39 protein-coding genes and 2 tRNA genes are annotated in these 43,909 nt (G+C 64.5%); 17 read left to right on the plus strand and 24 right to left on the minus strand.

Going from position 1 to position 43,909, the window contains the following annotated elements:
• From ACOZK4_RS08505 to ppdK, 3 genes are all read left to right on the plus strand, one after another.
• Window positions 1-3,134: chromosome segregation SMC family protein (locus ACOZK4_RS08505; protein WP_421591511.1), on the plus strand; the 3,134-nt coding region annotated here is incomplete at its 5' end.
• Window positions 3,135-3,214: 80 nt separating this feature from the next.
• Complete coding sequence (locus ACOZK4_RS08510) at window positions 3,215-3,361, plus strand: hypothetical protein (RefSeq protein ID WP_313532586.1); 147 nt, start codon at window positions 3,215-3,217, stop codon at window positions 3,359-3,361.
• A 180-nt stretch (window positions 3,362-3,541) separates the two neighbouring features.
• Complete coding sequence (ppdK, locus tag ACOZK4_RS08515) at window positions 3,542-6,208, plus strand: pyruvate, phosphate dikinase (protein WP_421591512.1); 2,667 nt, start codon at window positions 3,542-3,544, stop codon at window positions 6,206-6,208.
• Window positions 6,209-6,220: 12 nt separating this feature from the next.
• Here ppdK and ACOZK4_RS08520 read toward each other — a convergent pair whose 3' ends face one another.
• A complete protein-coding gene (locus tag ACOZK4_RS08520; protein WP_421591513.1) occupies window positions 6,221-6,478 on the minus strand; it encodes a hypothetical protein in 258 nt (85 codons plus the stop codon).
• Window positions 6,479-6,572: 94 nt separating this feature from the next.
• Window positions 6,573-6,953, minus strand: a complete 381-nt coding sequence (locus ACOZK4_RS08525) for a hypothetical protein (protein WP_421591514.1) — start codon at window positions 6,951-6,953, stop codon at window positions 6,573-6,575.
• A gap of 252 nt (window positions 6,954-7,205) precedes the next feature.
• Here ACOZK4_RS08525 and ACOZK4_RS08530 point away from each other — a divergent pair, with 252 nt between their 5' ends.
• Window positions 7,206-8,111: a DUF1499 domain-containing protein gene (locus ACOZK4_RS08530; protein WP_421591581.1), complete on the plus strand. Its 906-nt coding sequence runs from the start codon at window positions 7,206-7,208 to the stop codon at window positions 8,109-8,111.
• On the opposite strand, the gene ACOZK4_RS08535 is transcribed toward ACOZK4_RS08530, so the two are convergent.
• Window positions 8,108-9,046: an MBL fold metallo-hydrolase gene (locus ACOZK4_RS08535; RefSeq protein ID WP_421591515.1), complete on the minus strand. Its 939-nt coding sequence runs from the start codon at window positions 9,044-9,046 to the stop codon at window positions 8,108-8,110. The two genes, ACOZK4_RS08530 and ACOZK4_RS08535, sit on opposite strands and share 4 nt — an antisense overlap.
• A 5-nt stretch (window positions 9,047-9,051) precedes the next feature.
• Window positions 9,052-9,348 carry a cupin gene (locus tag ACOZK4_RS08540; protein ID WP_421591516.1) on the minus strand — a complete coding sequence of 99 codons (297 nt, stop codon included), beginning with the start codon at window positions 9,346-9,348 and terminating at the stop codon, window positions 9,052-9,054.
• 214 nt (window positions 9,349-9,562) lie between these two features.
• Between ACOZK4_RS08540 and ACOZK4_RS08545 the strand changes: the two genes are divergently transcribed.
• Together ACOZK4_RS08545 and ACOZK4_RS08550 are read left to right on the plus strand one after the other, a co-directional pair.
• Window positions 9,563-9,637: transfer RNA gene (locus ACOZK4_RS08545), tRNA-Gln, on the plus strand.
• A gap of 240 nt (window positions 9,638-9,877) precedes the next feature.
• A complete protein-coding gene (locus ACOZK4_RS08550) occupies window positions 9,878-10,573 on the plus strand; it encodes a dimethylsulfonioproprionate lyase family protein (protein ID WP_421591517.1) in 696 nt (231 codons plus the stop codon).
• Window positions 10,574-10,594: 21 nt separating this feature from the next.
• Here the strand turns inward: ACOZK4_RS08550 and ACOZK4_RS08555 are convergent, their stop codons facing one another.
• The 6 genes from ACOZK4_RS08555 to ACOZK4_RS08580 all read right to left on the minus strand — a co-directional run bounded on the left by ACOZK4_RS08555 (window position 10,595) and on the right by ACOZK4_RS08580 (window position 18,013).
• Window positions 10,595-11,335 (minus strand): class I SAM-dependent methyltransferase, encoded by a 741-nt coding sequence (locus tag ACOZK4_RS08555; RefSeq protein WP_421591518.1) that lies wholly within the window; start codon window positions 11,333-11,335, stop codon window positions 10,595-10,597.
• 67 nt (window positions 11,336-11,402) lie between these two features.
• Complete coding sequence (locus ACOZK4_RS08560; RefSeq protein WP_421591519.1) at window positions 11,403-11,738, minus strand: hypothetical protein; 336 nt, start codon at window positions 11,736-11,738, stop codon at window positions 11,403-11,405.
• A 176-nt stretch (window positions 11,739-11,914) separates the two neighbouring features.
• Complete coding sequence (mce, locus tag ACOZK4_RS08565; protein ID WP_421591520.1) at window positions 11,915-12,316, minus strand: methylmalonyl-CoA epimerase; 402 nt, start codon at window positions 12,314-12,316, stop codon at window positions 11,915-11,917.
• A 10-nt stretch (window positions 12,317-12,326) separates the two neighbouring features.
• Window positions 12,327-14,453: a methylmalonyl-CoA mutase gene (gene scpA / locus ACOZK4_RS08570; RefSeq protein ID WP_421591582.1), complete on the minus strand. Its 2,127-nt coding sequence runs from the start codon at window positions 14,451-14,453 to the stop codon at window positions 12,327-12,329.
• Window positions 14,453-16,456 (minus strand): acetyl-CoA carboxylase biotin carboxylase subunit, encoded by a 2,004-nt coding sequence (locus ACOZK4_RS08575; RefSeq protein WP_421591521.1) that lies wholly within the window; start codon window positions 16,454-16,456, stop codon window positions 14,453-14,455. The genes scpA and ACOZK4_RS08575 overlap by 1 nt, the downstream gene beginning before the upstream one ends.
• Before the next feature lie 24 nt (window positions 16,457-16,480).
• Complete coding sequence (locus ACOZK4_RS08580; protein WP_421591522.1) at window positions 16,481-18,013, minus strand: acyl-CoA carboxylase subunit beta; 1,533 nt, start codon at window positions 18,011-18,013, stop codon at window positions 16,481-16,483.
• Window positions 18,014-18,160: 147 nt separating this feature from the next.
• Between ACOZK4_RS08580 and ACOZK4_RS08585 the strand changes: the two genes are divergently transcribed.
• Complete coding sequence (locus tag ACOZK4_RS08585) at window positions 18,161-19,588, plus strand: helix-turn-helix domain-containing protein (protein WP_421591523.1); 1,428 nt, start codon at window positions 18,161-18,163, stop codon at window positions 19,586-19,588.
• 124 nt (window positions 19,589-19,712) lie between these two features.
• On the opposite strand, the gene ACOZK4_RS08590 is transcribed toward ACOZK4_RS08585, so the two are convergent.
• Window positions 19,713-19,789: transfer RNA gene (locus tag ACOZK4_RS08590), tRNA-Pro, on the minus strand.
• A 148-nt stretch (window positions 19,790-19,937) separates the two neighbouring features.
• Here ACOZK4_RS08590 and ACOZK4_RS08595 point away from each other — a divergent pair.
• The 3 genes from ACOZK4_RS08595 (at window position 19,938) to ACOZK4_RS08605 (ending at window position 23,715) form a co-directional block, all read left to right on the plus strand.
• Complete coding sequence (locus ACOZK4_RS08595) at window positions 19,938-20,441, plus strand: MgtC/SapB family protein (RefSeq protein WP_421591524.1); 504 nt, start codon at window positions 19,938-19,940, stop codon at window positions 20,439-20,441.
• A gap of 210 nt (window positions 20,442-20,651) precedes the next feature.
• A complete protein-coding gene (locus tag ACOZK4_RS08600; protein ID WP_421591525.1) occupies window positions 20,652-22,388 on the plus strand; it encodes a type I secretion system permease/ATPase in 1,737 nt (578 codons plus the stop codon).
• Window positions 22,389-22,398: 10 nt separating this feature from the next.
• Entirely contained in the window at window positions 22,399-23,715 is a 1,317-nt protein-coding gene (locus tag ACOZK4_RS08605; RefSeq protein ID WP_313529024.1) for an HlyD family type I secretion periplasmic adaptor subunit, read from the plus strand.
• Between the two features lie 266 nt (window positions 23,716-23,981).
• On the opposite strand, the gene cysN is transcribed toward ACOZK4_RS08605, so the two are convergent.
• From cysN to ACOZK4_RS08620, 3 genes are read right to left on the minus strand one after another with little or no spacing between them, the layout of a single operon-like run.
• Window positions 23,982-25,469 (minus strand): sulfate adenylyltransferase subunit CysN, encoded by a 1,488-nt coding sequence (gene cysN / locus ACOZK4_RS08610; RefSeq protein ID WP_421591526.1) that lies wholly within the window; start codon window positions 25,467-25,469, stop codon window positions 23,982-23,984.
• Window position 25,470: 1 nt separating this feature from the next.
• Window positions 25,471-26,424: a sulfate adenylyltransferase subunit CysD gene (gene cysD, locus ACOZK4_RS08615; RefSeq protein WP_421591527.1), complete on the minus strand. Its 954-nt coding sequence runs from the start codon at window positions 26,422-26,424 to the stop codon at window positions 25,471-25,473.
• Between the two features lie 50 nt (window positions 26,425-26,474).
• Window positions 26,475-27,221, minus strand: coding sequence for a phosphoadenylyl-sulfate reductase (locus ACOZK4_RS08620; RefSeq protein ID WP_421591528.1), 747 nt, complete (start codon window positions 27,219-27,221; stop codon window positions 26,475-26,477).
• Window positions 27,222-27,488: 267 nt separating this feature from the next.
• Between ACOZK4_RS08620 and ACOZK4_RS08625 the strand changes: the two genes are divergently transcribed.
• Window positions 27,489-28,607, plus strand: coding sequence for a calcium-binding protein (locus ACOZK4_RS08625; RefSeq protein ID WP_421591529.1), 1,119 nt, complete (start codon window positions 27,489-27,491; stop codon window positions 28,605-28,607).
• Window positions 28,608-28,663: 56 nt separating this feature from the next.
• Here ACOZK4_RS08625 and ACOZK4_RS08630 read toward each other — a convergent pair whose 3' ends face one another.
• From ACOZK4_RS08630 to betI, 5 genes are all read right to left on the minus strand, one after another.
• Entirely contained in the window at window positions 28,664-28,906 is a 243-nt protein-coding gene (locus ACOZK4_RS08630) for a hypothetical protein (RefSeq protein ID WP_421591530.1), read from the minus strand.
• 89 nt (window positions 28,907-28,995) lie between these two features.
• Window positions 28,996-30,648 (minus strand): choline dehydrogenase, encoded by a 1,653-nt coding sequence (gene betA / locus ACOZK4_RS08635; protein WP_421591531.1) that lies wholly within the window; start codon window positions 30,646-30,648, stop codon window positions 28,996-28,998.
• A 48-nt stretch (window positions 30,649-30,696) separates the two neighbouring features.
• Complete coding sequence (betB, locus tag ACOZK4_RS08640) at window positions 30,697-32,160, minus strand: betaine-aldehyde dehydrogenase (protein WP_421591532.1); 1,464 nt, start codon at window positions 32,158-32,160, stop codon at window positions 30,697-30,699.
• A gap of 1 nt (window position 32,161) precedes the next feature.
• Entirely contained in the window at window positions 32,162-33,691 is a 1,530-nt protein-coding gene (gene betC / locus ACOZK4_RS08645; RefSeq protein ID WP_421591533.1) for a choline-sulfatase, read from the minus strand.
• A gap of 29 nt (window positions 33,692-33,720) precedes the next feature.
• Window positions 33,721-34,356: a transcriptional regulator BetI gene (betI, locus tag ACOZK4_RS08650; RefSeq protein ID WP_421591534.1), complete on the minus strand. Its 636-nt coding sequence runs from the start codon at window positions 34,354-34,356 to the stop codon at window positions 33,721-33,723.
• Between the two features lie 151 nt (window positions 34,357-34,507).
• Here betI and ACOZK4_RS08655 point away from each other — a divergent pair, with 151 nt between their 5' ends.
• The gene (locus ACOZK4_RS08655; RefSeq protein ID WP_421591535.1) at window positions 34,508-35,056 is read left to right on the plus strand and encodes an HdeD family acid-resistance protein; all 549 of its coding nucleotides are present in this window, start codon (window positions 34,508-34,510) and stop codon (window positions 35,054-35,056) included.
• 57 nt (window positions 35,057-35,113) lie between these two features.
• Window positions 35,114-36,280, plus strand: coding sequence for an acetyl-CoA acetyltransferase (locus ACOZK4_RS08660; protein WP_421591536.1), 1,167 nt, complete (start codon window positions 35,114-35,116; stop codon window positions 36,278-36,280).
• Between the two features lie 12 nt (window positions 36,281-36,292).
• Here ACOZK4_RS08660 and ACOZK4_RS08665 read toward each other — a convergent pair whose 3' ends face one another.
• Together ACOZK4_RS08665 and ACOZK4_RS08670 are read right to left on the minus strand one after the other, a co-directional pair.
• Window positions 36,293-36,571: a helix-turn-helix domain-containing protein gene (locus ACOZK4_RS08665; protein WP_421591537.1), complete on the minus strand. Its 279-nt coding sequence runs from the start codon at window positions 36,569-36,571 to the stop codon at window positions 36,293-36,295.
• Entirely contained in the window at window positions 36,540-36,812 is a 273-nt protein-coding gene (locus ACOZK4_RS08670) for a BrnT family toxin (protein ID WP_421591538.1), read from the minus strand. The genes ACOZK4_RS08665 and ACOZK4_RS08670 overlap by 32 nt, the downstream gene beginning before the upstream one ends.
• 83 nt (window positions 36,813-36,895) lie before the next feature.
• Here ACOZK4_RS08670 and crcB point away from each other — a divergent pair, with 83 nt between their 5' ends.
• The 3 genes from crcB to ACOZK4_RS08685 all read left to right on the plus strand — a co-directional run bounded on the left by crcB (window position 36,896) and on the right by ACOZK4_RS08685 (window position 39,668).
• Window positions 36,896-37,285, plus strand: a complete 390-nt coding sequence (gene crcB, locus ACOZK4_RS08675) for a fluoride efflux transporter CrcB (protein ID WP_313529067.1) — start codon at window positions 36,896-36,898, stop codon at window positions 37,283-37,285.
• Window positions 37,282-37,719 (plus strand): EamA family transporter, encoded by a 438-nt coding sequence (locus ACOZK4_RS08680; protein WP_421591539.1) that lies wholly within the window; start codon window positions 37,282-37,284, stop codon window positions 37,717-37,719. The genes crcB and ACOZK4_RS08680 overlap by 4 nt, the downstream gene beginning before the upstream one ends.
• A gap of 122 nt (window positions 37,720-37,841) precedes the next feature.
• Window positions 37,842-39,668, plus strand: coding sequence for an EAL domain-containing protein (locus tag ACOZK4_RS08685; RefSeq protein ID WP_421591540.1), 1,827 nt, complete (start codon window positions 37,842-37,844; stop codon window positions 39,666-39,668).
• A 59-nt stretch (window positions 39,669-39,727) separates the two neighbouring features.
• Here the strand turns inward: ACOZK4_RS08685 and ACOZK4_RS08690 are convergent, their stop codons facing one another.
• Complete coding sequence (locus tag ACOZK4_RS08690; RefSeq protein ID WP_313529072.1) at window positions 39,728-39,985, minus strand: DUF1344 domain-containing protein; 258 nt, start codon at window positions 39,983-39,985, stop codon at window positions 39,728-39,730.
• A gap of 321 nt (window positions 39,986-40,306) precedes the next feature.
• On the opposite strand from ACOZK4_RS08690, the gene ACOZK4_RS08695 reads away from it, so the two are divergent.
• Window positions 40,307-41,308, plus strand: coding sequence for an NAD(P)H-quinone oxidoreductase (locus ACOZK4_RS08695; RefSeq protein ID WP_313529075.1), 1,002 nt, complete (start codon window positions 40,307-40,309; stop codon window positions 41,306-41,308).
• Between the two features lie 3 nt (window positions 41,309-41,311).
• Here ACOZK4_RS08695 and ACOZK4_RS08700 read toward each other — a convergent pair whose 3' ends face one another.
• Both ACOZK4_RS08700 and ACOZK4_RS08705 read right to left on the minus strand, forming a co-directional pair.
• Window positions 41,312-42,244 (minus strand): GGDEF domain-containing protein, encoded by a 933-nt coding sequence (locus ACOZK4_RS08700; RefSeq protein WP_421591541.1) that lies wholly within the window; start codon window positions 42,242-42,244, stop codon window positions 41,312-41,314.
• 152 nt (window positions 42,245-42,396) lie between these two features.
• Complete coding sequence (locus ACOZK4_RS08705) at window positions 42,397-43,833, minus strand: MFS transporter (protein WP_421591542.1); 1,437 nt, start codon at window positions 43,831-43,833, stop codon at window positions 42,397-42,399.
• Window positions 43,834-43,909: the final 76 nt, after the last annotated feature.

The raw sequence follows: 43,909 nt of genomic DNA on the forward strand, positions 1-43,909 counted from the left end.
ACGGCTCGGTCTACCGCATCAACGGCAAGGAGGCGCGCGCCAAGGATGTGCAGCTGCTCTTCGCCGATGCCTCCACCGGCGCCCGCTCGCCCTCCATGGTGGGGCAGGGCCGCATCGGCGAACTCATCCAGGCAAAACCCCAGGCGCGCCGCCAGCTGCTCGAAGAGGCGGCCGGCATTTCCGGCCTGCATTCCCGCCGTCACGAGGCGGAGCTGCGCATGCGCGCCGCCGAAACCAATCTCGAGCGGTTGGAAGACGTCACCTCGCAGCTCGAAAGCCAGATCGAAAGCCTGAAGCGTCAGTCGCGCCAGGCGAACCGCTTCAAGATGCTCTCCGCCGATATCCGCCGCCACGAGGCGATGCTCCTGCATATCCGCTGGGTGCAGGCCAAGGAGGCCGAGGGCGAGGCCGAAAGCCAGCTCAATCAGGCGACCTCCATCGTCGCTGAGCGGGCGAATGCTCAGATGCAGGCGGCCAAGGAGCAGGCCGTCGCCAGCCTGAAACTGCCGGAACTGCGCGAGAACGAGGCGAAACTCGCTGCCGTGCTGCAACGCCTGCAGATCGCCCGCACGCAGCTGGAAGAGGATGCCGCCCGCCTGCTGCGCCGCCGCGATGAGCTTGCCCGCCGCATGGCACAGCTTGCCGAGGACATCGTGCGCGAAGAGCGCATGGTGGCCGACAATGCCGCCGTGCTGGATCGGCTGACGGCGGAGGAGGATGAAATCGGCGAAATCCTCGCCGAGGCCGACGAGCGCGCCGAAGCCACCCGCGAGACGATGGGAGAGGCCGCCGCAAAGCTCGCGACAAGCGAAGCGGCGCTCGCCGCCGTCACCGCTGAACGGGCGGAAGCCTCGGCGGTGCGCAACCAGCTGGAAAAGGCGATCCGCGATCTCTCGGAGCGCCATTTCCGCCTCGGCCAGCAATTGGATGCACAGGCGCGCGACCTCGACGAGATGGATGCGCGCATCAACGCGCTGCCCGATCCGGAAGAGCGCCGCGCCGCCGTGCAGTTTGCCGAAGAGGCTTTGGAAGCGGCCGGCGAGTTGCTGGTCGCCGTGGAGGAGGCGCTGGAGGAGGCGCGTTTTGCGGAGAGCGCCTTGCGTGGCCCGGTCGATACCACCCGCGCCCGCTTCGCCGGCATAGAGACGGAAGCCCGCACGATCCGGCGCATGCTGGAGGCCGGCGCTGCCGGCGGCTCCTTCGCGCCTGTCGTCGAGGATGTCGATGTCGACCGCGGTTATGAAACCGCGCTCGGTGCCGCCCTCGGTGACGATCTCGATTCTCCCGCCGACACCGATGCGCCCGTGCACTGGCGCCTTTCCGGCGATGCGTCCGGCGATCCCGCGCTGCCGTCAGGCGTCTCCGCCCTGATCACCCACGTCCGTGCGCCAAAAGTCCTGCATCGGCGGCTGGCGCAGATCGGCATCGCCGGCAGCGTCGATGCGGCGCTGACCCTGCTGCCGCAGCTGAAGCCCGGCCAGCGGCTCGTCACGCGCGATGGTGCCGTCTTCCGCTGGGATGGCCATGTCACCAGTGCCGATGCGCCGAGTGCCGCCGCCCTTCGCCTCGAACAGAAAAACCGCCTCGCCGAACTCGAAACGGAACTGGAAGACGCCCGCGCGGCGCTCGCTGATGCCGAAGCGGATCTCGCCCGCGCCGGCGAGACGATCCGCGCCGAGACGCAACGCCAGCAGGCCGCCCGCGAAACGCAGCGTGCCGCCACCCGCACGCTAGCCGAAGCCCGCGAGGCGTTGGAAGCCTCCGAGCGCGCCGCCGGCGATCTCATCCGCCGCCGTGCCGTGCTTGCGGAAACGCGCGCGCAGATCGAGGCGCAGGTGGATGAGGCTGCGACCTCGCTCGAGGATGCGCGCGCCGCGCTGGAGGATGCCCCGGATCTCGCCGATCTGGATCTTCGCCTGCGCACCCATACGATGGATGTCGCCACCGATCGTGCGACGCTCGCCGAAACCCGCGCCGCCCATGACGGCCTCGCCCGCGAAATGGCCGACCGAAAGCGCCGCCTGATGGCGATTTCCGCCGAGCGCGAGACTTGGAAAAACCGCGCCGCCAGTGCCGAAAACCACATCGCGACCCTGCGCGAGCGCGAGGCGGAAGCGCGCGAGGAAATGGAGGAGCTTGCCGAGGCGCCCGACGAGATCGAGGACAAGCGCCGCGAGCTGCTGACCGGCCTGACCAACGCCGAAGCCGCCCGCCGGGAAGCCGCCGATGCGCTTCAGGAGGCCGAAAACCGCCAGCGTGAGGCCGACCGCATCGCCGCGACGGCTCTCTCGCAGCTCGCCGAATCCCGCGAGGTCAGGGGCCGCGCGGAAGAACGCCTCGTTTCCGCCCGCGAACGCCGCGTCGAAGGCGAGGCGCGCATCCGCGAAGCCCTGTCCTGCGCGCCGCACGAGGCATTGCGCGTCACCGGCCACCCCGCCGATGCGCCGTTGCCCGACCCACGCGAGCGCGAACGCGAACTCGACCGGCTGAAGATCGAGCGCGAACGACTGGGCGCGGTGAACCTGCGTGCCGAGGAGGAGCAGAAGGAGCTGACGGAAAAGCTCGATGCTCTCGTCGCCGAGCGCGAGGATATCATCGAGGCGATCCGCAAGCTGCGCTCGGCCATCCAGAGCCTCAACCGCGAAGGCCGCGAGCGGCTGCTCGCCGCCTTCGACGTGGTCAATGTGCAGTTTCAGCGCCTGTTTACTCACCTCTTCGGCGGCGGCACGGCGGAGCTTCAGCTGATCGAGAGCGACGACCCGCTCGATGCCGGCCTTGAAATCCTCGCCCGCCCGCCCGGCAAGAAGCCGCAGACCATGACGTTGCTGTCAGGCGGCGAGCAGGCGCTGACCGCCATGGCGCTGATCTTCGCCGTCTTCCTCACCAATCCCGCGCCGATCTGCGTGCTGGACGAGGTGGACGCGCCGCTCGACGACCACAATGTCGAGCGCTACTGCAACCTGATGGACGAGATGGCGGCCTCCACCGAAACCCGCTTCGTCATCATCACCCACAATCCCATCACCATGGCCCGCATGAACCGCCTATTCGGCGTCACCATGGCCGAGCAGGGCGTGTCGCAACTGGTGTCGGTGGATCTCCAGACGGCGGAGCAGTTGCGCGAAGCTTCCTGACGGGAACAAAACCTCACCCGATGCATTGATGAGCGCCTGCGCGTTCCTGCAGGCGAGACATGCAATTGGGGATCAAATTCGTGAGCAGAGATACACTTTACATGGTCATCGGCGCCCTCATCGTCGTGGTGGCCGGGTTTTCCTATTATGCCTACCAGCAGGAGAAGAAGCCTGACGGCGTCGAAATCCGGGTGGATGAGAAGGGGCTTTCCATCGAGGGAAATTGAGGCCATGTCTGGTCTTGAGCCTGCCGCCGCCCCGAACGGGGCGTGCGGCATTATATTTTTCATCGATGATATTGCATCGCCGTCGCAATTTTGACGCAGTGCAGCAAAATTCCTATCGGGCCGCGTTTTCAACGGGATGGACTTCCTGTAGATTGAAAAAACGCATTTGGGGAGGCGTCGATGGAGAAGTGGGTCTATACCTTTGGGGACGGTCGTGCCGAGGGCAGTGCTGCGGATCGCAACCTGCTGGGCGGCAAGGGCGCGAACCTTGCGGAAATGTGCAATCTCGGCCTTCCCGTGCCCCCCGGCCTCACCATCGTCACCGCCGCCTGCAACCACTATTACGATAGCGGCCGTGCCCTGCCGGCGGGGCTGAAGGACCAGGTCCGCGAGGCGCTGCGCCAGATGGAGGCGATCACCGGCCGCACCTTCGGCGATACGGCCAAGCCGCTCCTGCTTTCCGTGCGTTCCGGCGCGCGCGCCTCCATGCCGGGCATGATGGATACGGTGCTGAACCTCGGCCTCAACGACAGGACCGTCGAAGCGCTCGGCCACGATGCCGGTGATGCCCGCTTCGCCTGGGACAGCTACCGCCGCTTCATCCAGATGTATGGCGATGTCGTCATGGGCCTCGATCACGAGGTCTTCGAGGAAATCCTGGAAGACGAGAAGGGCCGGCTCGGCCATGAGCAGGATACCGAACTCTCCGCCGTCGAATGGCAGCATGTCATCGCCCGCTACAAGGATGTCATCCGCGAGGAGCTGGACGAGGAATTCCCGCAGGATCCGGAAGTCCAGCTCTGGGGTGCCATCGGCGCCGTCTTCGCCAGCTGGATGAATGCGCGCGCCGTCACCTATCGCACACTGCACAATATTCCCGCCGTCTGGGGCACTGCCGTCAACGTCCAGGCCATGGTCTTCGGCAATCTCGGCAATTCCTCGGCGACCGGCGTCGCCTTCACGCGCAATCCCTCGACGGGCGAAAACAAGCTCTATGGCGAGTTTCTCGTCAATGCGCAGGGCGAGGATGTCGTGGCCGGCATCCGCACGCCGCAGAACATCACCGAGGAAGCGCGCCTCGCCTCGGGTTCCGACCGTCCCTCGCTGGAAAAGCTGATGCCGGAGGCCTTTGCCGAATTCCGCGGCATCTGCGACCGGCTGGAACAGCACTACCGCGATATGCAGGACCTCGAATTCACCATCGAGCGCGGCAAGCTCTGGATGCTGCAGACCCGCTCTGGCAAGCGCACCGCCAAGGCCGCGCTGAAGATCGCCGTCGAGATGGCGGAGGAAGGCTTGATCAGCGAAGGCGAAGCCGTCTCCCGTATCGATCCCGCCTCGCTCGACCAGCTCCTGCATCCGACCATCGATCCGCGCGCCCGCCGCGACGTCATCGGTTCCGGCCTGCCGGCCTCGCCGGGGGCGGCCACGGGCGCCATCGTCTTCACCTCGGAGGATGCGGTGCAGGCCGAGGAGGAAGGCCGCAAGGTCATTCTTGTGCGCATCGAGACGAGCCCGGAAGACATCCACGGCATGCACGCCGCCGAGGGCATTCTGACCACGCGCGGCGGCATGACGAGCCATGCGGCGGTCGTGGCGCGCGGCATGGGCACCCCCTGCGTTTCCGGCGCCGGCACGCTGCGCGTCGACCTGCGCAACGAGATGCTGGTGGCGCATGGCGTGACGCTGAGGAAAGGGGACGTCATCACCATCGACGGCTCCTCCGGCCAGGTGCTGAAGGGCGAGATCCCGATGCTCCAGCCTGAATTGTCGGGCGATTTCGGCCGCATCATGCAATGGGCGGACCGCACGCGCCGCATGAAGGTGCGCACCAATGCCGAAACGCCGGCCGATGCGCGCGCCGCGCGTTCCTTCGGTGCCGAGGGCATCGGTCTCTGCCGCACCGAGCACATGTTCTTCGAGGGTAACCGCATCAATGTGATGCGCGAGATGATCCTCGCCGAGGACGAAGCCGGCCGCCGTGCGTCTCTCGCCAAGCTCCTGCCCATGCAGCGTTCGGATTTTGTCGAACTCTTCGAGATCATGCACGGCATGCCCGTGACGATCCGCCTGCTCGATCCGCCGCTGCATGAATTCCTGCCGAAGACGGACGAGGAGATCGCCGAAGTGGCGGCGGCACTTGCCATCGACGAGGCCTTGCTGCGCCGCCGGGTCGATACGCTGCATGAATTCAATCCCATGCTCGGCCACCGCGGCTGCCGCCTCGCCATCTCCTATCCGGAGATCGCCGAAATGCAGGCCCGCGCCATCTTCGAGGCGGCCGTGGAAGCGGCCAGGACGACGGGTGCCGCTGTCGAACCCGAGATCATGGTGCCGCTCGTCGGCCTCAAAGCGGAGCTGGATTATGTGAAGGCGCGCATCGACGCGGTCGCCAAGGCGGTCATCGCCGAAAGCGGCGTGCCGATCACCTATCTCACCGGCACGATGATCGAGCTGCCGCGCGCCGCGCTGCGTGCCCATGTCATCGCCGAATCGGCCGAATTCTTTTCCTTCGGCACCAACGACCTGACGCAGACGACCTTCGGCATCTCGCGCGACGACGCCTCGGCCTTCCTGTCGACCTATATCCAGAAGGGCATCGTCGAGCAGGACCCGTTCGTGCAGCTCGATTTCGATGGCGTGGGCGAACTCATCCGCATCGCCGCCGAGCGTGGCCGCCGCACCCGGGGCGACCTGAAGCTCGGCATCTGCGGCGAACATGGCGGCGATCCGGCCTCGATCCATTTCTGCGAGGAGGCGGGGCTGGATTACGTGTCCTGTTCGCCCTTCCGCGTGCCGATCGCGCGGCTTGCGGCAGCGCAAGCCGCCTTCAAGGGCAAGGGCTGATCCGGCAAACGATCAGTGGCGCCGGCCGCGGACATAGATCACGGTCGGCTGGTTCCACATGATCGGGTCCATGCGCGTGACGCGGAACTCGGCGCGGCGGTCGAGATCGATGCGTTGCAGGCATTCCGCGAAGGCATCGGTGTTGGGGCGGAAGCCATAGGCGCGGCACTTGTTTTCATCGCCGGCGCGCACTTCGGCTGCCGTCTGGCAGCCGGCGAGGAAAAGCGCGGTCGCGGCAAGGGCAGCGAAGCGAATGAGGATTTTCGACATGGGAACTCCGGAAACTGTTATGCGACAGACATAACGCCTGTCGCCCGACAGTGTATAGCGCGCTTCCCGAATGGCGCGGTCCGGACGCTGGCCGTCATATGCGTTGCAGCACATCGACGAAAGCGTCGGCAAACCGCTTGAGGTCCGAAGTCTTCTCGTCGGGATTTTCCACGCGGATGGCCGCGCCTTCAGCATCGAGCAGCGCAAAGACGACGCTCAAAGCGCCCGCATCGCCCTTCGGCACACGCAACGCGGCGATGCGCAGGCAATCGTCCGCAAGGCCTGAGGCGGGCAGGTCGAAGAGATAATCGCCACCGAGCTGACTGGCAGCGGCGCGAACCGCTTCGGCAAAACCGGCTTCGTCGCCGGAAAAGCCGTCGAGCGACAATTCGAGTTCGAGAAGCTCCAGGGGGAGGGCGGGTTCGCCAGCCGTGATGGCGAGCGGTGTGTCGGCGGCAGTCTGCGTCGGCAACATCGTCTTGCTCCTAAACCAAGTCCAGCGAACGGGCGAAACGCTGTTTTGTTCGCCCGTGCATCCGTAAATTACCCCCGTTTATGAAAACTCGTTAACGAGCGTGGCAAATTTACGGCACGCAAGGTTTTTCGTAGGGCGTTATCGGAATGTCATCGCTAAAGCGCGCCACGACGCCGATGGAAAAATCCGCCTTCCTGCGTTAGGGAAGGAAAGCGGCAGCGACGCCGCGGGCAGAGCGGGTGAGCCATGGCGATCACGATCCAGTACGAACGGCCCGTTTCCCATGCGGCGCATTGGGCGCGGCGGCTTGCGCTGTTTTCCTGCGTGCTGTTCGTCGCCGTCGTGCTGTCGCATCGTTTCGGCCCGCTGACGACGCCGCATTTCCTGGCGCTTGCCGGCTTTGCCGCTGTTATGGCGGGACTGGCTGTGCTGCTGGCGGCCGTCGGCCTCGCGCGGCTCTGGATGGTCGGCGCGCGTGGTGGCAAGGCGTCGTTGACGGCGCTGCTCTTCTCGCTTTTGCCGCTCGGCGTCTCGGGTGCAGCGGCCTATGCCTATTTCTATCGCCCGGCGCTCTATGACGTGACGACGGACACACTCGCCCCGCCCCCCTGGCTTTCCCAGCCGTCCGCCCAGCAGGATTGGCTGCCGCGCGTCGGCATGGTGACGGCGCGTGATCGCGAGGTGCAGCTCGAGGCCTATCCCGCTTTGTCCGGGCGCCGCTACGAAGGCGCACTCGATCGCGTCTATCAGGGCGCGCGCAAGGTCGCCGCCGCCTATGGCATCACCATCACCAGCGAAGCGGGCCTCGACAATATCCAGGCCGATCTCGAAGACCTCGTCGTCGATCCGGGCAAGGTGGCGAAGAGCCAGGAGGAGCTTGGCGAGGTGCCGATCCCCGAGGCCCGACCGGAGGCCACGCCGACCCTGCCGCATATCGGCGGCCCCGGCGACGTGCTGCTGCAGGGCGAATGGCGCTCGCCGCTCTTCGGCTTCCGCTTCGATGTTGTCATTCGCCTGCGCGAGGAGGCGGAGACGACGCTGGTCGACATGCGCGCCGCCTCACGCTACGGGCCGCATGATCTCGGCATCGGCGCCGAGCTGGTCGAGGGCTATCTGAAGGCGCTCGACGCCGAATTGTTGGGCATCGCCGGAGATTAAGTACCCGGCGCCGGGAAATAGAGCCCGTTCAACGAGGGCGGCCCCTCTGTCACCACCTCGCCGCGCCCCACGAGATCCTCCAGATGTGCCAGCACCGAGAGCGCCGCCGCGCCGTGCAGGCGCGGATCGGTCTCGCGATAGATGACCTTCACCATATCCGCGATCAGCCGGTCGCCCGCCCGGATGCGCTCGCGCACCGCCCGCTCGCGCATGCGCCGATGTGTGCGCAACCCGCGCAGGAACGAGGCCGGTTCGCGCACCGGCCCGCCATGGCCGGGAAAATAGATGCGGTCGTCGCGTTCCAGCAGCCGTTCCAGCGAGGCCATGTAGTCCGCCATGGCGCCATCCGGCGGCGCGACGATGGTTGTCGCCCAGGCCATGACATGGTCGGCGGAAAACACGATGCCATCGGGACCGTCGAGCGCGAAGGCCGCATGGTTGGCCGTGTGGCCGGGCGTGAGCAGCGCGGTCAGCGCCCAGCCGTCGCCTTGCACGCGCTCGCCATGGCCAAGCGCGATGTCAGGTACGAAGTCGACGTCCGAACTCTCGGCAAAGGGGTTGCTTTCGCCCTCATGCAGCGGCCGTGCCGCCCGGTGTGGCCCCTCGGCGACGATGATCGCCCCCGTCTCCGCCTTCAGCCGGCGGGCAAGCGGGGAATGGTCGCGGTGGGTGTGGCTGACGGCGATATGCGTCACCTCCCGGCCGGCAAGCGCGCGCATCAGCGCGGCGAAATGCGCCTCGTCCTCAGGACCGGGGTCGATGACGGCCACGGATTTGCCGCCGACGATGTAGCTGTTCGTGCCGTGGAAGGTGAAGGGGCTCGGATTGTTGACGGTGAGGCGCTGCACGCCCGGCGCGACGGGTACCGCCTCACCATAGGCCGGCTTGAAATCGAGGTCGAAGCGCGGCGCGTCGTCTTGCGTTGTACTGGCCACAACGGTCACTTGTACTCGATTTCGATGAAGCTCATCGGCTTGTCGCCGCCATTGACGACATTGTGCGCCACGCCGGCCTCGCGCCGATAGACCGCGCCGGTCTTGCTGTGCACGCGCCGCTCGCCCGTCTCTTCCTCGATGAGAAAGTCGCAATCCGTCATCGGCACCACGACATAGCCGAGCCCGTGCACGTGATGGCCGGTATCGGCCCCCGGCTCGAAATCCCAGCGCGTGACGCGCACGACGGCATCGTCGAGAAGAATGGTGGGCACGGCCGGCGGACGGGCGCGAAACTGGGACATCAAGGCTCCTCGTGAGAATGGCGGCGCACAGGCCTGTTAGGCAGGCCCGAGCCGCCAAGACGGTCATCCCGCGACCCTATCCGCCACCGCCCCGCCTGCCAAGCACCAAGCGGCCCGGCATTCCAAATCGGGCACGGGCAAGAATTAATCGCGGAAGAGAGAACTTAACCATTGTCCACCCCCGCGCCCTTTGCTAATCAGGCACCCGCCGTGTTGGGGCGTCGCCAAGCGGTAAGGCACCGGTTTTTGGTACCGGCATTCCCAGGTTCGAATCCTGGCGCCCCAGCCAGCTCTCTTTTCAAGCAAACAGAATCCATTTCGATCAGGCTTAATCGCACGAAGCCTGCCGCTTCCACGGGTTGCTGGATGGCAACCTCGTGGTTTGACGGGTATTACCACAAATGAACGTCCGCAAAAGTCGCCGGGGCACATTGATCTCAAGCGGATTCTCCTTCATTCCGGTTGACCATCGGCGGCCTCACGGAAGGCCGTGATGACCCCGTCGCTTTTGACATGTCGGATGAAACGCATGACCTCATCGAACCGGCGCAAACAGGAGAGCAGGGACCCGTTCCTGGCGACGCCGGCGGGCGTGGCGCGCAGTGCAAGCCGCTCATGGGGCGGGCGGCCCAAGGCGTTGCAGCATATCATCGATACGATGGGCAATGTGATCGTATCGCCGGCCTCGCCGCTGATGGCGAATTTCACCGGCTGCAAGGTGATCCACAAGCTGCAGAAGCCGGGCGCCCATGTGACGGCCGTGGGCGATCCCGCGATCAAGGGCGCACGCCCGGCGAGCTTCGATACGGCGCTACGCCTTCTCTCCAAGCAGGGTGCCCAGGGGCGAGGGCTTTCCGAGGCGCTCGGCGACCTGCGTGATTCCATGGTCTGGCATCAGGGGCCGGCCGGACCCTATGCCAGCGTGAATTTCGAGCGCGACCATGCGCATGCGGTGCTGATCGGCGAACATGGCCTGGAGCAGCGTAGCGATGTCCGCATCGGCCTGACCCTGCTTGCGCCCTATACGCGCTTTCCCGATTTCCTCCAGCCTTACCCGTCCGTCGTGCTTCCGCTGACGGACGGCGAGTTCACGCTCGAAGGCGGCGACTGGAGCCGACGCCGCCTGGGCACGGCGCTGCACTATCCGGCGGGAAGCCATTTTGCCGTGCGCTCCACGGCCCGCCCCCTCATGATGCTGTGGGGGCATCTTTTGCAGAGCCGCTGACGAAGTGGCGCGTGCCTGTTTCTAAGCCAGGCCGCCGAGCGGGATCAGTTCCTTCGCGCCCGCGCGCCATTCGTTTCCTTCCCAGTCGCCAAGCCAGCGATCCACCCGCAGGCCGGCCTCGGCGATCAAACCTTCCAGCTCGGCCTTTTCCGGAAACGCGATGTGCGAGGCAGCCGAAAGGCGTTTGCCCGTCGCCTGGATTTCATAATGGGTGCCATAGGTGACGATGCCGGTCGCGGGGTCCTCGCTGACATCGTTCCAGGCGGAGACGGGGCCGAAGCGGGGATGCTCGACGGTGCGCAGCGATTCCTCCGGCCCCCATTCCTCCCATTCGCGGCAGGCAGGGTTGCGGCTGTCGAAGATGAAGCGGCCGCCGGGGGTGAGATGGGCGGCGATGGTCGAAAGCGCCGCGCGGCGATCCTCTGGCGTCAGGAAGACCTGGAAGGCGTGGCCGGTCAGCAGCACCAGCTCGAAGCGGCGGCCAAGCCGCAGTGTGCGCGCATCGCCCTCGATGAATTCCGCCGTGCCCGGTTTGGCCCGTGCGATCTCCAGCATGGCGGGAGCCGGATCGACGCCGACGACCGTGCGGCCTTTCGCCAGCGCCACGGCAAGCTCGCCTGTGCCGCAGCCGAGGTCGAGCACGCTTGCGGCATCCCTGGCCAGCGACAGGCAATAGTCGAAATCGGGCGAGCGCGACCAGCCGTTTTCGAGATCGTAGAAATCGGCGAGTTCGGGGTCGTGATAGAGACGGTCTTCCTGCATTCTGTCCTCCAAATGAAAAGGCCGCGCGTTTCCGCACGGCCTTGAAAGGGATCGATCGATGCGTCCGTTACTTGGCCGCGTCGAGAACCTTTTCGCAGTGCGACGGGCCGCCCTTCGGATCGGGACGATCGGCGACGGCGCGGATATTGTTGATCCTGTAGCTCTCGCTGACGGTCAGCTCGACCGTGCAGGACTTGCCCTTGGCAAAGCCGCCACGCCACTTGTAGATCGTCGCGCCGCCCGAACCCGCGGCGTCGGACTGCGGCGGGCCATAGGCCGCGAAGAAGGTGCCGGCTGTCTTGCCGTTCCAGCGGGCCTGCAGCGGATTGGACGCGACGGTGGCGGTGGTGCATCCGGCGAGGGCAAGCGCGACGCCTGCCAGAATTGCAATGCGGGAGTTCATAGTGCCAGTTCCTTGGACTTCGGTGCGGCCGTGTTGGGGCGACTCGAAAACGAGCCTCGATTCGCCATAGCGCAGCCCGTGCAAAAGGGGAATCGCTTGCCGTAAACTTTGTGATTGTCCCCGTCGAACGACTGGAAACCTTGCGGATTTGCAACAGTATGGCGGGAAGACCGCCGCTACGCCTGCTCGAACTCCACCAGCGCGCCGTGGAAATCCTTGGGATGAGCAAAAAGCACCGGCTTGCCATGCGCGCCGATCTTCGGCGTGCCGTCGCCGAGAATGCGGGCGCCCGTCGCCCGCACCGTATCGGCGGCAGCGGCGATGTCGGCCACCTCGAAACAGAGATGGTGGATGCCGCCGGCCGGGTTCTTCTCGAGGAAGGCGGCAATTGGCGAGGCCTCGCCGAGCGGATGGAGCAGCTCGATCTTCGTGTTGGGCAGCTCGACGAAGACGACGGTGACGCCGTGCTCCGGCAGGTCCTGCGGGGCGGAGACTTTTGCGCCGAGCGCGGCGTAGCGGTCCGCGGCGGCGGCGAGGTCGGGCACGGCGATGGCGACGTGATTGAGCGCTCCGAGCATGGGCTTCTCCTTACTGGTTGCGGATCCGGCCTTCGACGAGATCGAGCACGGCATTGGCCGCATCGAGCACGTTTGTGCCGGGGCCGAAGACCGCGGCGACGCCGTTTTCGATGAGGAAATCGTAATCCTGCCGCGGAATGACGCCGCCGACGACCACGACGACGTTCTCCGCCCCGCGTTCGCGCAGTGATGCGACCAGCGCCGGCGCCAGCGTCTTGTGGCCGGCAGCGAGCGAGGACATGCCGACGACCTGCACCTTCTGCGCGACGGCGAGGTCTGCCGCCTCTTCGGGCGTCTGGAAGAGCGGGCCCATCAGCACCTCGAAGCCGAGGTCGCCGAAGGCCGAGGCGATCACCTTCGCGCCGCGGTCATGGCCGTCCTGGCCGAGTTTCGCCACCATGATCTTCGGCCGCGCCTTGTGCGCGGCGATCCTGCCGGTGAGCGTCCTGAATTCCGGATCGTCGCCATAGGCGGGGCCGTAGATATCGCCGACCACCTCCGGCAGGGCGGCATGGTCGCCGAAGGCGCGGCGCATGGCATCGGAAATCTCGCCCACGGTGGCGCGCGCCCGTGCGGCCGCGACGGCCGCTTCGAGAAGGTTGCCTTCGCCGGTCTTGGCGACGGTTTCCAGTGCGCCGAGCGCCGCATCGACGGCCTTGCCGTCGCGGCGGCGGCGGATGTCCTCCAGCCGCTTGATCTGCGATGCACGCACGGCGCTGTTGTCGATCTCCAGAATGTCGATCGGCTGCTCGTCCTCCAGCCGGTATTTGTTGACGCCGACGATCACCTCGTCGCCGCGGTCGACGGCGGCCTGCCGACGCGTCGCGGCCTCCTCGATCAGGCGCTTCGGCAGGCCCTCGATCACGGCCTTCGTCATGCCGCCCATCGCCTCGACCTCCGTAATCAGCGCCCAGGCCTTTTCGGCCAGTTCGCTGGTGAGGCTCTCGACGTAATAGGAGCCGGCGAGGGGATCGACGACCTTGGTGACACCCGTCTCGTGCTGGAGGATCAATTGCGTGTTGCGCGCGATGCGGGCGGAAAATTCCGTCGGCAGCGCGATCGCCTCGTCGAAGGAATTGGTGTGCAGCGACTGCGTGCCGCCGAGTGCGGCCGACATCGCCTCGAAGGCGGTGCGCACGATGTTGTTGTAGGGATCCTGCTCCTGCAGCGAGACGCCGGAGGTCTGGCAATGGGTGCGCAGCATGCGCGAGGAGGCCTTCTTCGGCTGGAACTCGTCCATCACGCGGTCCCAGAGCAGGCGGGCGGCGCGCAGCTTGGCCGCCTCCATGAAGAAGTTCATGCCGATGGCGAAGAAGAAGGAGAGGCGGCCGGCGAAATCATCGACGGAGAGCCCCTTGGCGATGGCGGCGCGGACATATTCACGCCCGTCGGCGATGGTGAAGGCCAGCTCCTGCACCAGCGTCGCGCCGGCCTCCTGCATGTGATAGCCGGAGATCGAGATGGAGTTGAACTTCGGCATCTCGCGCGCCGTGTAGTCGATGATGTCGGCGATGATCCGCATCGAGGGCTGCGGTGGGTAGATATAGGTGTTGCGGACCATGAACTCCTTGAGGATGTCGTTCTGGATGGTTCCGGACAGCGCCTCGCGCGGCACGCCTTGTTCTTCGCCGGCGACGATGAAGCTGGCAAGGATCGGGATGACCGCGCCGTTCATCGTCATGGAGACGGAGATCTTCTCCAGCGGAATGTTGGAGAACAGGATCTTCATGTCCTCGACGCTGTCGATGGCCACCCCCGCCTTGCCGACATCGCCGACGACGCGCGGATGGTCGCTGTCATAGCCGCGATGGGTGGCGAGGTCGAAGGCGACGGAGACACCCTGCTGGCCGGCGGCGAGCGCCTTGCGGTAGAAGGCGTTGGAGGCCTCGGCGGTGGAGAAACCGGCATATTGCCGGATCGTCCAGGGACGGCCGGCATACATGGTGGCGCGCGGCCCGCGCACGAAGGGCGCAAAGCCCGGCAGCGAGCCGAGATGATCGATGCCGGTGAGATCGTCGGCGGTATAGACCGGCTTGACGGCGATGCCCTCAGGTGTGCGCCAGGTCAGCGTTTCCGGGGCGGCGCGCAGTTCCTTTTCGGCGAGCGCCTCCCAGTCTTTCAGCGTCTTGTCGGCCATCATTCGAACTCCAAGATCGTTTCATCCACCGCAAGGCTCTGCCCGACCTTGACGGCGAGGCGCTTGACGGTGCCGCGGCGCTCCGCCCGCATCATGTTTTCCATCTTCATCGCCTCGATCGTGGCGAGTGCCTGGCCCGCCTCGACGACATCGCCTTCCGCAACGAGAAGCGCGGTGACGACGCCGGGCATCGGGCAGAGCAGCAGCTTGGACGTATCCGGCGGCGCCTTCTTCGGCATGAGGCGGGCAAGGGCGGCGACACGCGGCGCACGCACATGCACCTTCACATCCATGCCATGCCAGCGCAGGCGGATCGCCGGGCCGGAAAGGTCCACCTTCACGCCCAGTCGTTCCCCCGCGACGGTGAAGACGGCATGGCGACGGCCGGGCGTCCAGTCGCTTTCGACGGTAAGCGTCTCGCCGGTCTCGAACTGGACGGAAACGCCGCCGTCCCGGTTTTCCAGCGTCAGCGCATGATCGCCATCGGCAAGGCTGGCGACCCATTGTTTGCCGACGACGCGGCGGTGATTGCCGATCGTGCCGGAAATCTGCGCGGCGCGCGCCTGCACGGCCTGCTGCACGAACGCGGCGACCGCGGCAAGCTTAAGGGCCGCCGCGGCATCCGGCGCGACGCCGTGAAAACCGTCCGGAAACTCCTCGGCGATGAAGGCCGTGGTCAGCCGCCCGGCGCGAAAACGGTCGTGGCCCATCACAGCGGAGAGGAAGGGCAGGTTGTGGCCGATGCCTTCGACCTCGAAATCGTCAAGCGCCGTTGCCATGGCATCGATGGCGGCGAGCCGCGTCGGCGCCCAGGTGCAGAGTTTCGCGACCATCGGGTCGTAATACATCGAGATTTCGCCACCCTCGAAGACGCCGGTATCGTTGCGCACGACCGTGCCGTTCGCCTGCGCGCCTTCGACTGGCGGGCGGTAGCGGGTGAGGCGACCGATGGACGGCAGGAAGTTGCGGTAGGGGTCTTCCGCATAGAGCCGGCTTTCGATGGCCCAGCCGTTGAGCGTCACGTCGTCCTGCCCGAAGCTCAGCGTTTCTCCCGCGGCGACGCGGATCATCTGCTCGACGAGATCGATGCCGGTAATCAGCTCCGTCACCGGATGCTCCACCTGCAGGCGCGTATTCATCTCGAGGAAGTAGAAATTCCTGTCCCCATCGACGATGAATTCCACCGTGCCGGCGGAATGATAGCCGACGGCCTTCGCCAGCGCCACGGCCTGTTCACCCATCGCCTTGCGGGTCGCGGGGTCGAGGAAGGGCGAGGGCGCCTCCTCCACGACCTTCTGGTTGCGCCGCTGGATGGAGCATTCCCGCTCGCCGAGATAAAGCGTGGTGCCGTGTTTGTCGCCCAGCACCTGGATTTCGATATGGCGCGGCTGCGTCACGAACTTTTCGATGAAGATGCGGTCGTCGCCGAAGGAGCTCTTCGCCTCGTTCTTCGAGGCCTGAAAGCCCTCGCGCGCCTCCGCATCGTTCCAGGCGATGCGCATGCCCTTGCCACCGCCGCCGGCAGAGGCCTTGATCATCACGGGATAGCCGATCTGGCCGGCGATCTTCACCGCCTCGTCGGCATCCTCGATCAGGCCCATATGGCCGGGCACGGTGGAAACGCCCGCGTCGGCCGCGAGTTTCTTGGAGGTGATCTTGTCGCCCATTGCTTGGATAGCGCCGACCGGCGGGCCGATGAAGGCGACGCCTTCCTTCTCCAGCGCCTCGGCGAAGGCGGCGTTTTCCGAGAGGAAGCCGTAGCCGGGATGCACGGCATCCGCCCCGGTCTTGCGGATCGCCTCGATGATCCTGTCGATGACGATATAGGACTGCGCCGACGGTGCCGGGCCGATATGCACGGCCTCGTCGGCCATCTCGACATGCAGCGCACCCCGGTCGGCATCGGAATAGACGGCGACGGTGGCGATGCCGAGTTTCTTCGCAGTCTTTATGACCCGGCAGGCGATTTCGCCGCGATTGGCGATCAGGATTTTCTTGAACATTCTTTAAGGCCTTTATCGCGTCGCTCAGAGCGGGATCGTGTCGTGCTTCTTCCAGCGCGTTTCCACCTGCTTGCCACGCAGCGAGGCGAAGGCGCGGGCGATGCGGCGGCGCGAGGAATGCGGCATGATCACCTCGTCGATGAAGCCGCGCTCGGCGGCGACGAACGGGTTGGCGAAGCGCTCTTCATATTCCCTGGTGCGCGCGGCGATCTTTTCCGGGTCGCCGAGTTCCGAGCGGTAGAGGATTTCCGTCGCGCCCTTGGCGCCCATCACCGCGATCTCGGCGGTCGGCCAGGCGTAGTTGATATCGGCGCCGATATGCTTGGAAGCCATGACGTCATAGGCGCCGCCATAGGCCTTGCGGGTGATCAGCGTCACCATCGGCACGGTGGCCTGGCTATAGGCGAAGAGCAGTTTTGCGCCGTGCTTGATGACGCCGCCATATTCCTGTGCCGTGCCCGGCAGGAAGCCCGGCACGTCGACCAGCGTCAGGATCGGAATGGAGAAGGCATCGCAGAACCGCACGAAGCGGGCGGCTTTGCGCGAGCTGTCGATGTCGAGGCAGCCGGCCAGCACCATCGGCTGATTGGCGACGACGCCCACCGTCTCGCCCTCGATACGCACGAAACCGATGACGATGTTCTTCGCGAAGGCCTCCTGGATCTCGAAGAAATCGCCCTCGTCGGCGATCGCCGTGATCAGTTCCTTCATGTCGTAGGGCTTGTTGGAACTGTCCGGGATCAGCGTGTCGAGCCGTTCCTCCAGTCGTGCCGGATCGTCGTGGAAGGGCCGGAGCGGCGGCTTCTGGCGATTGTTGAGCGGCAGGAAATCGAACAGCGCGCGAACCTGCTCCAGCGTCTCGATGTCGTTTTCATAGGCGCCGTCGGCGACGGAGGATTTTTGCGTGTGGGTGCGCGCACCGCCCAGTTCTTCCGCCGTGACGATCTCGTTGGTCACGGTCTTCACCACATCCGGCCCGGTGACGAACATGTAGGAACTGTCACGCACCATGAAGATGAAATCGGTCATGGCGGGCGAATAGACCGCGCCGCCTGCGCACGGCCCCATGATCACGGAGATCTGCGGCACGACGCCGGAGGCCTCGGCATTGCGCTTGAAGACCTCCGCATAGCCGGCGAGCGAATCCACGCCCTCCTGGATGCGCGCGCCGCCCGAGTCGTTGAGGCCGATGACTGGCGCACCATTCCTCACCGCCATGTCCATGATCTTGCAGATCTTCCTGGCATGGGTCTCTGAGAGCGAGCCGCCGAGCACGGTAAAGTCCTGGCTGAATACATAGACCTGCCGGCCGTTGATCGTGCCCCAGCCCGTCACGACGCCGTCGCCGGCCACCTTCTGCTCGGCCATGCCGAACTCGGTCGCCCGGTGGGTGACGTACATGTCGTATTCCTCGAAGGAGCCCTCGTCGAGCAGCACGTCGAGGCGTTCGCGCGCCGTCAGCTTGCCCTTGGCATGCTGGGCATCGATGCGGCGCTGGCCGCCGCCGATCCGCGCCGCCTCCCGGCGGGCTTCGAGTTGGTCGAGAATTGCGTGCATCGCTCTGTCCGTGTCTGGTTCAACAGGGGGCGTGAAAAATGCCCCGGTCGATCATGCTTAGGCCCAATAGCGGCAGAAATGAACACTTGATCGGGTGCACATGCAAGCGTTACACATTTTGCAAATTAATTTTGCAAAGTTGCAAACATGGCGGCGAACAAGCTCTATATCGGCAGACGGGTGCGCGACCTGCGCCAGGCGAACCGCGCCACACAGGCGCAGTTCGCCGAACGCCTCGGCATTTCCGTCTCCTATCTCAACCAGATCGAAAACAACCAGCGCCCGGTTTCGGCCGGCGTGCTCGTGGCGCTCGCCGAGAAATTCCGCATAGATCTCGCCGAACTCTCGGGCGGCGAAGGCGATCGGCTGGTTTCGGCGCTCTCGGAAACGCTGACGGACACGCTTTTCGACGGCTATTCGCCAAGCTTGCAGGAGCTGAAGCTCGTCACCCAGAACGCACCGGGCTTTGCGCACGCGCTGATCGCCGCGCACCGCGCCTATCGCCACACGTCGGAGCAGCTTGCCAGCATCAACGACACGCTGGGCCGCAGCCCCGCCGCCGTCGAGGCGACCCCCTATGAGGAGGTGCGCGATTTCTTCCATTTCGTCGACAACTATATCGGCGACCTCGATCTGCTGGCCGAACGGCTGGCGGCGGAGATCGGTATCGGCGACGCCGATCCGGGGCCTCTCTTGTCCAGCTATCTCGAACGACAATATGGCGTGCGGATCACGCGTGCCGCGCAAAACGACGATCTCGTGCGCGCCTATGATCCCAAGGCGCGGCTGCTCACGCTGAACTCCTATCTGCCCGCGCCGACCCGCCATTTCCAGATCGCGCTGCAGATCGCCCAGCTCCATGCCGAAACCATCGTCGACAGGGTTGCCGGCGGCGCCGGTTTCCGCACGGCCGAAGCCTATGAGATCTGTCGCATCGGCCTGCACAACTATTTCGCCGGAGCGCTGCTCCTGCCGTATCACAAGTTCATGGAGGCGGCGCGCGAGGTGCGGCACGATCTCGACCTGCTCTCCGCCCGTTTCGGCGCGAGCCTCGAGCAGGTCTGTCACCGGCTGTCGACGCTTCAGCGGCCCGGCCAGAAGGGCGTGCCGATCTTCTTCGCCCGCATCGACCGGGCGGGCAACATCACCAAGCGCCACAGCGCCACACGCCTGCAATTCGCCCGCTTCGGCGCCGCCTGTCCGCTGTGGAATGCCCATCAGGCCTTCGAGAGCCCCGGCCGGATTTCCCGGCAGCTCGCCGAGACGCCGGATGGCGCGCGCTATCTGTGCCTTTCCATGCAGGTCTCGCGCGGTGGCCGGGGCTTCCGCCAGCCGCAGCAGCACTATGCGCTGGCGCTCGGCTGCGAGATCTCCTACGCCGAAAACTTCGTCTATGCCGACGACATGGATCTCAGCAATGCCGGCGCCTACGACCCGATCGGCATTTCCTGCCGCATCTGCGAACGCACCCAATGCGCCAGCCGCGCCGTGCCGCCGCTCAAGGGGCATCTGGTGATCGAACACAACATGCGCCGCACGATCCCCTATTCGATCCGGCCGATGGGAGACGAGTGAGCACGTGCAACGGTCGCAAGCGCGTGCGACATAGTCCCGATGGTCATCGGGCCGTTCAAGCGAGGCGTCGTTTAGGGAGGGTTTCGGGAAAGTGTCAAAGCCCTGAAGATCGAGGCTTTTAAGCTGGTCGGAGTGGAGTGATTCGAACACTCGACCCCCACGTCCCGAACGTGGTGCGCTACCAGACTGCGCTACACTCCGTGACCAGCGGCGCCTCTATAGAACAGGGTTTTGCCTTCGACAAGCGCAAAATATCAAAAAAATCCGCGATCTTGGGGAAAGTGCTGGTGCGCCGGGAAATTTTTCTTCTTGGCGGGAACCGGTTTGCCGTTCTGCCGTTTGGAAGCCCATGGAACAGATCGCCGCCGAGCTCTTCGGAAAGACCGAAATTCCCTATCCCGTCATGCTTTTGCGCATGACGGGCGCCATCATTCTGGGGGCTGTCATCGGCGGGGAGCGCGAATATCGCGATCAGGCGGCGGGGCTGCGCACCCATATCCTCGTGGCGCTCGCGGCCTGCGTCTTCGCGCTGCTTTCCATCGAGAGCGTGCACATGGCCGGCTTTGCCGATGAGCAGGTGCGCATCGATCCCCTGCGCGTCATCGAGGCGGTCACGTCGGGCGTGGCGTTTCTCGCCGCCGGCATGATCGTTTTTTCGCGCGGCGAGGTGCGGGGGCTGACGACGGGCGCCGGCATGTGGCTTGCAGGCGCGGTCGGGCTTGCGGTGGGGCTCGGCTATTGGTTCCTCGCGGTCTTTGCAACGCTCGCCTGCTTTATCGTGCTGTTCATTCTCGGAAAAATCCGTTTCGCCAAGCCGAACGACGGTGACAGTTCGGTGCATAAACATGATTAAAATTATCATGTTTTCACGCCGTCAATCGAAATTCTGTTGCTTTACGAATAAATCGCGCCCTATACCGTCTCTCATCAAAGCCGCGCGTTAAACGTGCGCGCGGCTCCGTATCCGGCCGAGGGCGGCGGAGCGGTCGAGGGGCCTTCGCCGCTCGGACAACGGCCGGTTGCCGGCCGAACCTCCGGCGTCGAACTTTAAAGAGATATTCCCATGCGATCATCGGGCAAGTCCGGTGTGGACGAACTCAGAGCCGTGCTGAAGACGAGTGCCGCTGGCTTCCTCGCCATCGGCCTTTTCAGCTTCTTCGTGAACCTGCTCGTCCTGACCGGGCCGCTCTTCATGCTGCAGATCTACGACCGGGTGCTCGCCTCCCGTTCGGAGGCGACGCTGGTGGCGCTGACCGGCCTCATTGTCGGGCTCTATCTCATCATGGGCGTGCTCGACCATCTGCGCAGCCGCATCGCCGCCCGCATCGGCGCGCGCTTCCAGGCCCGCTTCGACAAACGCGTCTTCAACGCCGTACTCGACCGCGCCACGCTGCACGCGCAGGGTATTTCGACGGTCACCGGCATGCGCGATCTCGATGCCATCCAGAAGGTGCTGTCGTCGCCCGCCGTCTTCACGGCCTTCGACATTCCCTGGACGCCGCTCTTCATCTTCGTCATCTTCACCTTCCACCCCTGGATGGGCATGCTCGGCGTCGTCGGCGGCCTCATCCTCGTTGGGCTCACCTGGCTCAACCAGAACGGCACGAAGGAAGACCAGGAGCGGGCGATGATCGCCGGCCGCCAGTCCGACGAGATGACCCAGACCTTGCAGAAGGAAAGCGACACGGTTCGCGCACTCGGCATGCGCCGCTCCGTCGCCAGCCGCTGGCAGCTCCTGCGCGACAAGGCGCTGGAAGCCAATATCCATTATTCCGACAGCAACGGCTTCTACTCGATCGCTTCCAAGACCTTCCGCGTCTTCCTTCAGTCGGCCATTCTGGCGCTCGGCGCCTATCTGGTGCTGAAGAACGAAATCACCGCCGGCGCGATGATCGCAAGCTCCATCATCATCGGCCGCGCGCTCGCCCCCATCGAGGGCGCCATCGGCCAGTGGGCGCTCATCCAGCGCGCCGTACAGGGCTGGCGCCAGCTCTCCGAGCTTCTGGGCCGCGTGCCGGAGGAAGACGCGCGCACCGCGCTGCCGAAGCCGCGCGCTATCGTCGATGTCGAGCAGGTCACCGTTGTGCCGCCGGGCGAGAAGGTCGCGACGGTGCGCATGCTGAGCTTTGAACTGCGCCCCGGCCAGGCGCTGGGCGTCATCGGCCAGAGCGCGTCGGGCAAGTCGACGCTGGCGCGGGTGCTGACCGGCATCTGGCCGCCCGCTGGCGGCAAGGTGCGCCTGGACGGCGCTTCGCTGGAACAGTATGGCACGGATGGACTTGCCGACCATGTTGGCTACCTGCCGCAGGATGTCGTGCTGTTCGAAGGCACGATTGCCGAAAACATCGCCCGCATGGCGCTCGATCCCGATCCGATGAAGGTGGTGGAAGCGGCCAAGAAGGCCGGTGCGCATGACATGATCCTGCGCCTGCCCGATGGCTACGACACCAAGCTGCCGGCCATGGGCGGCCGTCTCTCGGGCGGCCAGAAGCAGCGCGTCGGCCTCGCCCGTGCGCTCTATGGCGATCCGGTTCTGCTGGTGCTCGACGAGCCGAACTCCAACCTCGACGCCGAGGGCTCGATGGCGCTCAACCTCGCCATCCGCAACATGAAGGCCGAGGGCAAGTCGATCGTCATCATGGCACATCGCCCGGCCGCCATCGAGGAATGCGAGCTCATCCTCATCATGGAAAACGGCCAGCGCCTGGCCTTCGGCCCGCGTGACGACGTTCTGCGCGCGCATCTGCGCAACCATACGCAGGTCGTGGGCGGCACGGGCACCGGCGGCAGCAACAAGTAAGGACAGGACCATGGTTCGGGAAACAGGCTCCAGGGACAGAAAGTGGAGCAGCCGCCGCTATGCGATCGCCGGCTATACGACGGTCTTCGTGCTGCTCGGCGGCATGGGCGCCTGGGCGGCGCTGACGCGCATCAACGGCGCGGTCGTCGCTGCCGGCATCATCGAGGTCGCCGCCAACCGCCAGGTCGTGCAGCACCTGACGGGCGGCGTGGTGGGCGAGATCCGCGTCAAGGAAGGCGATACGGTCAAGGTCGGCGACGTGCTGATGCGCCTCGACGACACGTTCGACCAGTCGGAACTGACCGTCATCGAAGGCCAGCTCTACAGCCTGCTCGGCACGGCGGCGCGGCTTCAGGCCGAACAGGACGACAAGACGGAGATCACCTTCGATCCCGATCTCCTCAAGGCCGTGGCGACCAATCCGGAAGCCGCCGAGATCGTCACCGGCCAGAAGCGGCTGATGGCGGCGCGGGCGGAAACCCGCGACAAGCAGGCCGCGCAGCTTCAGGAAAAGAAGGCGCAGATCGCCAAGCAGAATGAAGGCCTCGAAAGCCGCATCCAGGCGCTGGAAACCCAGGTCAGCCTCATCGGCAAGGAGCTGGACGCGCAGAACAAGCTGCTTGCCCAGTCGCTGACCAATGCCAGCCGTGTTCTCGCCCTTCAGCGTGAAGAGGCGGAAATCCGCGGCACGATCAGCCAAGCCCGCTCCAACATCGCCGAGAACACCGGCCGCGTCGCCGAAATCGAGATCGCCATCCTCAACATCCATTCGACGGTGCGCGAGGAGGCGACGACCTCGCTGCGCGAGATCGAGGCGAAGATCGCCGAGCTCAAGGAGCGCCGCAACGCCAAGCTGGAAACGCTCGGCCGCATGGATATCACGGCCCCCATGTCCGGCGTGGTGCTCGGCATGCAGGTCCATGCGCTGCGCTCGGTCATCCGTCCGGCCGATCCGCTGCTCTACATCATCCCGCAGGAGCAGGACCTCGTCATCTCCACGCAGATCTCGCCGACGCAGATCGACCAGGTCCATGTCGGCCAGATGGCGCATATCCGCTTCGGGGCTTTCGACCACCGCTCGACGCCGGAAATCTTCGGCCATGTCACGAAGGTCGCCGCTGACGTGCTCTCCGACCAGCGCACCGGCGCCACCTTCTACAAGGCGGAAATCAAGCCGGAGGCCGGCGAAATGGCCAAGCTCGGCGACAAGCACGTCATGCCCGGCATGCCGGTCGAAACCTTCATCCAGACCTCGGAACGCTCACCGCTCGAATATCTGGTCAAGCCGCTCGCCGATTACTTCGCCAAGGCGTTCCGCGAACGGTAAGTCCGCTCGGCGGAACCGGTCCATCAAAGCTCAAAGGGCGCCACGGCGCCCTTTGTTATGCCTTGCTCATGGAACAAATTCACCCCTCGGGCATTCCTTTTCCAACAGTCAAAGGGAAAGGAAACTTCAATGGCTCGGGCTTTGATTCTCTGGTTGATGGGCGTTCCGCTCTTCCTCGTCCTCTTGCTCTGGTATTTCTTCTTCTGAGCAAAGACGACAAACAAAAAGGGGCCTTGCGGCCCCTTTTTACGTTCCTGTGCTGACGATTACTCGTCGAGATCCGCAAGGATTTCCGCAGCCCGGCCCGCGCTGGTGTGGCGCACGTCCACGTCGTGGCGGCGGTCGGCGAACAGTTCGGTCGCCATGATCTTTTCGGCGAGATCGGCGGGCAGCGAGAGCAGCACGCGCTGGTCGTCCTTGTGGATGCCACCCAGTTCCGAGCGGCGGCCCGAGATCATGCCGCCGGCCACCGTGTTGTTGGTGTCGGGATCGATCAGGATGAAGGCGCCGGTCGTGCGGTTCTGCTCGTAGGTGTCGAAGATCGCCTGTTCGTCGAAGGTGAGATGCACCTTGCCGATGGCGTTCATGCCGAGCTTGTCGGCCGAGGCCCATTTCGAGGTCTTCGGGTCGAGCTGGCTGATCGGATCGACGGTGACGCGCTGGCGGCGCGAGCCGCTCTTCAGCCAGTAGCGCTTGCCGGGCTCGATGCCTTCCGGCTGGAGGGCCACGAGCTGGGCGTCGAAGCCGCGGCCGGTCATCGGCTGGCTGTCGATGGCGACGATCATGTCGCCGCGCGACACGTCGACCTGGCGGTCGAGCACCAGCGTGATGGCGTCACCCGCGACGGCGGCGTTGCGCACGAGGTCGAAGGTGACGATCTTGGTGACGTTGGCGACCATGCCCGATGGCAGGATGACGACCGAATCGCCCGGCTTCACCGAGCCGCCGGCAACCGTGCCCTGATAGCCGCGAAAACTTTCGCCCGGACGCGAGACACGCTGCACCGGCAGGCGGAAGCCGACCGTCTGGTTGGAGCGGGTGGTGGCCTTTTCCAGCGTCTCGACCAGCGTCGGGCCTTCATACCAGGGCATGGCGGCGCGGCCGTCATAGACGACGTTCTCGCCCTTCAGCGCCGACATCGGGATGGCGGTGATCTGCTTGACGCCGAGCGTCAGCGCGAATTCCTTGAAGTCATGCGTGATCTGCTCGAAGCCGGCGCGGTCGTAGTTCGTCAGGTCGATCTTGTTGATGGCCAGCACGAACTGGCGAATGCCCATCAGCGCGGCGATCGTGGCATGGCGGCGGGTCTGTTCGAGAATCCCAGCGCGGGCATCGATCAGCAGAATGGCGAGATCCGCCGTCGAAGCGCCGGTCGCCATGTTGCGGGTATACTGCTCGTGACCGGGCGTATCGGCGACGATGAACGAGCGGCGGTCGGTCGAGAAGTAACGATAGGCGACGTCGATGGTGATGCCCTGTTCACGCTCGGCCTGCAGACCGTCGAGCAGCAGCGCGAAATCGGGCAGGCCGAGATCGTTCTGCTTGCCGCTGTCGCGGTGCAGCGTCGCGGCCTGGTCTTCCTTGACGGCCTTGGTGTCCCAGAGCAGGCGGCCGATCAGCGTCGACTTGCCGTCGTCGACCGAGCCGCAGGTGATGAGGCGAAGCGGGCGGGAGTCACGGATTGCTTTAGCCGTTTCGAGGGCCGGTTCTTCCACGGTGAAAACCTCGGCGGTTGCGGTGGCGGAAACGGTCATCTCAGAAATACCCTTCGCGTTTCTTCTTTTCCATGGAGCCGGACTGGTCGCGGTCAATCGCGCGGCCCTGGCGTTCGGAGACGGTGGCGGTCTCCAGCTCGGCGATGACGTCGTCGAGCGTCGTGGCATTGGAGCGGATGGCGCCCGTCAGCGGGAAGCAGCCGAGCGTGCGGAAGCGGATAACACCTTCCTGCTTCACTTCGCCGGGCAGCAGTTCGAGGCGCGGGTCCTCGGCCAGGATCATCATGCCGTCACGCTCCACGAAGGGGCGTTTTTCCGCGAAATAGAGCGGCACGATCGGGATATCCTCGGCCTGGATGTAGCGCCAGATATCGACCTCGGTCCAGTTGGACAGCGGGAAAGCGCGCACGCTCTCGCCCTGGCGAATCATGCCGTTATAGACGTTCCACAGCTCGGGACGCTGGTTGCGCGGATCCCAGCGATGATCCGGCGTGCGGAAGGAATAGATGCGCTCCTTGGCGCGCGAGGCTTCCTCGTCGCGGCGGGCGCCGCCGAAGGCCGCGTCGTATTTGCCGGCGTCCAGCGCCTGGCGCAGCGATTCGGTCTTCATGATGTCGGTGTAGAGCGCCGAACCGTGGCTGAACGGCGTGACGTTCTCGGCCGCACCGCGCGGGTTAACGTGCTCGATCAGGTCGAGATCGTATTCCTTCACGATGGCGTCGCGGAAGGCGATCATCTCGGCGAACTTCCAGCCCGTGTTGACGTGCAGGAGCGGGAAGGGCACGCGGCCGGGATAGAAGGCCTTGCGGGCAAGATGCAGCAGAACCGAACTATCCTTGCCGATCGAATAGAGCATCACCGGACGCTCGAATTCGGCGGCGACTTCGCGGAAGATGTGGATGGCTTCGTTTTCCAGCGCCTTCAGATGCGGATCGAGCGGCGGCTTGTGCGGTGCGTTCTGCTTCGCTTCCGCTTCGTGACGGGTATCGGACATGGAAATTCTTACTCCGGATAGGTAGGACGCCTTGGGAGGGCTCGTTCTGGTCAGGCCGCGCTGGGGGCCGGGATGGTTGTGGCTTCGGCGACGTGCAGGCCGCATTCGCGCTTCTCGTCGTTTTCCCACCACCAGCGGCCGGCCCGTTCGGGCTCGCCCGGCTTGATGGCGCGCGTACAGGGTTCGCAGCCGATCGAGGGATAGCCGCGGGCATGCATCGGGTTCACCGGCACGGCATGGTCGGCCACATAGGCCTTGATGCGGTCGATGTCCCAATCCGCCAGCGGATTGATCTTGATCAGGTTGCGCTCGGCGTCGAACTCCGCGAACGGCGTGTCGGCACGGTTGCCGGACTGGCCGCGGCGCAGGCCGGTGATCCAGAAGGATGCCCCTTCGAGTGCGCGCGCAAGCGGCTTCAGCTTGCGCACGCCGCAACAGGCGTGGCGGGCTTCGACGCTGTCGTAGAAGCCGTTGAGGCCGTACTTCGCGGCATAGGCGTCGATATCGTCCTGCGCGGGCACATAGCGGGTGATGCTGATACCGTACTGGCCCTCGGTCTCGTCGATGAGATCGACGGTCTCCTTGAAGAGACGGCCCGTCTCCAGCGTCACGACGTCGATGCCGAGGCGATCGGTGCCGATGGCGGCGGTGATCACCTGGTCCTCGATGCCGAGGCTGGTGGTGAACACGGCGCGCCCGCCGAGCTCGGCCACGAGCGAAAGACGCCCTGCGAGGTCGAGATTGGCGAGCTTGTCATTGAGGGCCTGCGCGGTGCCGTTTCCGGTGAGAGCAGTCATTCTAATCCATAGCCTTTGCGAGAAGTTGCCGGATTATCGCAGGCCGGTCTCCCGGAAGACAGCAAAACGGATTTCCAAAGTTTCAGCGGAGGAGCAAATATCTCTCTTTCCGGCGCTTCCGGCAGAAATCCTGACGCCTCGGCATGGCCGCAAAACTTCCCGAAAAAACTCAGCAAAGAAACTTGACAAAAAAATTCAGATTTAATAGCTGAGTTTTGTATTCAAGTTTATAGCGGGCATCGGGCCCGCAGGGAAGGACTGGGGACCATGGCCATCACGATTACCGCCAACGACGCCAACAAGGACGGCAAGGGCATCGACTTTTCCGCCTATCTGTCGAACTTCAACAAGACCTTCACGCGCGCAGGCTACGGTGGCTTCAACAGCACCGATCCGATGGCGATGAGCGGCACGCAGTACTATTCGAACGACGCCAGCAAGTACGGCGTCGTGCTGACGTCGGGCAAGACGGCGTGGAACTACAACATGTCGACGCACAAGATCACCGGTTCGCTGAACACGGTGGAGTTCGGCAATTCGATCGCCCTCGACAGCAAGACCAACACCTTCAAGATGGTCTCCGACGTGAAGATCGCCGGCCTTGGCGTGACCGACACGACGCTCGGCGGCCAGCTCCTGAGCGACATCATGGGCGGCAAGTCGACGACCGCGGGTGCGACCGCCGGCCTCGTCAAGATCCTGAACGCCAACTCGATCGTCTTCAACGGCAGCACCGGTGATGATGTCTTCTCCGGCTATGCTAAGAACGACACGTTGAATGGGGGCAACGGCAACGACAAGCTCTATGGCAATGGCGGTGCCGACACGCTGAATGGCGGGAACGGCAATGACACGCTGTATGGCGATGCCGGCAATGACACGCTGTCGGGCGGCGCAGGCAACGACAAGCTCTACGGCGGCGCTGGCGACGACACGCTCTCCGGCGGCGACGGCAACGATACGCTGAACGGCGGCGCCGGTATCGACACGTTGCGCGGCGGCAACGGTGACGACTTCCTGTTCGGTTATGCTGGCAACGACAAGCTCTACGGTGATGCCGGCAACGACACGCTGTCGGGTGGCGCAGGCAACGACAAGCTCAATGGCGGTCTCGGCAACGATAGCCTGACCGGCGGCGCAGGTGCCGATACGTTCTACTTCTTCGCCGGTCAGGGCAATGACCGCATCACCGATTTCGAAGCGGGCAAGGCCGGCCTCGATGTCATCCGCCTCGACAAGGCCGTGCTGAAGAACTTCGCCGACGTTCTCAGCCATGCCACGGAAACGCGTGCGGGCGATCTGGTCATCAAGTATGGCGCAGGCTCGATCACTCTCGAGGGCATCGCCAAGGCCGACCTGCACACGAGCGACTTCCTGTTCGCATAAGCCGCCCAGACCTCGGGGTGCTTCAGAAAGCCGGGCGCAAGCCCGGCTTTTTGCTGTCAGGGGCTGTGGTCGGGGTGCAGGACGAGATCGCCCCAGCGCGTGTGCCACAGATCATCCTCATCGACGATGACAAGCTTGCGCCGGTGGATATCGCTTGCAACCATCTGCCGGGCGCTGGCGAGCGCGTCCTCGACGGGCAACGGAACGGTGTCCCGCGCCTGCACGGGGTCCGTTATGAAGGCGCAGGGACCGGCAATGCCGTCGATCAGCGTGATGACGAGATCGGTTTTCGCGCTCACATGGTGGGTGAAACCTTGTGGTAGATGGGCATGGGCTTCCTCCGGAAATGCCCGCCTAAACCCACGCCAATCCCAATCGTTCCAAAGATTTAGCGGTCGCTGACCGCCGCGCGCGGATTGACCCACGGCTCCTGGTTGGAGCGGGCGAGCGGTTGCCTGCCGAGAATGTGGTCCGCTGCCTTCTCGCCGGTCATGATCGATGGCGCATTGAGGTTGCCATAGGTCACATGCGGGAAGATCGAACTGTCGGCGACCCGCAGTCCGTCGACGCCGATGACGCGGGTTTCCGGATCGACCACCGCCATAGGGTCGCTTGCCGCGCCCATGCGGCAGGTGCCGGAGGGATGATAGGCGCTTTCCAGATGCTCGCGCAGGAAGGCATCGATCTGGTCGTCCGTCTGCACTTTCTCGCCCGGCTGGATTTCCGGTCCGCGGAAATCGTCGAAAGCCTTCTGGCCGAAGATTTCGCGGGTGAGGCGCACGCAGTGGCGGAATTTGATCCAGTCTTCCTCGTGGCTCATATAGTTGAACTTGATGACCGGGTCGGCCATCGGATCGGCGGAGCGCAGGGTCACGTTACCGCGCGACTTCGACAGATTGTAGCCGACATGCACCTGGAAGCCGTGGCTCTTCGCCGCCGCCTTGCCGTCATAGGAGATGGCGACGGGCAGGAAGTGATACTGGATATCCGGTTGCTTCAGCCCCGGTGCGGAGCGCAGGAAGGCGCAGGCCTCGAACTGGTTGGAGGCGCCGAGACCGCCCTTGGAGAGCAGCCATTGCGCGCCCGCCACGCCCTGCCAGAACCACGGCAGCCAGGAATAGAGCGAGACCGGCTTGGTGGAAACCTGCTGGAAGTAGAATTCCATATGGTCCTGCAGGTTGGCGCCGACGCCGGGACGGTCGACCTTCACCTCGATCCCCATGTCCTTCAGGTGCTGCGCCGGGCCGATGCCCGAGAGCATCAGCAGCTTCGGCGAGTTGAAGGAGGAGGCCGAGACGATGACCTCCTTGTTGGCCCTCACCACCTCGATCTTGCCGCCGCGCTCGATCTCGACGCCGACGGCCCGGCCGTTCTCGATGATGATCTTGCGCGCAAAGCAGCGCACCAGCGAGACGTTCGGCCGCTTCAGGGCGGGGCGCAGGTAGGCGTTCGCCGCAGACCAGCGCCGGCCGTTGTAGATCGTCTGCTCCATCAGGCCGAAACCTTCCTGCTTGGAGCCGTTGTAATCCTCCGTCGTCTCGAAACCGGCCTGCTGGCCGGCCTGGATGAAGGCATGGAAGAGTGGGTTCGTCACCGGACCACGGCGCACATGCAGCGGCCCGTTGGTACCGCGCCAGCCGGCCTCGCCGCCCAGCGACGTCTCCAGCCGTTTGTAATAGGGCAGCACGTCCGCATAGGCCCAGCCCTGCGCGCCAAGCTCTTCCCAGCGGTTGAAATCCTCGGCATGGCCGCGCACATAGACGAGGCCGTTGATGGAGGACGATCCGCCGATCACTTTCCCGCGCGGCGCGGTGATGCGCCGGTTGTTGAGATGCGGCTCGGGCTCGGAGAGGTAGCCCCAGTTATAGCGCTTCATGCTCATCGGCCAGGCGAGTGCTGCCGGCATCTGGATGAACGGCCCGATATCCGAGCCGCCATATTCGAGCACCATGACCCTATGCTTGCCATCCTCCGAGAGGCGATAGGCAATGGCCGAGCCGGCCGAGCCGGAGCCGATGATGATGTAGTCTGCGTTCTGCATGGCGGTCCCCAGCCAATGTTCTTCCAACGCCCTTTACGGGGCGAAATCTCAATACGGCGCCTCGACCTTGCCCATCGACACGTAAACCGTCTTCAGCTCCGAATAGTGCTCCAGCGCCGCCAGCGAGTTTTCGCGGCCGAAGCCGGATTGCTTGGAGCCGCCGAAGGGGATTTCCACGGGGGCGAGGTTGTAGGCGTTGATCCACAGCGTGCCTGCCTCCAGCTGATCGACGACGCGGTGGGCGCGGGTGATGTCGGCGGTGAAGACGCCGCCGGAGAGGCCGAATTCGGTCGCGTTGCCGCGTTCGATGACCTCGTCCTCATGGTCGAAATCGAGCACGCACATGACGGGGCCGAAGATTTCCTCGCGGGCGATGATCATGTCGTCGGTGACATCGGCAAAGACGGTCGGCTGGATGTAGTAGCCTTCGGCCGAAACGTCGTTCGGAATGCCGCCGCCGGTCAGCAGCGTCGCGCCTTCGGCCTTGCCCTTTTCGATATAGTCCATGACCTTGTCGCGCTGCGCCTTGGAGACCATCGGGCCGAGCTGGGTCGCCTCGTCCATCGGGTCGCCGATGACGATTTTCTCCGTACGTTCTTTCAGACGAGACAGGAACCTGTCCTTGATGCCCTTCTGTACGAAGACGCGGGTGCCGTTCGAGCAGACCTGGCCGGTCGAATAGAAGTTGCCGAGCATTGCGCCACCGATGGCGCTTTCGAGATCGGCGTCGTCGAAGACGATGAGCGGCGACTTGCCGCCGAGTTCCATCGTGACGTGCTTGAGGTCGGAAGCCGCAGCCCCCGCCACCTTCTTGCCCGTCGGCACGGAGCCAGTGAGCGAGACCTTGGCAACGTCCTTGTGGTTGACGAGCAGCGGCCCCGTCGAGCGGTCACCCTGGATGACGTTGTAGAGACCCTTCGGCAGGCCGGCTTCGACAAGGATTTCCGCGATCTTCAGCGCGCCGAGCGGCGTGTTTTCCGAGGGCTTGAAGACCATGGCATTGCCGCAGACCAGCGCCGGCGCGCCCTTCCAGCAGGCGATCTGCTGCGGATAGTTCCAGGCGCCGATGCCGACGCAGACACCGAGCGGCACGCGCTTGGTGAAGGCGAAATCCTGGCCGAGCGGGATATAGTCGCCGTTGAGACCGGCCGCCGCGATGCCGCCGAAGAATTCGAAGGCATCGGCGCCCGAGGTCGGGTCGGCGACGATGGTTTCCTGGATGGGTTTGCCGGTATCGAGCGTTTCGAGTTCGGACAGCTCGCGATTGCGCTCGCGCATGATCTCGGCGGCGCGTTTGAGGATGCGGCCGCGCGCCGTCGGGCTCATCGCGGCCCATTCCTTCTGGGCGCGCTTGGCGGATGCGATCGCCTTTTCGACGATCGCGGGCGTTGCGGCATGGAGCTTGGCGATCACCTCGCCGGTAGCGGGGTAGAGGCTTTCGAAGGGCGTGCCGGCTGTGTCTTCGACATACTCGCCGTCGATGAAATGCGAGGCTTTGGGTTGGGCTCTCATCTTATTCTCCCCGCGGATAGCGTTTGGATTCCTCGAGATTGTCGAGGTTCATGTGGTTGCGCATGTAGCGTTCGGATGCCTTTTGCAGCGGCTGGTGGTCCCAGGGGTAATAGGCGCCGTTCCTCAACGCCTCATAGACCACCCAGCGCCGCGCCTGGCTTTCGCGCACGGCGGCGTCGAATTCGGCCATGTCCCAGCGCGCCTCGCGCATCTGCCGGAAGGCGGCGAGTGTCGCCTGGATGACTGTGTCTTCCGACGTGGCGAGGTTGGTGAGTTCGTGCGGATCGGCCTCGAGGTCGTAAAGCTGCTCGGGGTCGAGTTCGCAGTGAATGTATTTCCACTTGCCCTCGCGGATGCCGACGATCGGCGCGTAGGAGGCTTCCGCCGCATATTCCATCAGCACGGGCGAGATGCGCTCCGCGCCGTTGATGATCGGCAGCAGGCTTTCGCCATCCGTCCAGGGCATCACCTCGTCCATGGAAATGCCGGCGAGATCGCAGAGCGTCGGCGTCACATCGAGATTGGAGGAGGGGGCAAGATGCAGGCCGGGTGTTACGCCGGGGCCGGCGACCATCAGGGGCACGCGGGCAGACCCCTCGAAGAAGTTCATCTTGAACCACAGGCCGCGCTCGCCGAGCATGTCGCCATGATCGGAGCAGAAGAAGATCAGCGTGTTGTCGAGCATGCGGGTGCGCGTCAGCGTATCGACAAGCTCGCCGACCTTTTCGTCGAGATAGGAAATGTTGGCGAAATAGGCCTGGCGCGAGCGGCGCACATGCTCGCCGTTGATGGCGAACTTGGCATAGTCGCAGGAATGCAGGATGCGGGCGGAATGCTGATCCTGCTCGTCCAGCATTCCGACATCGGGCAAGAGGTGCTCGCAATCCTCATAGAGGTCCCAGAATTTTTTGCGCGCGACATAGGGATCGTGCGGGTGGGTGAAGGAGACGGTCACGCACCACGGGCGGCGATACTGGTCGTCGTTGTCGCGCGAGAGCTGGTAGAGTTTCTGGTTGGCGAGGAAGGCGACCTCGTCGTCATATTCCATCTGGTTGGTGATTTCGGCGACACCCGCGCCCGTCACCGAGCCCATATTGTGATACCACCAGTCGATGCGCTCGCCCGGCTTGCGATAATCCGGCGTCCAGCCGAAATCGGCCGGGTAGATATCGGTGGTCAGCCGCTCCTCGAAACCATGCAGCTGGTCAGGCCCGACGAAATGCATCTTGCCCGACAGCGCCGTGTAGTAACCGGCGCGGCGCAGGTGGTGCGCGAAGGTCGGGATGGAGGAGACGTATTCGGCCGCATTGTCATAGACCCGCGTGCGGCTCGGCAGCTGGCCGGCCATGAAGGAGGCGCGGGCCGGCGCGCAGAGCGGCGAGGACGTGTAGTTGTTGCGGAAGCGCGCCGAGCGGGCGGCGAGCGCCTTCATATTCGGCGCATAAAGCCAGTCCGCCGGCCCATCGGGGAAAAACGTCCCGTTGAGCTGGTCGACCATGATGATCAGGATATTCGGCTTGCTGGCGGTCACGGACAGGTCCTTGGAAAATGAAATCAGAATTAGCGTTTCTCTGTGACAGACACTCGCCGGCCCGCGTCGGGTAAAGCAGCACCCGCGACAGCGGCAAGCTGTGCATCCACGTAGCTCTCGGTTAGCGCGATCGAGGTGGCGATGCTGACCGGTGCGGAGCGCAAGCCCTGCCGCAGGTATAGCCCGTCGATCATCGCCGCGGCACCATCGGCGATTTGCGCGGCGTTCTCAGCCGCGCAGAGCTGCTTGAGGCTGGAGAGCAGGCTGGAATTCAGCCGCCGCGCATAGACGACGAGCAGCCGACGAACCGCCTCGGAACGCTGCGCCTCGGAATAGAAGGCAAGCCACGCGGCCACCGTTTCCGGCGCAAACTGATGCGCCTGGAAATTCACGCGGATAACCGCCGAGAGCCGTTCCCGCGGCGTGCGCGCCTCCCTGAGGGCCGCCACGGCGTCCGTGCGTAATTGGCGCAGCAGGCTGCGGATCGTCTCGATGACCAGCTGTTCCTTGGAGCCGAAATAGTGATGGGCAAGCGCCGGCGACACGCCGGCATGGCGGGCGATTTCCGACATGGTCACGGTCAGCGAGCCGTGATCGCCGACCGCTCTCAGCGTCGCGTCCACCAGCGCCTTGCGGCGCACCGGCTCCATCCCAACCTTCGGCATGTCATTCCCCTGATTTTTATCAAGCGTATTTTTAATTGATCGATCAATCAATAAAAATCTTCGGCGTCGGCAGGAGTTCAATCAGATGTCGCAAAGGCGCATTATTTCGTGTTAGGCTGGTTTTGTTTTCATTCAATTTTCGAGGTGCGTCATGGTCCTCTCTCCCGGAATGAACCCATTCTCCGACGTCCGCGCCAAATGGGGCTGGTTCGTCGCCCTCGGCGTCGTCCTGCTCGTTTTCGGCGGCATCGCGGCAGCCAATCTCTTCATCGCGACGGTCGCCTCGGTCTACTATGTCGGCATGTTGATGATCGTCGGCGGCGCCGTGCATCTTGCCCATGCCTTCGAGGTCAAAGCCTGGCGCGAGACGATCGCTTGGGCGCTGAGCGCGCTGCTTTATCTGGCAGCCGGCGTGCTCGCCTTCGTCAACCCGGTGCTGACCTCCGCCGTCCTGACCCTGCTGATGGCCGCGGCCCTGCTCGTCGCCGGCGTCTTCCGCATCTTCGCGGCCTGGCGCGTGCGCCCGGAAAAGGGTTGGGGCTGGCTGATGGCGGGCGGCATTGTCACCGCGCTTGCGGGTCTCGTCTTCCTGCTCGGTTGGCCGGTCAACAGCCTGTGGCTGCTCGGCCTTTTCCTCGCCTTCGATCTCGCCATGCAGGGCTGGGCGCTCATCGGTTTCGGCCTTGCGCTGCGCAAATAAGCGCTGCCCTTTACCTCCCGCCGCCATCGGCCCATCATGCCGGCGGGAGGATTCTTCATGGACGTTTCCATCATCGGCTGGGCGCATACGCGCTTCGGCAAGCTCGAAGGCGAGACGGTCGAGAGCCTGGTCGTGACCGTTGCGCGCGAGGCGATCGCCCATGCGGGGCTTGCGGCCGGCGATATCGACGAGATCGTGCTCGGTCATTTCAACGCCGGTTTCTCGCCGCAGGATTTTACCGCGAGCCTCGTGCTGCAAGCCGATAACGCCTTGCGCTTCAAGCCGGCGACGCGGGTGGAAAATGCCTGCGCCACGGGCTCGGCCGCCGTGCACCAGGGCATCCGTGCCATCCGCGCCGGTGCCGCACGCCATGTGCTGGTCGTCGGTGTCGAGCAGATGACGAAGACGCCCGCCGCCGAGATCGGCGCGAACCTGTTGAAAGCCTCCTATCTACCCGAGGACGGCGACACGCCGGCCGGTTTTGCCGGCGTCTTCGGCCGCATCGCCTCCGCCTATTTCCAGCGCCACGGCGACCAGTCCGATGCGCTTGCCGCCATCGCCGCCAAGAACCATAAAAACGGCGTCGCCAATCCCTATGCCCAGATGCAGAAGGACCTCGGCTTCGATTTCTGCCGCACCGAAAGCGAGAAGAACCCCTTCGTCGCCGGGCCGCTGAAACGCACCGATTGCTCGCTGGTCTCCGACGGCGCCGCCGCCTTGGTGCTAGCCTCTTCCGATGCCGCCGCCAGCGCGCCGCGGGCCATAACCTTCCGCGCCGCCGCGCATGTGCAGGATTTCCTGCCGATGTCGAAGCGCGACATCCTGATGTTCGAGGGCTGCACGGAAGCGTGGCGGCAGGCGCTGGCGCAGGCCGGCGCCACGCTCGGCGATCTCTCCTTCGTCGAAACCCATGACTGCTTCACCATCGCCGAGCTGATCGAATACGAAGCGATGGGCCTTGCCAGGCCGGGCGAGGGCGGCAGACTGGCGCTCTCGGGTGAAACCGCGAAAGACGGCCGCCTGCCGATCAATCCCTCCGGCGGCCTGAAATCGAAGGGGCATCCGATCGGCGCGACCGGCGTTTCCATGCATGTGCTGACGGCCATGCAGCTTGCCGGCGAGGCAGGTGGCATCCAGGTGCCGGGCGCCACGCTTGGCGGCCTCTTCAACATGGGCGGGGCGGCCGTCGCGAACTATGTCTCCATCCTCGAACGGAAGCACTGAGACGAGGGCGACCTATGCGACCGCCTTTGCCACCAGATCAGGGTGCTGCCCGATCACCCGCACATAGGCGACGGCGAAATCCGGGGCGGTCGCGCGGGCCTGTTCCCAGTCGCGCAAGGTCCCGACCGGCACACGGAAGCGATCCGCGAATTCGGTCTGGGACAAGCCGAGCGCGGTTCTGGTCCTGCGGATCAGCCGTGCGCGCTGGCCGCGGTTCATCGCCTCGACCGTGATATCGAAATCCTCCGGATCCGCTGGATCAGAGGGAAGAATGATAGGCGTTTTCTTCACCCTTGTTGCTCCTTCTCACCGAAATGAAGCGGGGTAGATCGTCCCGCCAGACAAAAATACCGGTAAACAGCCTCTCTTCCACGCTACCGATCACCTTGACTCGTTCTTCGCCGTCTTCCGGGCGAAGAGAGGGAAGGATCAGATGATTGCCATCCTCGAAGAGCCCATCGCCGAAGCCCAGGGAAACTCCGTGCTTCTCTCGGTTGACGGCGTCCTTTGCGGGATCGAACCTGTTCGACATAAGGGAATCATACTGGAATTCCGTAGGGATTCAAATGGAAATACGGGATTCCCGTAGTGTGCCGGAATGTGGGGACAATCGACATGAACTATCTGATCGTCTTTTTGGGTGCAGGCATGGGCGGGGCCGGCCGGCATGGGGTGAATGTGCTGGCGGCAAAGCTGTTCGGTACGCATTTTCCCATGGGCACCTTGATCATCAACGTGTTGGGCTGCTTGCTGATGGGCCTGATCGCCGGCGTCTTCGCCTTCAAGGTCAGCCTGCCGCAGGAGGCGCGGCTGTTTCTGACCACCGGCATCCTCGGCGGCTTCACCACCTTCTCCGCCTTTTCGCTCGATGCGGCCCTGCTCTGGGAGCGCGGCGAGATGGGGCTGGCAGCACTTTATGTCGGCGCGTCGGTTTTTGTTTCGCTGCTGGCGGTCGCCGCCGGACTTGCGCTGACGCGGGTCATGCTCGCGGGAGGTGCAGTGTGAAGGCCTTTCTGACCTCCTGGCAGGTCTGGGCGCTCGGCTCGGCAGTCTTCGCCGCCCTCACGGCGATTTTCGCCAAGATCGGCATATCAGACGTCAATTCCGACTTCGCCACCTTCGTGCGCACCGTGGTCATCCTGCTGGCCATCGCCGTCATGCTGACGCTCGCCGGCAACTGGCAGGCGCCCGGCACGGTGCCGGTGAAGAGCTGGATCTTCCTCATTCTCTCGGGTCTGGCGACCGGCGCCTCCTGGCTCTGCTATTTCCGCGCGCTACAGATCGGCAAGGCCGCGCAGGTCGCACCGGTCGACAAGCTCTCCGTCGTGCTCGTTGCCGTTTTCGCTGTCCTTTTCCTCGGCGAGCAGCTTTCGACCACGCACTGGATCGCGGTTGCGATGATTGGCGGTGGCGCACTGCTGCTTGCCTTGCCCATATGAGGAATTTCTTTTTCAACCCTTTGTAGTCGTTGCAGTTTCATAGAATTGTCACACTAAAGAAACGGATTTTTCAGGGATCGGAGGAGAGACTTCGCGGCATTGTAAAAGCCTCGGAGCGTCCCATGTCCGCCGCCGAACTGCTCGCCCTTCGTCGCTTCGGCGATGGTGAGATCGTCACGCTCGCCAAGCTGGTCATCGAAACGGCCTTCCAGCCGATCGTCGAGGCCGCCACCGGTGCCGTCTTCGGCTACGAGTCGCTGATGCGCGGTTTCGACCGGCTCGGCTTTCGCTCGCCGCTCGATCTTCTCGACCGGGCGCATGAGGCCGGCCAGCTTCTGGCGCTCGAGCATATGGTCAACAGCCGGGCGATCGCGGCCTTCGCTGCGCTGCCGGATTTCCGCTCGCGCACGCTGTTCGTCAATCTCGATTCCCGGCTGGTGGCCGAGGGTTCCGACCTCGTCGAGCGCCTTGCCGGCCATCTCAGCCGCGCCGGCATTCCGGCGTCGTCGATCTGCTTCGAGATTTCCGAGCGCTTCAACAACGATCAGCTGCCGGATTTCGCCATGCTGGTCCGAAAACTGCGGCTCGCCGGTTTCAAGCTTGCCATCGACGATTTCGGCGTCGGGCACAATGGCTTGAAACTGCTCTGCGATCACCCGGTCGATTATCTCAAGATCGACCGCCACTTCATTTCCGGCATGGAGGCGGATGCGCGAAAGCGTCATCTCGTGCGCAACACGGTCAATGCCGCTCATGTGCTCGGCATCCGCGTCATCGCCGAGGGCGTGGAGAGCGAGGCGGAGTTCATCGCCTGCCGCGAAGCGGGTTGCGATCTCGTGCAGGGCTGGTTCGTCTCGCGCCCCGTCACGGATTTTTCGGCGCTGAGCCCCGTCTATGCGCAGGTGGCGCGAGCCGGCGGCACGCGCCGCTCGTCGCGCACGCTGGATAGCATCCTCATCCGCCGCGAGATCGAGCAGGTCGCGGTGCTCCGGGAAAACGAGAGCCTGGAATCGGTCTTCGAATTCTTCCGCCGCGATCCCAAGCGCACCTTCTTCCCGGTGCTGAACGCCAATGACGAGCCGCGCGGCATCCTGCACGAATATCATGTGAAGGAGCTGAGCTATCACCCGTTCGGCCGCGACCTCCTGAAGAACAAGCTCTACCAGAAGAGCCTGTCGCATTTCGTCACCATGGCGCCGATTGCCGATCTCGATACGCCGGCCGAGCAGCTGCTCGAAGTCTTCACCGGCATGGGCGGCAATGAATGCGTGATCCTCACCGAGAACCTGCGCTATGCCGGCATCCTCTCGGCCTCGTCGCTCTTGAAGATCATCAACGAGAAGCGGCTGAAGACGGCGGAGGACCAGAACCCGCTGACCGGCCTGCCGGGCAACCGCTCGATCCGCGATTACCTGCAGGACAAGGCGCTCGACGGCGACCAGCTGCGCTGCCTGTGCTACTTCGATTTCGACAATTTCAAGCCGTTCAACGATCACTACGGCTTCCACAAGGGCGATCTTGCGCTGTCGCTTTTCGCCTCGCTGCTGCGGCGCGAATTCGTCGGCGAGGATGTCTTCGTCGGCCATGTCGGCGGGGATGACTTTTTTGCCGGCGTTGCCGGTCGGCCGGTGGAGGCGGTGCAGGATATCCTGGAACGGCTGCTTTCCGATTTCGCCCGCGAGGTGCGCGCGCTCTATTCGCCGGAGGATCGGCTGGCCGGGGAAATCCGCGGCCGCGACCGGGCCGGGCATCAGACGAAATTTCCGCTGATGCGCTGTTCGGCCGCCGTGCTGGTGGTGCCGGAAGGCGAGGTGATCGGCGAGGCGGGGCAGATCAGCAGCCGCATCGCCGCCCTGAAGGCGGATGCCAAGGAGAGCGACGGGGGGCTCGTGCTCTCCTCGGTCTCGGGCGAAATGCAGCGTGCGGCGGCTGCACCTCGTCAATCATAGAGTTTCCGGGTACCGGAAACTCTTGGGGGCGGGCCCTCGCGGACCCGCCCCGTGCCACGTCAGCGGAGAATCTTCACCGTCTTCGCTTCGTGGTTCTTGCCGGACATGTCGAAGGAGATGGCCACCTTCTCGCCAGCCTTCAGTCCGGGATCGTGAAACCCCTTGGGAAGGTGGTAGACGGTGCCATCGGCAAGCGTCAGAGACATCGACGCCTTGTTGTAGTCCTTGACCGTACCGGTCGCCGACTTGGCGGCGAGGGCAAGACCTGGGGTGGCAAGAATGGAAACGATGGCGAGATTGGAAAGAAGAACACGCATATGTGTCGTCCTGAAAAGCCCCGGGCGGGGGCTGAGAAGCCGTCCGGGAGGCGTCGCGTCGCAGCCTTAAGGGAAGGGCTGCCGGCGCTCCCCGGCTTCGGAAGGAAAGCTAGGCCCGGAAAAATCCGTTTTCAAATTAACAAGATTTAATTTTCGTTGCCGCGAAACAGCCGGAATTTCAGCGCTTCGCGGCCGAATGTTGACGATGTTCAAGCGCCACGTGATGTCGCAGCAAAAGCGCCCAAGCGATTCAAAAGATTCGCACTTTGGGCTAGAATCACCAAAGACGATGCGGTCGCAACACGCGGGGAGGCTTTATCCATGCCGGTTCCATCATCCATGTCCTATATCGGGCTCAGCGAACACGGCGGCCCGGACGTGCTGTCGGTGATGGAGGGCCGCACGCCGCAGCCGCGCACCGGCGAGCTTCTCGTGCGCGTCGAGGCGGCCGGCATCAACCGGCCTGATGTGCTCCAGCGCAAGGGCGATTATCCGCCGCCGCCGGATGCCAGCCCCATCCTCGGCCTGGAGATTGCAGGCGAGGTGGTGGCGATCGGCGAGGACGTCACCGGCTACCATATCGGCGACAAGGTCTGCGCGCTGGCCAATGGCGGCGGCTATGCGCAATATTGCGTCGTGCCGGCCACCCAGGCGCTGCCGTTCCCGAAAGACTATGATGCGGTGAAGGCGGCGGCGCTGCCGGAGACCTTCTTCACCGTCTGGGCGAACCTCTTCATGATGGCCGAGCTGAAGCCCGGTGAAAGCGTGCTCATTCATGGCGGATCGAGCGGCATCGGCACGACGGCGATCCAGCTTGCCGCAGCGCTGGGTTCACGCGTCTTCACGACGGCCGGTACGGCGGACAAATGCGAGGCCTGCCTTGATCTCGGCGCCAGCCGCGCGATCAACTACCGCAGCGAGGATTTCTGCACCGTCATCGCCGAAGAGACAGGCAAGGCTGGCGTCGATGTCATCCTCGACATGATCGGTGCCGCCTATTTCGAGCGGAACCTGAAGTCGCTCGCCCGTGACGGGCGTCTGTCGATCATCGCCTTCCTCGGCGGCACCTTCGCCGAAAAGGTCAGCCTCGCGCCCATCCTGCAAAAGCGCCTGCGCCTGATGGGCTCGGCCATGCGTCCGCGCACCGCGGCGGAAAAGCAGGAAATCCGCGATGCCCTGCTGGAGAAGGTGTGGCCGCTCCTGGAGGAGGGGCGCATCGCCCCGGTCATTCACGCCGTCCTGCCTTACAAGGAGGCCGCCGCCGGCCATCGTATGATGGAGCATGGCGATCACATCGGAAAGATCGTGCTGACCTTCGATTAAGACCTATTCGGCACAGGTGATGCGGTCCCGGCCGAGATGTTTGGCGCGGTAGAGCGCCCGGTCGGCACGCTCGAAGAGGTCCTCCGCCGCCGTGCCGCAGAATTCCGCAATGCCGGCCGACATGGTGTAGGCGCAGCAGATATCGACGCGGTTTTCCGCCCGCGCCATGTGGCTGCGCAGCCGCTCGATGGCGTCTGTCGCCTGGCGCAGGCCGGTGCCCGCCATCAGCACCAGAAATTCTTCCCCGCCGATGCGCGCGAAAAAGTCGCCGCCGCGCAGTTCCTGGCGGCCGGCGGCAGCGAAGTGTTTCAGCACCCGGTCGCCATTGGCATGGCCGTAGCGGTCGTTGATGCTCTTGAAGTTGTCGAGGTCGATCAGAACAAGCGAGAGCGGCGTGCCGTCGCGCGCCGCCGCCTGCATGTCCGCCTCCAGCCGCTCCATGGCGGCACGGCGGTTGAAGAGGTTGGTCAGCGGATCCGTATCGGCGGCGAGCCGGGCGGCGTCGTGGGCAAGCTGCAATACACGCTCGTTGGATTTGAGCATGGTGATGTCGGTGAAGACGTGCCACAGCCAGCCGCCCGGCAGCAGCGTTTCATTGGCGAGGAACCACCTGTCATCGCTGATGTCGATCTCGAAGGTGCGCTGCGGGCTGCTGCGCCGCTTCTTGCTGGCCATGTCGAGAAAGTTCTCGACCGGCGTGCTGATCTTCGGGCCGACGCGCTTGCCGTGACAGTTGCGCATGATGTCGGCAAAGGTGCTGGCATCTGGCTGCACGTCGAAGAGCAGGCGGAAGGCTCCCGAGCCGTAGGCAAGCTCATCGTCGGGCGAAAACAGCGCGAAGGCAACGCCGGATGCATCGAGGCCGGAGAGGATGAGGTCTGTCGTGGCGCGGTCACGGAGAAGGGCGAGGGGCAGGATCGTATCGATCCTCGCCATGCCGCTTTCCTCCAGCCAGCCATGTCCATCGCTCAGCCGCAACCGCTCGTCCTTTCCGGGGCAGAATCATCGGCCAGACCGACGATAGGTGCCCTTTGTGGCAGAAGGCGGCAGTGTCGCAATCGCGACCGCCTGATGGCGTTAACAAATCCTCAATCGCCGTGCCCGGTCGCTTTGTGCGGAAGGCCGATGGCAAGTAGGATGGCGAGGGCCGCCGGCAGCGCGAGCAGCGCATAGAGCCAGCGCGCCGCCGTCACCGCACCCTCGACGCCACCCGGCTGCAACAGGCCGGTGGAGTTGACGATGATGCCGGCGAGTGCCGCCCCGAAGGCCGCACCGAGCGCCTGCATGGTGGTGATGGCCGCCGACGCCTTGTCCGTTTCGCCTGCGGGGGCAAGCCACATCACATGGGTCACGAGATGCGCCCAGCCCATGCCGATGCCGAACCCCATCAGGTAGGTGAATACAGTCGAGAGCACGAGCAGCAGAAGGCCGCTGTCGGGATTGTGCCGGGCAAGCGTGAAGACGAGCAGCGCGGTCGCGACCGTTTCGATCGCGCCGCCGACGAGGATGACGCGGTTGGCCAGCCTTCCCTTCAGGCTTGCGGTCATGAAGGCCGCCGTCGTCCAGCCGAGCGCCAGAAGCGCCACGAGATAACCCGAGACCAGCGGCGTGACGCCATGCAGCACCTGCAGGAAATAGGGGATGTAGACATCCGAGCAGATCGTCACCAGCAACAGCAGCATGATGAGATAGACGCGGGCGAGCGGCGAGCCGAGGCGGATCGTGCCGGCCGGCAGGAGCCGCGCCTCGGCATGGCGCTCGATGGTGATGGCGGCGATGACGCCGATGACGGCGGCAGCCGACAGAACGCCGCGCAGCGCCGGCGCATCCACCGAGCTTGCGAAGGAGAGCAGCACGACGGCCGTCACCAGAAGCACGATCTGCACGAAGGGCGTCTTCGTCGTCACGCGCTCGCCTTCGCCGGAGGGCAAAAGCCGGGGCGCGACGAAGGCCATGATGGCGGAGAGCGGAACGAGCAGCGCAAAGGCCTCGCGCCAGGCGCTGCCGGCGGCGAAGATGCCGCCGATGGTCGGGCCGAGGAAGGTCGCGATGCCCCAGACGGCGGCATAGAGCGTGGACGCCGTGCTCCACAGCGCCTCGGGATAGACATGGCGGATGAAGGCATAGCCGAGCGCCACGAGGAAGCCGGCGCCAAGTCCCTGGACCGCCCGGCCGGCCAGCACGATCTCCATCGTGGGTGCGATGGCGCAGACCAGGCTGCCGATGCCGAACAGCACCGCGCCGAAGACGTAGCAGCGGTTGAGCGTCACGCTTTCCGGCCTGACGGCCACGAAGGTCGAGCCCAGAACGGAGGCCGCGACATAGATCGTGGTTGCCCAGGCGAAGAGTTCGAGACCGCCGATATCGCGCACGATCGAGGGCATCAGCGTGGCGGTGATATAGGTCTCCACCGCATGCAGCATGATCCCGCCGCCGAGCATCAGCGTGCCGAACAGGGTGCCGCGATGAAACAGGCTGGACAGCCGCGGCGCGACTTCCTTCGGGGTGACAACACTATCGGACATGGGAACGGACCTTGGCATGCAACATTGCGGACTGAGACGTCGCACGGCCCTACCGGGAGTTCAAGCCGTGACTTTT

This window comes from Shinella sp. M27 (genome assembly GCF_049199905.1).
Taxonomy (GTDB): domain Bacteria; phylum Pseudomonadota; class Alphaproteobacteria; order Rhizobiales; family Rhizobiaceae; genus Shinella.

What these genes read in the sequence shown, in the direction of transcription:
- ppdK (WP_421591512.1), top strand. Translation starts at nt 3,542, where the DNA reads ATGGAGAAGTGGGTCTATACCTTTGGGGACGGTCGTGCCGAGGGCAGT.
- ACOZK4_RS08520 (WP_421591513.1), bottom strand. Translation starts at nt 6,478, where the DNA reads ATGTCGAAAATCCTCATTCGCTTCGCTGCCCTTGCCGCGACCGCGCTT.
- ACOZK4_RS08525 (WP_421591514.1), bottom strand. Translation starts at nt 6,953, where the DNA reads ATGTTGCCGACGCAGACTGCCGCCGACACACCGCTCGCCATCACGGCT.
- ACOZK4_RS08540 (WP_421591516.1), bottom strand. Translation starts at nt 9,348, where the DNA reads ATGTCCCAGTTTCGCGCCCGTCCGCCGGCCGTGCCCACCATTCTTCTC.
- ACOZK4_RS08550 (WP_421591517.1), top strand. Translation starts at nt 9,878, where the DNA reads ATGACCTCATCGAACCGGCGCAAACAGGAGAGCAGGGACCCGTTCCTG.
- ACOZK4_RS08555 (WP_421591518.1), bottom strand. Translation starts at nt 11,335, where the DNA reads ATGCAGGAAGACCGTCTCTATCACGACCCCGAACTCGCCGATTTCTAC.
- ACOZK4_RS08560 (WP_421591519.1), bottom strand. Translation starts at nt 11,738, where the DNA reads ATGAACTCCCGCATTGCAATTCTGGCAGGCGTCGCGCTTGCCCTCGCC.
- mce (WP_421591520.1), bottom strand. Translation starts at nt 12,316, where the DNA reads ATGCTCGGAGCGCTCAATCACGTCGCCATCGCCGTGCCCGACCTCGCC.
- scpA (WP_421591582.1), bottom strand. Translation starts at nt 14,453, where the DNA reads ATGGCCGACAAGACGCTGAAAGACTGGGAGGCGCTCGCCGAAAAGGAA.
- ACOZK4_RS08575 (WP_421591521.1), bottom strand. Translation starts at nt 16,456, where the DNA reads ATGTTCAAGAAAATCCTGATCGCCAATCGCGGCGAAATCGCCTGCCGG.
- ACOZK4_RS08580 (WP_421591522.1), bottom strand. Translation starts at nt 18,013, where the DNA reads ATGCACGCAATTCTCGACCAACTCGAAGCCCGCCGGGAGGCGGCGCGG.
- ACOZK4_RS08585 (WP_421591523.1), top strand. Translation starts at nt 18,161, where the DNA reads ATGGCGGCGAACAAGCTCTATATCGGCAGACGGGTGCGCGACCTGCGC.
- ACOZK4_RS08595 (WP_421591524.1), top strand. Translation starts at nt 19,938, where the DNA reads ATGGAACAGATCGCCGCCGAGCTCTTCGGAAAGACCGAAATTCCCTAT.
- ACOZK4_RS08600 (WP_421591525.1), top strand. Translation starts at nt 20,652, where the DNA reads ATGCGATCATCGGGCAAGTCCGGTGTGGACGAACTCAGAGCCGTGCTG.
- ACOZK4_RS08605 (WP_313529024.1), top strand. Translation starts at nt 22,399, where the DNA reads ATGGTTCGGGAAACAGGCTCCAGGGACAGAAAGTGGAGCAGCCGCCGC.
- cysN (WP_421591526.1), bottom strand. Translation starts at nt 25,469, where the DNA reads ATGACCGTTTCCGCCACCGCAACCGCCGAGGTTTTCACCGTGGAAGAA.
- cysD (WP_421591527.1), bottom strand. Translation starts at nt 26,424, where the DNA reads ATGTCCGATACCCGTCACGAAGCGGAAGCGAAGCAGAACGCACCGCAC.
- ACOZK4_RS08620 (WP_421591528.1), bottom strand. Translation starts at nt 27,221, where the DNA reads ATGACTGCTCTCACCGGAAACGGCACCGCGCAGGCCCTCAATGACAAG.
- ACOZK4_RS08625 (WP_421591529.1), top strand. Translation starts at nt 27,489, where the DNA reads ATGGCCATCACGATTACCGCCAACGACGCCAACAAGGACGGCAAGGGC.
- betA (WP_421591531.1), bottom strand. Translation starts at nt 30,648, where the DNA reads ATGCAGAACGCAGACTACATCATCATCGGCTCCGGCTCGGCCGGCTCG.
- betB (WP_421591532.1), bottom strand. Translation starts at nt 32,160, where the DNA reads ATGAGAGCCCAACCCAAAGCCTCGCATTTCATCGACGGCGAGTATGTC.
- betI (WP_421591534.1), bottom strand. Translation starts at nt 34,356, where the DNA reads ATGCCGAAGGTTGGGATGGAGCCGGTGCGCCGCAAGGCGCTGGTGGAC.
- ACOZK4_RS08655 (WP_421591535.1), top strand. Translation starts at nt 34,508, where the DNA reads ATGGTCCTCTCTCCCGGAATGAACCCATTCTCCGACGTCCGCGCCAAA.
- ACOZK4_RS08660 (WP_421591536.1), top strand. Translation starts at nt 35,114, where the DNA reads ATGGACGTTTCCATCATCGGCTGGGCGCATACGCGCTTCGGCAAGCTC.
- ACOZK4_RS08670 (WP_421591538.1), bottom strand. Translation starts at nt 36,812, where the DNA reads ATGTCGAACAGGTTCGATCCCGCAAAGGACGCCGTCAACCGAGAGAAG.
- crcB (WP_313529067.1), top strand. Translation starts at nt 36,896, where the DNA reads ATGAACTATCTGATCGTCTTTTTGGGTGCAGGCATGGGCGGGGCCGGC.
- ACOZK4_RS08685 (WP_421591540.1), top strand. Translation starts at nt 37,842, where the DNA reads ATGTCCGCCGCCGAACTGCTCGCCCTTCGTCGCTTCGGCGATGGTGAG.
- ACOZK4_RS08690 (WP_313529072.1), bottom strand. Translation starts at nt 39,985, where the DNA reads ATGCGTGTTCTTCTTTCCAATCTCGCCATCGTTTCCATTCTTGCCACC.
- ACOZK4_RS08695 (WP_313529075.1), top strand. Translation starts at nt 40,307, where the DNA reads ATGCCGGTTCCATCATCCATGTCCTATATCGGGCTCAGCGAACACGGC.
- ACOZK4_RS08700 (WP_421591541.1), bottom strand. Translation starts at nt 42,244, where the DNA reads ATGGCGAGGATCGATACGATCCTGCCCCTCGCCCTTCTCCGTGACCGC.
- ACOZK4_RS08705 (WP_421591542.1), bottom strand. Translation starts at nt 43,833, where the DNA reads ATGTCCGATAGTGTTGTCACCCCGAAGGAAGTCGCGCCGCGGCTGTCC.